This window comes from Veillonella sp. oral taxon 780 str. F0422, assembly GCF_000221605.1.
GTDB lineage: Bacteria > Bacillota > Negativicutes > Veillonellales > Veillonellaceae > F0422.
Genome location: NZ_AFUJ01000037.1, coordinates 1 through 50,672 on the forward strand (window position 1 = coordinate 1; position 50,672 = coordinate 50,672).

Annotated in this window: 42 protein-coding genes and 1 CRISPR repeat array; of the genes, 7 read left to right on the forward strand and 35 right to left on the reverse strand. The window is 39.4% G+C overall.

Translation table 11 applies throughout. The annotated features are described in order from the left end of the window. From HMPREF9200_RS04330 to HMPREF9200_RS04345, 4 genes are all read right to left on the reverse strand, one after another. Positions 1 to 309, reverse strand: a 309-nt coding sequence (locus tag HMPREF9200_RS04330) for an HD domain-containing protein (RefSeq protein ID WP_009353599.1), incomplete at its 3' end; no start/stop codon positions are given. A 22-nt stretch (positions 310 to 331) separates the two neighbouring features. After that, on the reverse strand, positions 332 to 607 hold the full coding sequence (gene cas2 / locus HMPREF9200_RS04335) for a CRISPR-associated endonuclease Cas2 (RefSeq protein ID WP_009353619.1): 276 nt from the start codon (positions 605 to 607) through the stop codon (positions 332 to 334). Between the two features lie 36 nt (positions 608 to 643). Beyond that, entirely contained in the window at positions 644 to 1,639 is a 996-nt protein-coding gene (cas1, locus tag HMPREF9200_RS04340) for a CRISPR-associated endonuclease Cas1 (protein ID WP_009353609.1), read from the reverse strand. A gap of 114 nt (positions 1,640 to 1,753) precedes the next feature. After that, the gene (locus tag HMPREF9200_RS04345) at positions 1,754 to 1,936 is read right to left on the reverse strand and encodes a hypothetical protein (protein WP_038144710.1); all 183 of its coding nucleotides are present in this window, start codon (positions 1,934 to 1,936) and stop codon (positions 1,754 to 1,756) included. A gap of 959 nt (positions 1,937 to 2,895) precedes the next feature. Continuing rightward, a CRISPR array of direct repeats spans positions 2,896 to 4,225; the repeat unit is 30 nt; unit sequence TTTCCGTCCCCATATTGGGGATTATTTTTT. 450 nt (positions 4,226 to 4,675) lie between these two features. On the opposite strand from HMPREF9200_RS04345, the gene HMPREF9200_RS04350 reads away from it, so the two are divergent. From HMPREF9200_RS04350 to HMPREF9200_RS04370, 5 genes are all read left to right on the forward strand, one after another. Then, the gene (locus tag HMPREF9200_RS04350) at positions 4,676 to 6,778 is read left to right on the forward strand and encodes a nitrilase-related carbon-nitrogen hydrolase (RefSeq protein ID WP_009353603.1); all 2,103 of its coding nucleotides are present in this window, start codon (positions 4,676 to 4,678) and stop codon (positions 6,776 to 6,778) included. 246 nt (positions 6,779 to 7,024) lie between these two features. After that, entirely contained in the window at positions 7,025 to 9,154 is a 2,130-nt protein-coding gene (pflB, locus tag HMPREF9200_RS04355; protein ID WP_009353632.1) for a formate C-acetyltransferase, read from the forward strand. Positions 9,155 to 9,156: 2 nt separating this feature from the next. Continuing rightward, positions 9,157 to 9,396, forward strand: a complete 240-nt coding sequence (grcA3, locus tag HMPREF9200_RS04360) for an autonomous glycyl radical cofactor GrcA3 (RefSeq protein ID WP_009353611.1) — start codon at positions 9,157 to 9,159, stop codon at positions 9,394 to 9,396. Between the two features lie 6 nt (positions 9,397 to 9,402). Next, positions 9,403 to 10,173 carry a pyruvate formate-lyase-activating protein gene (gene pflA, locus HMPREF9200_RS04365; protein ID WP_009353600.1) on the forward strand — a complete coding sequence of 257 codons (771 nt, stop codon included), beginning with the start codon at positions 9,403 to 9,405 and terminating at the stop codon, positions 10,171 to 10,173. Between the two features lie 303 nt (positions 10,174 to 10,476). Next, complete coding sequence (locus HMPREF9200_RS04370) at positions 10,477 to 11,658, forward strand: sodium/glutamate symporter (RefSeq protein WP_009353617.1); 1,182 nt, start codon at positions 10,477 to 10,479, stop codon at positions 11,656 to 11,658. A 49-nt stretch (positions 11,659 to 11,707) separates the two neighbouring features. Here the strand turns inward: HMPREF9200_RS04370 and HMPREF9200_RS04375 are convergent, their stop codons facing one another. The 7 genes from HMPREF9200_RS04375 to HMPREF9200_RS04405 form a co-directional block, all read right to left on the reverse strand. Beyond that, positions 11,708 to 13,027 carry a gluconate:H+ symporter gene (locus tag HMPREF9200_RS04375; protein WP_009353623.1) on the reverse strand — a complete coding sequence of 440 codons (1,320 nt, stop codon included), beginning with the start codon at positions 13,025 to 13,027 and terminating at the stop codon, positions 11,708 to 11,710. Positions 13,028 to 13,045: 18 nt separating this feature from the next. Next, positions 13,046 to 14,599, reverse strand: coding sequence for a gluconokinase (locus tag HMPREF9200_RS04380; RefSeq protein ID WP_009353621.1), 1,554 nt, complete (start codon positions 14,597 to 14,599; stop codon positions 13,046 to 13,048). A 12-nt stretch (positions 14,600 to 14,611) separates the two neighbouring features. Next, positions 14,612 to 18,310, reverse strand: coding sequence for a PolC-type DNA polymerase III (locus HMPREF9200_RS04385; RefSeq protein WP_009353633.1), 3,699 nt, complete (start codon positions 18,308 to 18,310; stop codon positions 14,612 to 14,614). A gap of 24 nt (positions 18,311 to 18,334) precedes the next feature. Next, the gene (locus HMPREF9200_RS04390) at positions 18,335 to 19,687 is read right to left on the reverse strand and encodes a VanW family protein (protein ID WP_009353610.1); all 1,353 of its coding nucleotides are present in this window, start codon (positions 19,685 to 19,687) and stop codon (positions 18,335 to 18,337) included. Between the two features lie 7 nt (positions 19,688 to 19,694). Then, on the reverse strand, positions 19,695 to 20,630 hold the full coding sequence (holA, locus tag HMPREF9200_RS04395) for a DNA polymerase III subunit delta (protein ID WP_083818412.1): 936 nt from the start codon (positions 20,628 to 20,630) through the stop codon (positions 19,695 to 19,697). Positions 20,631 to 20,672: 42 nt separating this feature from the next. Next, positions 20,673 to 22,778 (reverse strand): ComEC/Rec2 family competence protein, encoded by a 2,106-nt coding sequence (locus HMPREF9200_RS04400; protein WP_218015397.1) that lies wholly within the window; start codon positions 22,776 to 22,778, stop codon positions 20,673 to 20,675. Between the two features lie 101 nt (positions 22,779 to 22,879). Further along, on the reverse strand, positions 22,880 to 23,476 hold the full coding sequence (locus HMPREF9200_RS04405; RefSeq protein WP_009353622.1) for a helix-hairpin-helix domain-containing protein: 597 nt from the start codon (positions 23,474 to 23,476) through the stop codon (positions 22,880 to 22,882). An 85-nt stretch (positions 23,477 to 23,561) separates the two neighbouring features. Here HMPREF9200_RS04405 and HMPREF9200_RS04410 point away from each other — a divergent pair, with 85 nt between their 5' ends. Continuing rightward, positions 23,562 to 24,788, forward strand: a complete 1,227-nt coding sequence (locus HMPREF9200_RS04410) for an aminopeptidase (protein WP_009353624.1) — start codon at positions 23,562 to 23,564, stop codon at positions 24,786 to 24,788. Positions 24,789 to 25,026: 238 nt separating this feature from the next. Here the strand turns inward: HMPREF9200_RS04410 and HMPREF9200_RS04415 are convergent, their stop codons facing one another. Beyond that, entirely contained in the window at positions 25,027 to 25,698 is a 672-nt protein-coding gene (locus HMPREF9200_RS04415) for an HAD hydrolase-like protein (protein WP_009353635.1), read from the reverse strand. Between the two features lie 222 nt (positions 25,699 to 25,920). Here HMPREF9200_RS04415 and HMPREF9200_RS04420 point away from each other — a divergent pair, with 222 nt between their 5' ends. After that, positions 25,921 to 26,145: a (2Fe-2S)-binding protein gene (locus HMPREF9200_RS04420; RefSeq protein ID WP_009353629.1), complete on the forward strand. Its 225-nt coding sequence runs from the start codon at positions 25,921 to 25,923 to the stop codon at positions 26,143 to 26,145. 109 nt (positions 26,146 to 26,254) lie between these two features. Here HMPREF9200_RS04420 and sufU read toward each other — a convergent pair whose 3' ends face one another. The 23 genes from sufU to HMPREF9200_RS04530 form a co-directional block, all read right to left on the reverse strand. Next, positions 26,255 to 26,680: a Fe-S cluster assembly sulfur transfer protein SufU gene (sufU, locus tag HMPREF9200_RS04425; protein ID WP_009353628.1), complete on the reverse strand. Its 426-nt coding sequence runs from the start codon at positions 26,678 to 26,680 to the stop codon at positions 26,255 to 26,257. A gap of 13 nt (positions 26,681 to 26,693) precedes the next feature. After that, positions 26,694 to 27,923 (reverse strand): aminotransferase class V-fold PLP-dependent enzyme, encoded by a 1,230-nt coding sequence (locus tag HMPREF9200_RS04430; RefSeq protein ID WP_009353615.1) that lies wholly within the window; start codon positions 27,921 to 27,923, stop codon positions 26,694 to 26,696. Between the two features lie 14 nt (positions 27,924 to 27,937). Next, positions 27,938 to 28,987 (reverse strand): SufD family Fe-S cluster assembly protein, encoded by a 1,050-nt coding sequence (locus HMPREF9200_RS04435; RefSeq protein ID WP_009353616.1) that lies wholly within the window; start codon positions 28,985 to 28,987, stop codon positions 27,938 to 27,940. 9 nt (positions 28,988 to 28,996) lie between these two features. Continuing rightward, the gene (gene sufB, locus HMPREF9200_RS04440) at positions 28,997 to 30,406 is read right to left on the reverse strand and encodes a Fe-S cluster assembly protein SufB (protein ID WP_009353634.1); all 1,410 of its coding nucleotides are present in this window, start codon (positions 30,404 to 30,406) and stop codon (positions 28,997 to 28,999) included. A 9-nt stretch (positions 30,407 to 30,415) separates the two neighbouring features. After that, complete coding sequence (gene sufC / locus HMPREF9200_RS04445) at positions 30,416 to 31,159, reverse strand: Fe-S cluster assembly ATPase SufC (protein WP_009353596.1); 744 nt, start codon at positions 31,157 to 31,159, stop codon at positions 30,416 to 30,418. 608 nt (positions 31,160 to 31,767) lie between these two features. Continuing rightward, positions 31,768 to 33,021, reverse strand: a complete 1,254-nt coding sequence (locus tag HMPREF9200_RS04450) for a diaminopimelate decarboxylase (protein WP_009353613.1) — start codon at positions 33,019 to 33,021, stop codon at positions 31,768 to 31,770. Between the two features lie 652 nt (positions 33,022 to 33,673). Further along, on the reverse strand, positions 33,674 to 34,093 hold the full coding sequence (locus HMPREF9200_RS04455) for a DoxX family protein (protein ID WP_009353612.1): 420 nt from the start codon (positions 34,091 to 34,093) through the stop codon (positions 33,674 to 33,676). Between the two features lie 345 nt (positions 34,094 to 34,438). Then, positions 34,439 to 35,908: a catalase gene (locus HMPREF9200_RS04460; RefSeq protein WP_009353608.1), complete on the reverse strand. Its 1,470-nt coding sequence runs from the start codon at positions 35,906 to 35,908 to the stop codon at positions 34,439 to 34,441. Between the two features lie 365 nt (positions 35,909 to 36,273). Continuing rightward, a complete protein-coding gene (gene groL, locus HMPREF9200_RS04465) occupies positions 36,274 to 37,902 on the reverse strand; it encodes a chaperonin GroEL (RefSeq protein ID WP_009353625.1) in 1,629 nt (542 codons plus the stop codon). Positions 37,903 to 37,944: 42 nt separating this feature from the next. Continuing rightward, a complete protein-coding gene (gene groES / locus HMPREF9200_RS04470) occupies positions 37,945 to 38,223 on the reverse strand; it encodes a co-chaperone GroES (protein WP_038144714.1) in 279 nt (92 codons plus the stop codon). A gap of 172 nt (positions 38,224 to 38,395) precedes the next feature. Then, on the reverse strand, positions 38,396 to 38,968 hold the full coding sequence (locus HMPREF9200_RS04475) for an ANTAR domain-containing response regulator (protein WP_009353598.1): 573 nt from the start codon (positions 38,966 to 38,968) through the stop codon (positions 38,396 to 38,398). After that, positions 38,946 to 40,406: a sensor histidine kinase gene (locus HMPREF9200_RS04480; protein ID WP_009353618.1), complete on the reverse strand. Its 1,461-nt coding sequence runs from the start codon at positions 40,404 to 40,406 to the stop codon at positions 38,946 to 38,948. Before HMPREF9200_RS04480 ends, HMPREF9200_RS04475 begins: the two co-directional genes overlap by 23 nt. Next, positions 40,399 to 41,439 carry a tRNA (adenosine(37)-N6)-threonylcarbamoyltransferase complex transferase subunit TsaD gene (tsaD, locus tag HMPREF9200_RS04485; RefSeq protein WP_009353606.1) on the reverse strand — a complete coding sequence of 347 codons (1,041 nt, stop codon included), beginning with the start codon at positions 41,437 to 41,439 and terminating at the stop codon, positions 40,399 to 40,401. The genes HMPREF9200_RS04480 and tsaD overlap by 8 nt, the downstream gene beginning before the upstream one ends. Next, positions 41,436 to 41,888, reverse strand: a complete 453-nt coding sequence (gene rimI / locus HMPREF9200_RS04490) for a ribosomal protein S18-alanine N-acetyltransferase (protein ID WP_009353597.1) — start codon at positions 41,886 to 41,888, stop codon at positions 41,436 to 41,438. The genes tsaD and rimI overlap by 4 nt, the downstream gene beginning before the upstream one ends. Further along, positions 41,888 to 42,676: a tRNA (adenosine(37)-N6)-threonylcarbamoyltransferase complex dimerization subunit type 1 TsaB gene (gene tsaB, locus HMPREF9200_RS04495; protein ID WP_009353601.1), complete on the reverse strand. Its 789-nt coding sequence runs from the start codon at positions 42,674 to 42,676 to the stop codon at positions 41,888 to 41,890. Before tsaB ends, rimI begins: the two co-directional genes overlap by 1 nt. After that, positions 42,673 to 43,146: a tRNA (adenosine(37)-N6)-threonylcarbamoyltransferase complex ATPase subunit type 1 TsaE gene (gene tsaE, locus HMPREF9200_RS04500; protein ID WP_009353604.1), complete on the reverse strand. Its 474-nt coding sequence runs from the start codon at positions 43,144 to 43,146 to the stop codon at positions 42,673 to 42,675. The genes tsaB and tsaE overlap by 4 nt, the downstream gene beginning before the upstream one ends. Next, positions 43,143 to 45,083, reverse strand: a complete 1,941-nt coding sequence (gene thiL, locus HMPREF9200_RS08855) for a thiamine-phosphate kinase (protein WP_009353607.1) — start codon at positions 45,081 to 45,083, stop codon at positions 43,143 to 43,145. Before thiL ends, tsaE begins: the two co-directional genes overlap by 4 nt. Before the next feature lie 216 nt (positions 45,084 to 45,299). Beyond that, a complete protein-coding gene (locus tag HMPREF9200_RS04510; RefSeq protein WP_009353605.1) occupies positions 45,300 to 46,028 on the reverse strand; it encodes an ABC transporter ATP-binding protein in 729 nt (242 codons plus the stop codon). Next, on the reverse strand, positions 46,029 to 46,889 hold the full coding sequence (locus HMPREF9200_RS08995; protein WP_255260722.1) for a glycine betaine ABC transporter substrate-binding protein: 861 nt from the start codon (positions 46,887 to 46,889) through the stop codon (positions 46,029 to 46,031). 23 nt (positions 46,890 to 46,912) lie between these two features. Further along, positions 46,913 to 47,569 carry an ABC transporter permease gene (locus HMPREF9200_RS09000; RefSeq protein WP_009353631.1) on the reverse strand — a complete coding sequence of 219 codons (657 nt, stop codon included), beginning with the start codon at positions 47,567 to 47,569 and terminating at the stop codon, positions 46,913 to 46,915. Between the two features lie 114 nt (positions 47,570 to 47,683). Continuing rightward, on the reverse strand, positions 47,684 to 48,238 hold the full coding sequence (locus HMPREF9200_RS04520) for a GerMN domain-containing protein (protein ID WP_009353602.1): 555 nt from the start codon (positions 48,236 to 48,238) through the stop codon (positions 47,684 to 47,686). 3 nt (positions 48,239 to 48,241) lie between these two features. After that, complete coding sequence (locus HMPREF9200_RS04525) at positions 48,242 to 49,507, reverse strand: N-acetylmuramoyl-L-alanine amidase (protein ID WP_009353620.1); 1,266 nt, start codon at positions 49,505 to 49,507, stop codon at positions 48,242 to 48,244. 384 nt (positions 49,508 to 49,891) lie between these two features. Then, the coding region (locus tag HMPREF9200_RS04530; protein ID WP_038144731.1) for an APC family permease at positions 49,892 to 50,672 on the reverse strand (781 nt) is incomplete at its 5' end.

The window sequence follows — 50,672 nt, forward strand, 5'->3', positions numbered from 1 at the left end:
CATATGTTTATCAAATGTTTGCCCTGCTATTCCTTCCCCTTCATCATGCTCCCTCCGATCTAAGGCTGAAGCAAGATTATCTGCTTCATACACCAAATAGGCTAAACTATTATCTGGGATAACTGCACTAGATAATTTTCTTCCATGATGATATTGAACACACCTTAGCAGATCTTTTTCCTCTGTATAAGAGCGCAAAAAAGTAGCCCCCGCCGTCGAATGATCTCCCAATCCTTCGTTAGCGCGATAGACTACTTTTCCAATATCATGTAATAAGGCACCTTTTACCAATGTTTCTAAACACCCCATGGTTTTCTCCCTCATGAATCCTTTATAATATGACACAATCTTGTTCTTTTCTTTCTCCAATTCCCCAAGTATATATCTTAACTAAATCATCAAGAATATATATTCTCAAAGAATCAATGTTCGGATTAATTAAACGACTACATTGGCGAATCATAGCATCGTACTGTTTACGATTTAACAATGCTTCAAATGCTGACTTTTGAACACGAACACCATATCGTTCCAAACACTTCACCATTTTTAATCGTATCTTGTTATCTACTATATCATAAATAATCAAAACTATAAACTTTTTCATAATTAAGTACTCCATAGAATTATCTTTTCTAGATATCTATCTTATTTCTAGTGGTATATATCGCTCAAGATCTATATTCATAATTGTTGAGGCATAGGCTTTACATTGACTATAAATAGATTCTCTAAATGTCTGTCCTCTATCCATATATTGATTCATGCTTTTTATCTTTTTATTATAAGCACTCAAAAATAGTTTTCTTCCTTCCCCATTTAAATAGCACCCTTCACCAGAATATTGAAAGTCTTCTTCTACATCTATCATCTTTCGTTTAACTAAATTAAGCACTAATGAATCAATTACAGGGGCTCTCCATTCTTCAATTAAATCAGATACTAAGGCTGGATGCCCACCCTTAATAGAATGCATGCACCCTACAAATGGATGTAATCCAGCATTAATAACTCCTGCCATAATTTCATTAAAGAGCATACTATAGCCTAATCCTAACATAGCATTAAATGGATCTAATGGAGGCTGTTTACTTCGTTTTGTAAAAGTAAATTCAAAAGGGACAATCTTTCCTAGCCCTTCAAAATATAAGCGACTAATGATTCCCTCATATCCCATCAATTCTTCAATGCTTGTTGCTTTATGTATATTCTTGCGGATGTGACAAATGTTATTAATGGACATCATAACACTATCATCAAGAAGATTCCTTTCATAGCGTCTCAATATAGTTAGCTGATTATTTATTTTAGCATTGATTAGTTTTTTGCTAAGTGCTAAACAGAACTCTTTATCGCCCCTTATAGTAAATTGTCTCTGATGCTTATGAATATCTACAGTGTTTGTATTAATTAAAGTACCGAAATACTTACCATATCCTGATAGCCAGGTCACTGGAATACCATTAGATATAAAATCAGTCAATAATGATGATGAAATATGAACCGAGTCAAATACTGTTACATCATCAATAGACTCAAATGGTACTTCAAATAATACTTCATGATTCCTACCAACAATAACATGTCCACCTTTTCGTTTAATAAAGGAACCTGATTCTGTCACATATAAAGTTGTCATAATAGATCCTCCTTTATCCTAGAAAATCTAAATATAAATAGTCCTCCATCCCCGTATTGGGGATCATTTTTTTATCTACAGAGCAAAAAGAGGTGTATTCTTGCTTAGTCGATTCTATGTTTCCGTCCCCATATCGGGGATTATTTTCCTATCACTTGCAAAGTCATTTATCTTTGATTTATTAAATCCTACTGACGTTTCCGTCCCCGTATTGTGGGACGTAAACAATGCAGTGCATTGTTTACGCATAGGATTAGGTGTCACAATCATAAGTTTTGTACCGAGTTCCGTCCCCATGTTAGGGATTATTTTTTTATCTCCATATAGAATGCAACAACTAAGAGACCTAGTAGATACACTAGTTTCCGTCCCCATGTTGTGGGACGTAAACAATGCGGTGCATTGTTTATGCGAAGGACTAGGTGTCACAATCATAAGTTTTGTACCGAGTTCCGTCCCCATATTGGGGATTATTTTTTTATCGCATTGCTTGTGAGCGTATACACCGAGGGCGTGTGGGATTTATACGTTTCCGTCCCCGTATTGGGGATTATTTTTTTATCCAGATAGGTCGCTTGTTTTATCAAGCGGTACTTGAAAGATTTCCGTCCCCGTATTGGGGATTATTTTTTTATCGGTATTGGAAAACACTAACAACGGGAATTTAATTCACATTCATTTCTGTCCCTATATTGGGGATTGTTTTTATCGTAAGTTTTCCAACTAAAGTATATCACATTATTAAACCGAAAGTTTCCGTCCCCATATTGGGGATTATTTTTTTATCACACCGTGGTTGAAGCATGAAAGATGGTGATAGGTTGGAAACTTTCCGTCCCCATATTGAGGATTATTTTTTTATCTATTATAAAGGCTGAAATTGAGGAAATTGAGGAGGTTATATTTCCGTCCCCATTTTGGGGATTATTTTTTTATCATGAAACATAACATGGTGGTATGTGATTTATGTGGAGTTACGTTTCCGTCCCCGTATTGGGGATTGTTTTTTTATCAAATATCATTGCAACGGATTGGGGATTATTTTTTATCGTGCAACAACTACAAGGAAATGGGGTTACCTAATAACTGGTGATTTCCGTCCCCATATTGGGGGTTAATTTTTTATACACCAAAAAAACGATACTTTAGAGACTGTTTTATGCACGAAGGTTTCCGTCCCCGTATTGTGGGACGTAAACAATGCAGTGCATTGTTTACGCATAGGACTAGATACAACAATTATAAGTTTTGTATCGAGTTCCATCCCCATATTGGGGATTAATTTTTTATCCAATTATTAGAAACAAACCCTAACGGCTTATTTATTACAGATTAGTTTCCGTCCCCATGTTGGGGATTATTTTTTATCGAGGATATCACCTCAATTTGTTCGATGCGGTTTACGTGCCAAGTTTCCGTCCCCGTACTGGAGATTATTTTTTTATCAAGCCACATTGGATATATCATTCAGCAATTAGGTTTCCCTATGTTTCCGTCCCCGTATTGGGGATTATTTTTTTATCAAGGGTTCACATTTCAAAAAGGTTGGTGGGGTGAGTTCTCTTTTCCGTCCCCGTATTGGAGATTATTTTTTATCAAGGGAGAATTATTGTGAGTAAAGAATACATCTAGAATGAAGTTTCCGTCCCCATATTGGGGATTATTTTTTATCATACAATAGACTTTGATAGCTTGAACCGTGAAGAATCTAACGGTTTCCGTCCCCATATTGGGGATTATTTTTTTATCTGGTACTAAAACAACGACTAAAACAAGCAAAAAGGCATTGAAGTTTCCGTCCCCATATTGGGGATTATTTTTTTATCTTTGCCACGTAGATAGTGTTCGTGACGCCTATGACGACAAAGTTTCCGTCCCCATATTGGGGATTATTTTTTTATCAATGAAAAGAATTTACTTACATTGGCAATCGGTGCAAAACTGGGTTTCCGTCCCCATATTGGGGATTATTTTTTTATCAAGGATTTGAAAAAGTCGATTGTAAAGACTATGAGTCTTTGTTTCCGTCCCCATATTGGGGATTATTTTTTTATCGCTTAGAAAAAAAATTATTATTATACACTTTTATTTAATGTTTCCGTCCCCATATTGGGGATTATTTTTTTATCTTATAAGATTTGATTATATTAGTATATGGTTGCATACGTTCGCGTTTCCGTCCCCATATTGGGGATTATTTTTTTATCTCTTTGACAATGAAAAAAGTAAACTTTGACGATTTAAACAGGTTTCCGTCCCCATATTGGGGATTATTTTTTTATCGTGAAGTATGCTAAGCCTATTTATAATATATTTACGTAAGTTTCCGTCCCCATATTGGGGATTATTTTTTTATCTTTTTGGCAGTATCGAGACGCAAAGCTTGATTATTTTTGGTGTGGGTTTCCGTCCCCATATTGGGGATTATTTTTTTATCGAACGGCTTTTTTAGCATCAGAGGCTTTTTCGGCTTTTGTTTCCGTCCCCATATTGGGGATTATTTTTTATCGCTTTGATGAAATTACACCATACGGTCGAGAGTGTTTAGAACGTTTCCGTCCCCATATTGGGGATTATTTTTTTATCCCTACCCTCTATAATTATGATAACTAGTACGTTTAAACTACAATTATCGGCGGAGTCTTTACAAAGATACCCTTAACTTCAACGAGACTCTCTAAAACTGTCGCTCAAGCCTATTCTTATCATATCGGCGGAGATTTATATCCAATACAAGAATACCATACATATTAGCCAAATTGCAAATTTCAAGCAATAAAAAAGCCTCACATCAGAATGTATCTGTCCTTACGGATGTGAGGGGTTTGTCTTAGTTACATAATAGACCTATTCCAATGCTCTGTCAAGCATCATTTCATGCATTCATAACACAGAATCATTATGTAGCATAAAAATAATTTATTTACCACACCACATATTCTTACTATCTATATCCCCACTACAAATCCTCCATAAAATGCTATAATATACTCAACAATTATCAACACTGTAATCTATACAATAAAGGAGTTCCCCATGATTCGTATTGCTTTTGGTCAAATTCAGGTCCACCCTGGTGATCCTGCTACAAACTTTCAATCTATGATGCAAGCTATCGACTACGCCAAGGCGGTGAGCACGGATATCCTTATCTTCCCCGAGTTGTGCCTCAGCGGGTATATGGTGGGTGACTTGTGGGACCAAGTGCCTTTTATAAATGATTGTCTCTACTATGGTGACGAAATTGTGAAAGCCACCACTAATACAAACCTTACTATTATTTTTGGTAATGTAGGTATTGATAAAAACCTCCGTAACTTAGATGGCAGTCTTCGCAAATACAATGCCCTCTATGTAGCATCCAAAGGACAACTGATATCCAATCCATCCCAGCCATATCCATTTACAATTAAAACCTTATTGCCTTGTTATCGGTACTTTAACGAACCACGGTATTTTACTAGCGCCAATGTAGTAGCGAAAGAACGCCATCTTTCTTTGTCGGACATCAATCAGCCTCTCACTATTTCTACACGTCAAGGCGACTTTACTATTGCTCCTGTTATCTGTGAAGATAGCTGGGATACGCACTATCCAGATTGCCCGACTAATCTCATGTTGGAATCTGCAAAAGCGAAAGGTCAACACATCGATCTAATCGTCAATTGTTCTTCCTCTCCTTACACCGTTCACAAACAAGAACATCGTCATGCCCTATTTAGTGCACAAGCCAAACAATACAATACTCCTATTGCCTATACAAATCACGTGGGAATTCAAAACAATGGCAAAAATATCTGCATCTATGACGGTTGCTCCGCTTTATATGACGTGAACGGTTCTGTTGTGGAAGAAGTCCCAGCTTTTGAAAACACGGTTCGTCCTACATTATTGAAAGATACCTTGTGGCAGCCACTTTCACATGCCTCAAACGATTCAAATAATACATATGGGACAGTACCTAACTACATCCCTACCCTATTCAAAGCCCTTCAATACGGCATTCGTCAATTTTTAGCACAAACTGGGATTAAAAAAATTGTCATCGGTGCTTCTGGTGGCATTGACTCTGCCCTTAATGCTGCTTTGTACAGCACTGTATTAGCACCAGAAAATTTATACTTAGTCAATATGCCAAGCCGTTACAACTCAGATATGACGAAAGATTTGGCCTACCAATTAGCACAGAACATCGGTTGCCATTATGGCGTATTCCCTATTGAGGAAGGTGTGAACGCCACTATTGCACAACTAGAAGGTCAGACTTTTACAAAATCCCCTCTAAAGGCCTCTGGTCATGTACATAAGCATACACTAGCAGATGATGCTACTATCTCCAATTCTACTACAGATACTATATGTGAATCGCAGCAAACTACTACAAACCATACTGAGCAAACTCATGTTGATACCGACTTAGATACTAGCACATTCTTACAGCTATCCACCCTTGCCAAAGAAAACATCCAAGCCCGTGATCGTTCGTCTCGTATTTTAGCCGGTATAGCATCCGCTGTGAATGGGGCTTTCACATGCAATGGCAATAAAACGGAGTTCACTGTCGGTTATGCTACGATGTACGGTGATTTAGCTGGCTTCCTTGCCGTAACAGGGGATGTGTGGAAAACGGATGTGTATGCACTGGCTCGTTATATGAATGAATACATTTTTAAACGGGAGGTCATTCCTCAAGGATCCATCGATGTGGTCCCTAGTGCAGAGCTTTCCGATGCACAGGATGTAGCGCAAGGACTAGGTGATCCCTTACAGTATGAATATCACGACTGCTTATTCCGTGCCTTCGTAGAGGGTACACCTCATACACTGCCTCATCAGCGTTTGACGCCTGAGGATATCTTGTGTGCCTATGAAAAAGGCACATTGGAGCACCTATTAGGATTGCCACACCCTGTTTCTCACTATTTCACATCTACAGATCAGTTTATCAACGACCTCGAACGCTGGTGGAAATCTTTCAACGGATTAGCTGTGGCAAAACGCATCCAATCTCCGCCACTGTTCCTTGTCAGTGAACGTGCCTTCGGTACTGACCTAAGTGAAAGCCAATTAAAACCATATTTCTCACGTACTTACCATATCATTAAAGAGAGAGTTCTATATCACCACACCAAAAAGTGAGTATATTTCTTGATTTTAAAAATATAAATCTATACTATAGTAACGCTATATACAACTTTGTAATATACCTTATTAGATATCTTACATCCTGTATATAGCGTTATTTAATGTTTGACCATTTACTCATGCACCACTTTCAAAAATGATATAACCCATACTGAAAATTATATTGTAATGATAATCGTTATAGATTACAATAAAGTTAACCCTATGGGTTACGTTTTAATGTGTATTTGGAGGTATATTATGCAACAAGCATGGAAAGACTTCAATACAGGTGTATGGGATAAGTCCGTGGACGTACGCGATTTTATCCAACGAAACTATGTGCCTTATGTAGGCGATGATTCTTTTCTAGTAGGTCCTACAGAACGAACTACTAGACTTTGGCAACGGGTATTAGATTTATATGAGGAAGAACGACAAAAAGGTTCTGTCATCGATGCAGACACTAATGTAGCAACTCATATTACGGCGCATGCCCCTGGATATATTATTCAAGAAGATGAACAAATTGTAGGTCTTCAAACTGATTATCCTTTGAAACGTGCCATGTTCCCTTATGGTGGTTTACGAACTGCTAAAAGTGCTATCGAAGAGTATGGTTACAAAATGGATCCAACTCTTGAAGCATTCTTTAAAACTCATCGTAAGACACATAATGATGGTGTATTTGATGTATATACACCTGAGATGCGAGCTGCTCGCTCTGCTCACATTATTACGGGCCTACCTGACGCGTATAGCCGCGGCCGAATTATCGGTGATTATCGCCGTGTAGCCTTATATGGTGTAGATTATTTGATCAAGGATAAAGAAGATCAATTCAGTATCACCATGGGCGATATGATGCCAGATATCATTCGTGACCGCGAAGAAATTCGAGATCAAATCCGCTCTTTGAAAGAATTAAAAGAAATGGCTGCGTCCTACGGATTTGATATCTCCAAACCTGCTACCGATGTAAAAGAAGCTATCCAATGGCTATACTTTGGCTATTTGGGTGCTATCAAAGAACAAAACGGTGCAGCTATGTCCATCGGACGTAACTCCACTTTCTTGGACATCTATGCAGAACGTGATTTGAAGTCTGGTAAATATACAGAAGAACAAATCCAAGAAATGGTGGATCACTTCATTATGAAATTGCGCATGGTTCGTTTCGCACGTATCCATGAATACAACAATTTATTTACTGGTGATCCTGTATGGACAACTGAGTCTATCGGTGGTATGGGCACTGATGGACGTACACTAGTGTCTAAAACGGCATTCCGTGTCCTACATACATTGCAAAACCTTGGTCCTGCTCCTGAACCAAACTTAACAGTGCTTTGGTCTCCTTCCCTCCCTGAAGGTTTCAAAAAGTTCTGTGCGAAGCTCTCTATTGCAACATCTTCCATTCAATATGAGAACGACGAAATCATGCGCCCAAATTCTGGCGATGATTACGCCATCGCTTGCTGCGTATCCCCTATGCGTATTGGTAAAGAAATGCAATTCTTTGGCGCTCGCTGTAACTTAGCGAAAGCCTTACTATACGCAATCAATGGTGGCGTAGATGAAAAGCTGAAAAAACAAGTAGGTCCAAAATTCCGCCCTATTACTTCAGAATACCTTGACTTCGACGAAGTCATGGAACGCTTTGAAGATATGACGGAATGGTTAGCAGGTGTATATGTGAATGCTTTAAATATCATTCATTACATGCATGACAAATACGCCTATGAAAAATTGGAAATGGCATTGCATGACCGTAAGGTAACACGTTGGTTTGCTACAGGTATTGCTGGACTTTCCGTAGTAGCCGATTCTTTATCCGCTATTAAATATGCGAAAGTAAAACCTATACGTGATGAAAATGGTATTGCTATTGATTTTGAAATTGAAGGCGAATTCCCTAAATATGGTAATGATGATGATCGTGTAGATGATTTAGCTGCTACGGTGGTATCTGGGTTTATGAATAAAATTCGTAAACATCCAACCTATCGTCAATCCGTGCCTACTATGTCACTATTAACCATTACATCGAATGTGGTATACGGTAATGCCACTGGTGCTACTCCTGACGGACGTAAAGCAGGTATTCCATTTGCTCCTGGTGCCAATCCTATGCATGGTCGTGACGAACACGGGGCTATCTCTTCCCTAGCATCTGTTGCTAAAATGCCATGGCGTGATTGTTGCGATGGTATTTCTAATACATTCTCTATTATTCCAGATTCTCTTGGTAAATCCGGAGAGTCTATGGTTACATTAGGCGACTTGGACCTAGATATAGACCTAGGCAATATTGAACATGCATTAGCCGATGGTTGTGAAAATCTAGCTTGCCGTGAGCCAAATGTTACATTCCCTGAAGAAAAGGAGTAACTATGACAAACGAACAACAAGTTGATAATTTAGTACAGTTATTAGATGGGTACAGCAAAAAAGGCGGCCACCATTTAAACGTAAATGTATTCAATCGTGAAACATTATTAGATGCTCAAAAACATCCTGAATTGTATCCACAATTGACTATCCGTGTATCTGGTTACGCGGTTCATTTCAACAAGTTGACAAAAGCTCAACAAGACGAAGTGATTGCTCGTACATTCCATCAATCCATGTAATACACTATGGTAGGTCGTATTCATTCCATTGAGACTATGGGTACTGTGGATGGTCCGGGCATGCGATTTGTCCTCTTCCTTCAAGGTTGCCCATTGCGATGTGCCTATTGCCATAACCCAGATACTTGGGATCCCTCTACGTATGCCCAAGAAATGACGGTGGCAGATGTGTGGACACAATTTGAAAGGAATCGAGACTTTTATATCACTGGAGGCATTACTGTCACTGGTGGCGAAGCATTGTTGCAACTCCCTTTTATTATCGAACTCTTTACTTTCTTTCACGGAAAGGGAATTCATACTTGTCTAGATACAAGCGGGATTTGCTACACACAAGAACAGGCTAGAGAGTACAAAATGCTTCTTGACGTAACGGATTTAGTCATTCTTGATGTGAAAGAGATCGATTCCTCTATACACGAAACACTAACCGGCAAACCTAATGATGCGGTCCTAGAGTTCGCTAAGTTTATAGACGAGCAGGGTACCGATTTTTGGGTACGCCACGTGGTAGTCCCAACCATCACAGATAATCGCGATCGCTGGTATCGGCTTGGTTTCTTTCTAGGTGCCTTCAAACATTTGAAAGCCGTAGATTGCTTACCTTACCACGTCATGGGGGTTAATAAATATGAAAGTCTTGGCATTTCCTATCGCTTAGATGGAATACCTCCCCTCTCAAAAGCTGACGCACAGCGTGCACTCCGCGTTGTCCTTTCTGGAATACGCGACTACCGCCGAGGTTTATGGTGTCCTCTTAAAACACCAGAAAGTTAAACTCATAATAATACTTTCCTGATCTTTCATAAAAGCGCACTATCCTTCGTGGACGGTGCGCTTTTTCTGTATACCTCCGTAGACATATCGGTATGTATATATTCCTATGTATCTATTATATTAGCATTTTATGTTCATGTATTGATATTCATTTCTTATGGATAGCTTTTACATATTAGATGTTTAGTTGTATAATAGGAGGGTATTATTTCAGACTATCTCACTATGATTTTGGTGCAAGTGAATCCTATGCGCACTACTGCACCATCCTAGTCTTTTGTACCTAAAGTTAGGAGGCATTTCATGGCATCGTCGTACATGCTACAATTACATCTTGGCGCCGTAGAAACGGTCATACTCTCACTCTTTTCCTTTTTACTGGGAACCTTTATGCACAAGCACATTAACATCTTGCATCGTTGGGCTATCCCAGTGCCTGCTATTGGTGGTTTAACTGTAGCAATAATTGTATTTCTACTACAAATTTCTGGTCTTATACTCATTACTCTGGACAAGGCTGTTCTCGTTCCTGCTATGGTGGCATTCTTCGCCACTATGGGTCTAGTAGCGCCCGTGCAAATTTGTACATCTTCGTTAAAAGCAATCCCTCGCTACTGGGGCATGAGTACTTTGCTTGTGATTATGCAAATCAGCATTGGCTTAGGACTAGCTAGTCTATTTGGATTAGACAAACACTATGCTATTTTATTAGGCTCTTTATCTCTTGAAAGCAGCTACAACTTTGTGTCTGCCTTAGGTCATGACTTAGGGAATGCCTTAAATGGTGAAACTGTGGCACATGGTATCATTGCATTCACTACCATTATCGGTGTGTTCATCGGCGGTCCTATGGGACAATATTTAATCGAAAAGTTCAATCGCTATGAAACAGCACCTCCTCCACCAGATTCACCAGCACCGACACCGGTTGGGATTATCGTCAACTTATTGTTGGTTCTAATCTGTGTCAGTATCGGCATCGGCGGTTCCCACTACTTATTAGATACCTTCGGTTTGCACATTCCTACGTTCATTGTATCCATGTTATTGGCCATTGCTATTCGTAATGGTGGCGATGCCATGGGCCAAACGTTCATCAATTCTAAAGCTATTGCCTTATTTAGTCAAATTAGTATTACTATCTTCTTAACTACTGTGTTCATGAGCGTACCTGTAATCGCATTACGTGCGCTTACAGGACCAATGCTTGTGATTCTTGTGGTACAAGTCATTGCGATTATTCTGTTTACACGATTCATCGTATTCCCTGTGCTGTGTAAAGATTACGACGGCGTTGTCATCGGCGCCGCCCTCCTTGGCCACGGCTTAGGTATCACACCAAACACGGTAGCAACTATCGCTACCCTCGGTGGTCGCTACAGAAAATCTGTAAAAGCTTTCCTAGTTGTTCCTATTACAGCTACTGTATTAATCAATGTACTTGGTATACCTATCTTGCATTGGATCATGCAGTTCTATTGGTAAATATATAATATAAAATCCCCAATCCATTCACTGGACTGGGGATGTTTTATTATAAGAATAAATTAATGATTTCTACACCAATTAATCCACATACGGCAATCACTGTTTCCACCATACACCAAGAGCGTAATGTTTGTTTGACAGATAATCCGAAAAACTCTTTAAATAACCAGAATCCTGGATCATTTGGTGGGCTAAAGAATACAGAACCAGCACCTACTGCAATTACCATCAATTCAGGACTTACACCTGTTAATGGAATTAACGGCGCCACAATGCCGCCAGCTGTCATAGCTGCCACTGTAGCAGAACCAACAGCAATACGAATCACCACCGCAATTAACCAAGCTAATACTAATGGAGATACATTCACTTGCATCACTAATTCACCGATATAGGTACCCACACCGCTATCGATCAATACTTGTTTTAGTGCTCCACCAGCTCCTACAACGAATAGAATCATAGCTACTGTTAAAATCGCTTTTTCAGAAGTAGCCATAATATCTTTCATAGATTTGCCACGAGCGAAGCCAAACGTATAGAAAGCAATAATAATAGAAATTGTCAACGCTACAGAAGGATCACCAATAAAGTTAAGAATGACCATAATGGTAGATGTTTTTGGTAGATTCATCATTTTACCAATAGCTGTAGCAGCCATCAAGATAACTGGTACTAATGCTGTAAAGATAGATACTCCAAAGGATGGCATTTCCTCTTCTGTAAATACCTTATCATTATGAAGTCCTTCAGGGATATCTGTTTTAATATCTTTCACAGTATTATACAATAATGGACCTGCCAAAATAACTGTAGGAATACCGATTAAAATACCATACACCAACGTTAATCCAATGTCTGCATTAAATAATACAGAAATCGCTGTAGGACCTGGATGTGGAGGCAAGAAACCATGTGTCACAGATAAGGCTGCTACCATTGGCATTCCTACCTCTAACAATGGAATATCCGCAGATTTAGCAATAGTAAAGATCAAAGGAATCAATAAGACGAAACCAATTTCATAGAATAAAGCAATACCTACAATAAATCCAGTTAAACATACAGCCCATCTTACATTATTACGACCAAACATGTTGATCAATGTAGTTGCAATACGTTGCGCTCCACCGCTATCGGCCATCAATTTACCTAAAATAGCGCCAAAGCCTACTACGATTGTTAAACCACCTAAGGTAGCTCCTAAGCCTTTTTGAATAGTTGGGAAAATTTTGTCAAGTGGCAATCCTTCTCCAAAGGCTAATAATACACAGACCAATAGCAATGATAAAAAGCTATTCATCTTTACTTTTACGATTAGGAAAAATAGTAAAATAATTCCTAATGCAAGAATAACTAATGGCATTTCTAGTCTCCTTTCTAATTATAAACGACTAAATGGATGTTCCTTTTGGAACTGAACAAGACGTGCCAAATCGTCTTTCATATGAATATACAAACTTTCATAAATAGAGAAAAGCTCTTCATATACGGCTTGATGTTGCTCCTTAGGGTGATAGATACATTCAGGCTGTACTAGCTCTGCTGTATCCTTAATATCTGACAAAGTTCCATCAGAAATAAACCCTAACACAGCGGCGCCAAAGGAGGCACCTTCACTATTATTTGGTAATGTGATATGTTCACCGAATATATCACTCATAATTTGTACCCACAATTCGGATTTAGTGAAAGAACCACTAATACGGATATCTTTTACCTCTTCAAACTCACGTAATGCATCAAGAACAAACCGTAAGCTATAACAAATCCCTTCCATTGTGGCGCGAATCATGTAAGAGCGACTATGATTTAAGGATAAACCTACGAAAGCACCACGCAGATCAGAGTTCCAATAAGGAGCTCGTTCACCAGTAAAGTATGGCATTAATAACAAGCCACCAGATCCAGCCGGTACATGTCTTGCTTTCATGGTCATTAAATCATAAGGATCCACCGATAATTGTTCCATTTGGGAGCCATGATAATGTAGGATACGATCTCGCATCCAACGCAAAATCATACCGCCATTGTTGATAGCTCCACCAGCCACCCACATGGTATCTGTTAAATTATAGCACCAAGTGCGACCTTTAGGATCCATTTGCGGCTTTTCTGTAAGCATACGTATAGCCCCAGATGTACCTATAGTAGCACTTAACTGCCCTTTAGATACAGCGCCAATACCAACATTCACCAGTACTCCATCAGTAGCACCGATGACAACCGGTGTATTCACAGGTAAACCTAAACGTTCTGCTACACCTGCTGCTAACTTACCACTATACGTAGTAGATACTACCTTAGGTAGTTGTTCTTCTTGAATCCCTACATAGTCTAAAATCTCAGAATCCCAAGTTTCTGTAAAGGCATTAAATAAACCAGAACTAGATGCCACTGATTTATCTGTTACCCATTCTCCTGTCATCAACCGGAACATGTAATCTTTAATAGATCCAATATGCGCCATACGAGCAAAGATTTCAGGTTGATTTTCTTTGACCCATATGATTTTAGCCAATGGATAGGATGCATGCAGCGGACAGCCTGTTCTAAAGTAGAATTGTTTACATTGTTCGTCTTGTTCCATACGATGCACGATAGTAGAGCTTCTACTATCTGCCCAAGTAATCATATTCCCTAATAAATCAAAATGTTCATCTTGAGGAATAAAACTATGCATCACTGAGCTCAAAGCAATCCCGGATATAGTGACTAGTTTATATTGTAAATCTTTTACAACTCCCGCAATGACTTCTTCTGCAGCATCATATATTTGTTGAGGATTTTGCTCTGCTCGATCATATTGTGGTGTTTCTAATGGATAAAAAGCATCTCGTACAGCTACAGATTTACCTTGTGCTGTATATGCCATAGCACGCACGCCTGTAGTTCCCACATCAACGCCTATCCATACTGCTTCTCTAACTTCTGACATATATACCTCCTATCATCCAAATAAACTCATTTGCTCATCTTCTGGTAAGTCGCCTAAACAACCTAATTCCACCATGCGATTCGCAATGGTTTGAGACATTTTTGTACGTCTCCGCAAGTCTTTAATAGATAAGAACTCTGCTTGCTCTCGTTCTTCTACGATGGCATCTGCTACCTTTTCGCCTAAACTAGTAACAGCTACAAATGGCGGTAATAAAGAGGTTTCATCTTTAATCATAAACCGTCTTGCTTGAGATTTGTATAACTCTACATTGGCAAATGAGTACCCTCGCTGTTTCATTTCCAAAGATACCTCTAAGGCAGACATTAAATCTTTTTCCTTTGGTGATGCTTCATACTTCGCAGCTAACGCTTTCAACCGTTTAAATTCTTGTTGTTGCTCTTCTAAGGAGCCCATCATAATTTTCAAGTCAAAGGCTTTTGCCCGAATAGAAAAATACGATGCATAGAATGCTAATGGATAATTAATCTTGTACCAAGCAATGCGGAATGCCATCATAACATAAGCTACGGCATGGGCCCGAGGGAATAAATAGGAAATCTTTTTACAAGACCCAATAAACCACTCCGGCACTTGTGCTGCTCGCATCTGGTCTTCATAATCTGTTTGGGCAATCCCCTCTTTATTACGCTTTTCGATACCCTTCCCTTTACGCACATTTTCCATAACAGAAAAGGCTACATTATCTGCTACACCGTGATTACGCAAAAAGTTCATAATATCATCACGGGTAGAGATAGCTTCATTCAATTTACATGTCCCTGTTTTAATCAAGGTCTGCGCATTATCTACCCATACATTTGTACCATGAGAGAAACCAGAGATCCGCACTAAGTCAGAAAAGGTTTGTGGTTTTGAATCTTCCAACATAGCTCGTACAAATCCAGTACCTGATTCAGGTACTGCCAAGGTAGCCACTTTATCTCCTTGCAATTGAGCCGGCGTCAAGCCTAATGCTTTCGTTGAGGAGAATAAGCTCAATGTGGCAGGGTCATCAAAAGGAATACTCGTAGATGGTATACCCGTCATATCTTCTAACATACGAATGATGGTAGGATCATCATGGCCCAGTATATCTAGTTTGGTCATACGACCTTCAATAGAGTGATAGTCAAAGTGTGTGGTAATAATACCACTTTCTTTTTTATTAGCTGGATATTGAACTGGTGTGAAATGATGTACATCCATATCTCGAGGGCAAACCATGATGCCTCCCGGATGCTGACCTGTGGTATTCTTTACTTTTGTAAAGCCTGTAGATAACTTTTCAATAAAACCTCGTCGTTTTTGTAAGTCATTCACATCTGCATATTTGTAGGCATAGCCAATAGCTGTTTTATCCGCAATAGTACCGATAGTTCCAGCTCTAAATACATTGTCTCGTCCAAACAATTCTTCCGTATATTTATGGGCACGACCTTGGTAATCGCCAGAGAAGTTCAAATCAATATCTGGGACCTTATCCCCATGGAATCCCATAAAGATAGCGAAAGGAATATCGTGACCATTCGCGATAAGTGGCGTACCACATTCAGGACAATTGCGCCGTGGCAAGTCAAAGCCCCCCGCATATTCCCCTTTCAAATAGAACTCACTCCACTTGCACTGTGGACACACATAATGTGGCTCTAATGGATTTACCTCCGTAATATCCGCCATGGTGGCTACAAAGGAGGATCCTACAGAACCACGAGAACCTACTAAGTATCCATCATCTAAAGATTTTTTTACTAGTTTATGGGCAATGTAGTACAATACACCGAAACCATTGCCGATAATACTCTTAAGTTCATAGTCCAATCGATCTTGCACCGTCTTCGGCAAGGGATCTCCATAGATAGACTTTGCTTTCGCATAGCACATATCTTCCAAGGCTTTATCAGCCCCTTCAATTTTTGGTGAATAGGTGCCATTAGGAATCGGTACAATATAATCAATACTTTGCTCTATGGCTCTCGTATTGGTCACTACCACTTTGTAGGCATTGTCTTCTCCTAAGTAAGCAAACTCTTCCAACATTTCATCAGTGGTACGCATATGCTGATCTGCTTTGTCTTTTGCATCTTTCACACCGCTAGCGGTAAGCATGATTTCACGGTACATTTTGTCTTTAGGATCCATATAATGCACATTACCTGTAGCTACTACAGGCATTTGCAAGGTATCCCCTAAACCGACGATACGACGATTAATCTCTTTTAAATCTTCCTCATTTTTTAACAAGCCTTCTTTTATAAAACTCTTGTAATTATCATGAGGTTGAATTTCTAAATAATCATAAAATGTAGCAATTTCATGCAATTCTTCATCGGTAGCACCGTGAGCAATAGCTTGAATCAATTCTCCAGATTTACAAGCCGTTCCTATAAGAATCCCTTCACGATGGTCTTCAATGACAGCTCTTGGCAATCTTGGGTACTCATCAAAATAATTCAAATGACTAATAGAAATCATCTTGTACAGATTCCGTAAACCTACCATATTTTTTGCAAATATAATAATATGATGTGGTATCGATTGGTCCTCTTTTTCAATTAAATAGGCCTCTACACCATAGAGAATCTTCACGCCTTTTTCCAAAGAGTATGCTTGTGCCTCTGGGAAAGCTTGTACCACCCCATGATCAGTAATGGCTACCGCTGGATGTCCCCAATCTTTCACACGATTCACAATATCTTTCACTGCTACTAGCGCATTTTTCTCGGACATTTTTGTATGTAAGTGAAGTTCTACTCTGGCTTCCTCGTGAGTATCTGTGCGCTTCGCATTCTCCGTATCCTCCACAGGGCGCACAGAATCCATATTTAACACATAATCTCGTACAAATTGCTCATCATAGATGACTTCCCCTTTGATTTGCACCTTCCCAACAGATTTTAAAATTTTTAATAGCTTTGGTCCGTCTTCAGAAGGGCTGGTAAATCGTTTAATAGCTAAGCTATTGTGATCGTCCACTAGATGACCAGTAATAATATACCGTTTTTTAGGCTCCTCACCTTTTTCACGTGCTTTTTGCACAGCCTTGCTGTCTTCCTTAGGTCGAATTTCTCGTATATCTAAACTGTGAAAGTGTCCCGATATGACAACCTGTTCTCCAGTTCTTACAAAGAAATCATCTGTCTGATGCGTGTCTGCCTCATCAAAAACAGGGCCTAATAACATCCCATCTTCAGTGGTTAGCTTCCGTCTCCGCATAGGATATGAAGAATTACCAGTCACAGTTGAAGTCGGAGCATTAGGACGATCTATGACCACTGGTGCATCATACAAATCATCATAATCCGATGAAGTTTTTATGGTACCATCACGACTCACATAGAGTTCCATTTCATCGAATCGATTCTCTTCATCCATATCCCAATAGATATCGTAATCTGCTACTTCATTAGCCTGTTGTAAAAAAAGATACTCTGCATCTTCCAGAGGGCTATTTCCTAAATCATCTCCAACGACTTGCTCTACGTTTACATTAGGCATACGAGTGAGAATGATTTGGTTCATGAAATCCCCAGTATCTATCACTTCATAGGTACAACCAATAGCATCACAAATCTCTTCTATGCGTTGTTGCACCACGGGATCTAATGTCCCCTTAGCGGGAGAGCCAAATATATGCAATTTTCCATCTTTTAAGTAAAAGTAAAAATCTGTTTTAGATTCTCCTCTTCGTACTAAATGATAGTATTTCATCGTACTACTCCCTTATTGATTCAACTATCCATTCTTTTTACTAGAATCCTCTTTATGCTTTTTTACCACATTAGGACCTGTGACAATAACCGTATCTACAGGTTCATAATAAGAATTAAAGGTATACGTAGAAGATCGCCCATCTCCATATACTATGGTTCTCGTCGTATCTACAGAAACTCCTTCATGACCTGCTTCCTCTACAGTTTCCTCTTTTACAGCCTCATCGATTTTTTCTATCTTTTTATTAGGAATTCTTTGTTCTTTACCTTTTGTAATCGTTACAGACTGTGGTACATCTTCCTTAGCTCCTAATATAGTAATGGTCACATAGCCAGCACCTTCTTCGGCGATCACATAGATGGGATGCGAGTAAGGGTTTTTAAACTGAAAGTCAATATATCCCCACGCCACAGTAGCATCTAAGCCTACTGGTATATAGGAAACAGGAGCAAAATGCGTATCACGTTCTACAATATCCATACCAGATAATAATGCTGTATTAAACAAGGTAGAACTTACTTGGCATATGCCGCCACCAATACCTGGCACCAAACGTCCTCCCATAAATACAGGCGCATCATCATAGCCCGCTTCAGCAGTCCGTTCTCCTACAACTTGATTAAAGGAGAAAATACCCCCTGCCGGAATCAAGGTTTGATGAATTTTTTGAGATGCTAAATGAATATTATGGGCTCGGCTTGTATTAGAGCCATCAAAATAAGTCGTAAAGGACCCCAATATGGAAGTGATAGACACTAAATCTTTATCTGTTATCGTAGGCTGTGCAGACTCATTGATAACAAGTTCTAGGGTCTCTACCTTCCCTTCTTGTAGCTGTTCTTGCAAACGTTTCATGGTAGCTGTCACATCCAATTTACGTCCTACCTTAGCAGGCTGATGTACCACTGTGTTACCTTCTAAAGTAACAGTGGCATTGGCCCCTACTTGTCCCATGGCCTTAGCGTAATTCATAAAGTAGGACTCAGCCATAGGTCCATCTACTTTATATCGAATGTTCATCGCTTTTCCATGAAGTAACGCATCTACTCGGTGCATGACATAGGTCATGACATCACTTTCATAGCCATAATCCATTACATCAGTTAAGGTTCCCACCCTATCTATGGTAACCCCTAAATCTGTTAAATTCACGGTCGTTTCTTTTCCCTTAGGATCCACTATGCGAATCCTTTGTGACTGTGTGTTCCGCTCTTGTAAATAGGTGTCTACTTCATCCATACTTTGATGAGATATACTATGACCATCTATAGTTAATCCATAAATAGTGTTTCCCGTAGGCCATACAAGCCCTGTTACAGCTCCCCCAACGACAACTATAAGAGCTGACACAGTGGCAATATACTTTCGTTTCATACTTCTCCTAATTTGCGCAATAGGCTAAACAAATATCTTGAAATTGGCTCATATCTGCTATACCTTGACGGCTTTGCAAAATTAAATGATACAGCTGGCTAATCAATGTTGCTACCGCTGGGATTTGAATTTTTCGGCGCGCTTCAAAGGCTAATTTAATTGTATAGGGATTGGCTTTCATCCCTTTTTCCTTAAATAAGCTTTGAATCTCAGGTAATGTCATCCCATAAAACGCACATTCACTGACCATGAGTTGTAAATGCATTTGATTATGCACATAAGCCATCGCCATATCTACACTTCTATTCTTTAGCATAGAGGGGAATAAATCTAGTAATGTTCGTGCATCTTTCGCTAATAAAGCATCTTTAAAGCGAAAAATATTTTTCTCTCCAAAGTCTGTCATATGCTCTTTTAAAAATGGCGCTGTCATCGATTCCCCATTTTTTAGTAGTAGGAACAATCGATCAAATTCTGTGCGCAAAAATGCTAAAGGCACATCTTTCCACAAATCTACCAAGTCACGTAGATATGCCATGCCATCGAGATCTATCTTTTGCTTATGAGCCTTGCAATGTTGTTGTATCCACTGAAAGAGAGCTTCTCCCTCTACTTTTTCAAACTTAAAGGATTCTACAGCTCCCAAAAATGCTTTATTTCCTTGCAACCGTCCATCAATGGTTTCTGGATACACTACAATAATAGGATCTTCTCCAGTATAGCTTTGCAAATAGTCTCGCAATCCTTGCCACTCTGGAGCCAGCTTTTTCTTCGGTTTATCAAAGATAGGCAAATGGACAAGCAGAAATACTCGTGGTTCACCAAAGAGAGATACTTCTTGTAATTGTCCTAAAATAGAACCGGGACCTTGCTCTTCACGCAAGGTAAGCAAGGTCCGATCTGTATATTGATGTAAGAGATTCTGTTTTTTTCTTCTAATAATTGTGGTTCATCTCCATAGAGCAATGTAACCATCTGGCACCTCTTATAATGTTACTACATTGTTTTCATCACTACCTACAATATACACGCCTTCCTCCACATCAAATTGACTGTGCAAGGTATTCCACACGATAAAATGCATTGCCCCTCGTTCTTGATAATGCAATAATTGATTGCTAGCGGTCAAGCCATATATTGTATTCGTTTCTCTCTTAGTATTATACACTATTTCTTGAACTTTTTCTCCTTCTTTTCTAGGATGAAAGTGAAACTTTCTATGTCCTGTTACGATAATTTCATAGCCTGCTTTGGTATGAAGTTGTACAGATAACCAATCTAGTGTTAGCTCTTTACCAGCTTGCCCTTTACTATAAAGATGTTCTAAGGTATCCACATGAGTGTACCCCTTCTGATATCCTTCTACAAACACACCATTCCAACGACTAAACCCACGGTGATGCAAGGCATCTATACATTGTTTCATCGCTCGTGGTGAAATATCGCCATTCTTAGCATCTATATATAGGTATGCCTCCCTATAAAAGCCTGTCTTACAGACCATGAAAGCTGGTCCTGAGGAGATAGCAATAGGCACTACTTGCACCATTGGTTTTACATAAGATAGTCCTAAGGGCAACATCCCTACTACCAAGAGTGCAATACTTGCCATCCTATTCCATGCCACACGAATAGGCTCTTTCAGTGCTAACAACCAATATATATACGACACGCCTAGATACCACACTACCACTAACCACAAAGGCATGGGAGGTGACCACAATAGACCTAGATTACGAATAGCAAATAAAAGAGACATACTGGCTTTCAGAATGAAACCTAAGAGAGACCAACCTAATGTAAAAGTAAATACTAAATTTAGGATAGCCAAAAAAAGACCTGCTATAATCGCCATATCTAGCAAGGGCCCTACTATAAGGTTGGACAAAATACTAAGAAAACTAAGTATATGAAAATAATATAATTCAATTGGAAATATAAGAACTTGTGCAGAGATACATAAAGCCACCCCTTTAGAGATAGGATTCGGCGGAAATAGCCGATACACATAGGGATACAATCCGATGATGCCCAAGGTAGACCCAAAGGATAATACAAAACTAATATCTACCGCGAACAATGGTTTCCACAAAAGCAAACATAAGGCAGATAATAGGAGCGCATGTAACGCCCGATACGTACCGCCATGCATCACCACGTATCCGCTTAATAGTCCCATTATGGCAGATCGTAATACTGGCGGACTCCACCCCACAATTGTACAGTACAGTAAAATCAAAGCACAAGTGATGGAAAATTCTACACCTTTACGTAAATGCAACCGCTGCAATACGATAGAAATAATGAGAAATAACAAGGCAATATGAGACCCTGACACCGACAAAATGTGGATAAGACCTGTTTCACTGAATAACTTTACCATTGTTTCTGGTAGCATAGCATATTGACCGCCTAGTACCAAGGAGGCGCCTAAGCTAGCAATGGATGGTTCTAGATTCTCTTCAAATTGTTGTGCCACCCAATGATGGACTCTATCTAGATAAGCACCCAGTGCATACCCCGTATCAGTTATCCATGTGCCTAGGGTCTTCTCTACTGTGTAGGGGCCTTCTATGGTACCTTGGTACAAATTTCCTTGTAGTCCATCATTGATATATCTCGTTTTCATAGATAGAGAACCACTTTGCTCGTAATAGGTAAAGCCTTTCACAGTACCACGAATGACGTAGCGATCTCCCATATGAATAGGTGGCTCTCCTGGCACATAGATACGAATACTTCCCTTAGCGGGCACATGCTCAGTAGCGCCATTCTTATCTATATCCATTCCTTCTACATCAGCATCTACCATGGTCATAATGCCATCTAGCGTCACCGTAGGCTGTGGGTTACTAGTTAATTGCACATAATAGGCACCATCGGCACCATAATAAAACGGTCTATCTTCAAAATAGTGTGTGATGACTCGATCTGTATGTACATATCCTATAGCAGTAAATACAGAAATAATACCCACTAAGCCCATCACATATCGCATCATTTTATACATATGTTCATTACGTTGTTCGTATCCACGTAATCCTATTATCCCAAGGATGCCAAATATAGTAATGATACTTAACCAATACATAAGATAGGTGTATAATTCGTTTTCATATAGGCTCATACAAATTCCCAATAGCATTCCTAGCACACTGGTGATACCTAGATCTATTGGCTTTGGTAACCATTTCATAATCGTACTTTCTCCACAATTTTTTTATACAATGCAGGTCCTATCCCCTTCACCTGTCGTAATTCTTCTAAACTTTTGAAAGGACCATGTTCTTGACGATAGTCCACAATCTTTTTCGCCATCTTAGGGCCTATGCCCGATATTTTTTGTAAATCTGCTTCGGTTCCATCATTAATAGAGATATTTTGTTTTCGTAGTAACTCCTCAGGACTTCCGTGAAAGTTGAAATCTACATGAATATGTGCACTTTCCTCTAAGGTATCTTCTAAATGTAGATGATTCACATCTGCATAGGGTAATAGTCCTTTGCTGGCCTCAATAGCTGACTTCACCGTCGCAGGGCTTTGTAGCTCATACAATCCTGGCTCTTCTACCGCTCCTGTGACATACACCAAAATTGTATCTGCTTTCGTTTCCTTCTCCACTGGACCACCACGATTTCCTTTGTCTAACTGCTTCACAATCTTTGGGGTATCAGATGGTGATCCATCGCCTTTCATTGGTGTATCTGCTATAATAAGATAGTATCCACATACACACAGTAGGAATAGGCATACGATGATGCCAATTCGTTTTCGATTTGTTACTTTCATTCTATCACATCCTTTCAAACAAAAGGTTCGTCATAGATGAGTAGTATCCTTTAAAATTCACTACCAGTATATATTGGGAGGTATTATGAAAGAAGATTTACAACAATATGCCCGTCTTTTACTACAAGAAGGTGTCAATTTACAACAAGACCAACTGTTGGTCATCAATGGAGATGTAGAAAATAAAGATTTTGTATACATCGTTGTGGAAGAGGCCTATGCACTGGGTGCTAAAGATGTGCATATTAATTGGCGTAGCACTATCACAGCTAAGTCTCGTTTATCCAATGTAAAAGATGAGGTCTTATCTAATCCCGCGCCTTGGATTAAAGATATGTATAACCATATCCTTGATTCCAACGCATGTATTTTATCCTTAATCAGTGCAAATCCATTTGCCTATGAAGGTGTGCCTTCTGAAAAAATCGCTCTCGCCTCTCGTAGTATGGGCAAGTTAACTAAATTTTACCACGAGGCCATTATGGATTCTACCCTTACTTGGTGTGTAGCCTCAGTAGCCACTCTCACATGGGCTGATTTGCTTGGTTATGAGGGCACAGAAGAAGAAAAAATCAACCGCTTATGGAATACTATCTTTACCTTATGTCGTATGAAACACGTACCAGAAGAAGAATCCTTCAGCAACCATTTAGATCGCCTTGCTAAGCGCACCAAAACACTGAATGATTTACAATTGGTATCCTTACATTATACCTGTCCAAACGGTACAGACTTAACTTTACAAATGCCAAAAGGGCACTTATGGTTAGGTGGTAAAGAATCATCTAAAAAAGGAATTATCTTTGATGCCAATATTCCAACAGAAGAAGTATTTTCTGCACCGCACTATACAGGTGCCAATGGCATCGTGTATTCTACGAAACCATTAATCTATGATGGAAACCGTATCGAAGACTTCCATATGACATTCAGAGATGGTAAGGTCGTTGACTACGATGCCAAACAAGGTCGTGAGTATTTAACAAACCTCATTGAGACGGATGAAAACTCTTGCTACCTTGGAGAAGTAGCCCTTGTAGATCATTACTCCCCTATTAGCCAATCCAATATGATTTTCTTTGAAACCTTGTACGATGAAAATGCATCTTGTCACTTAGCATTAGGGGCTGCATATCCAACTTGCTTAGCCCATAGCGATGGATTATCTCAAGAAGAACTACACGCTCGTGGACTAAATACATCCTTAGCACATACAGACTTTATGATTGGTCATGAAAAAATGAATATCATGGGCACTACAAAAGATGGCAAAGAAGTTCCTATTATGATTGAAGGACGCTTGCAAGTATAAGGGCGCTCTATCTAAACATACTACTATGCATATTTCCCATAAATCCATCAGAACTCCCCATCTTATGGGAAGGGGTATGAACTAACATATGGTAATGCAAAAAAAGAGGTACCTCGCATGACAGCAAGGTGCCTCTTTTTATTGTGTCAATTTGTTTTCTGCCATATACCAATAGTCTATTCTATGACAACCCTATGGTCTTCTAGATATATAACCTAATTGTACTGTAAATAGTGCCTTATAGCAATGTATCTACAGCGATATTTACTAGTACATCGGATGGGCTTTCACAGATATAATCAGCACCAGCAGATTCTAATTCTTCCACTGAACCATATCCGTAAGATACACCCATAGCCACACAATTTAATGCTTTGGCAGCTTCCATATCGTATTTACGATCTCCCACCATGTACCAACGGGAGATTTTATATTTTTGTGCTGTAATTGTCTCCATATCTTTCAAAGCTTCTTTCAGAATGTCTAGCTTATGGACTAAACCAATTTCACGATTGGCCCCACGAATTACTTCAAAGTATGGATCTAATTTAAAATGCTTAATAATATCCTTCGCTTGTTCTTCTGGTTTTGCCGTAGCAATCCCAACATAGGCACCTGTTTTACGAAGCGCTTTTAAGGCTTCTTCAATTTGGGGATACACTGCATTTTCATATTTTCCAACGGAATCATACCGTTCTTTGAAAAAGTTGTAGGCCTGCTCCACCTCTTCATCTGTCATATGGCAATGTTCTTTAAAAGAATCCGCCAACGGTGGACCAATGAATAATTGTAATGTGTCCTCATCAGGAATAGGATGATTCATACTCGTTAAGGCATGACGTATAGATTTTAAAATTCCTTCATGAGAATCTGTTAAGGTTCCATCTAAATCAAAAATAACACAAATCATAATGACTCCTATCAAAAATAAATGTAGGGTAATATATAGGTTAACACATATAATAAGTAATCGTTGGTTGTTTCCATGTGTCAGTTCTACTTTCAAAAGTATACTAGATCTATATCATCCTAGGTACAGGATACATTTCTTAGCTGTGAAAAATACCTTTACAAGTAATACAGTAAAGAGTATACTGTATATAGAAAAGTTTCTATATAGTAGGAGGACAGTATGGAAGATAATCAAATTCCTACGGCCATTTTAGATAAGTTAACAAAAGTTTGTACTTGCCGTAGTATTACAAGAAAAGCAATTAAAGAAGCAATCTTAGATGGTTGCGATACATTTCCTAAAATTAGAGAGCGCACTAGTGCTGGTACCGGTGCATGCGGTGGCAAAGGCTGTGGCCCACGAGTGGTGAAACTTTTAAAAGAGCACCAAGAAGGACAATGGTAAGCTCGACCAACATAAGAATCATAAGATAGGTGATACATATCACCTATCTTTTTTATATACATAAAAAAGGCTGCTCAAGAATGTATATCATTCTGTAGCAGCCTTCTTTTTATTTCTTTAATGCTTCACGCAATGTATGCCAAGCAAGCACTGCACATTTAACACGGGCAGGCATGTTAGAAATATTTTGCAAAGCAATCGCATCTTCTAAGGCTTCTAATTCGTCTTCATCAGTCACTTCTTTTTTGATCATTCCTAAGAAAAGGTCCACTAGTTGGAAAGCTTCTTCTAAGGATTTACCAGTAATGACATCAATCATCATAGATGCCGATGCTTGGCTGATAGCACAGCCGGAACCTGTATAAGCAGCGTCTTTTACAATACCGTCTACCACATTCACTTGCAATGTTAAATCATCACCGCAACTTGGATTATGACCATGTTCACTAGCAGTAAACACCTCTAACAAACGCTTATTACGCTTGTCTTGGTTATGCTCCAAAATCAGTTCCGTATACACTTGATCCATTTCCATGGTATTGTTCTCCTTACTCTGACAAGCCCATGGTTGGTCGAACTGTTTTCAGGGCTTCCAAAAATTGATCTAAATCTTCTTTTTTAGTATAAATGTACATACTAATACGGTTGGATGCCGGTACTCCATAGTAAGCACCTAGTGGTTGCGCACAATGATGACCAGAACGTAAGCATACCCCATGGCTATCCATGATGGTTGCTACATCGTGAGGATGTACATCATCCACAGTGAAAGCAATGACTCCATGCTTTTCTTCTGGATTGGCACTACCTAATAAATGAATATGTGGCATAGCCGCTAGTTTAGGTAATACATAGCGCACTAATTCTTGTTCATATTCATGAATAGCATCCATACCAAACTGTTCCAAATACTCAATGGCAGCTTTTAATGTAACAGCACCATGTGCATTGGGTGTGCCAGCCTCAAATTTATAAGGTACTTCATTGAATGTTGTGGTTTGCTCTTTCACATATTCAATCATGTCCCCACCAAATAAGAATGGATCCATGTCTTCTAATAAGTGATATTTACCATACACCACACCAATACCTTGAGAAGCACACATTTTATGGCCTGAGAATACGAAGAAATCACAATCTAAGGCTTGCACATCAATAGCTTGATGAGGAGCCGATTGCGCTCCGTCTAGAATAGCAATGGCACCAACAGCATGAGCGCGTTCCACCAGCTCTTTTACTGGAAATTCCATACCTAACACATTACTTACATGGGCAAAGGATACAATTTTTGTAGATCCATCAATTTTATCCATTTCACCATCTTTGATGTGACCATTTTCATCTAGGTACATATATTCCAAAGTGGCCCCTGTCACTCGGCATACATATTGCCAAGTCACAAGATTTGCATGATGCTCCGCTATAGTGATGACGATTTTATCTCCCTCTTTTACATGCTTCAAGCCATAGGAATGAGCAATTAAGTTCAAACTTTCTGTAGTGTTTCGAGTGAAGATAATTTCTTCGCGTTTACGAGCATTAATGAATCGTTGCACCACATCACGAGCACCTTCATAGGCCTCGGATGCTTCCATAGCAAGCACATGGGCTCCACGATGGGGATTTCCATTATGATTCGCCATATGCATTTCTAATGCTTTCATCACTGGCACTGGAATTTGTGTAGTAGCACCGCTATCCAAGTAAGCAATGCGTTTACCACGATGAGTTCTTGTTAAAATTGGAAAATCTCTATATGCCTCTGCTATTGGTTTCATACTATCCCTCTCAATTATATTTTTTGTCGTAGTACTGCTAAGGCAGTTTCTTCCATTTCTTCATTGCCAATACGATCAATCAATGGTCGTAACATGGATTCTACGATGATATGTTTTGCTTCTTCTTCGTTGAAACCACGGCTCATTAAATAGAATAATTTAGCTGGGTCTAATTGACCAGCACTGGATGCGTGATTGCCAGATACATTATCTTCTTTACACAATAACAATGGTAAAGAAATGGACTTTACTTGTGGCGTTAATAGTAAACATGTATCTTCTTCTGCACCTTCAGATGCCAAGCTACCACGCAAGAAATCTAAGGTACCACGGAATGATTTTTTAGAAGAACCATTCAATGCACCTAAGTTATTAATATTACTGATTGTTTTTCTACCGATATGTTTCATTAACATGGCAATATCAAATACTTGCATACCTGTACCGCAATAGCCTAAATCATGTTCTACTTCTGCGTAGTCTCCTACTAAATCTTCTTGATAATTCAAGAAGTTTTCAGAACCACCCAACTCGATGTTGATGAACTCTACATGACCAGACTCTTCTACTCGTGTATAACGATGTTCAAATTGTTGTACCTTACCAGTTAGCAATTGCACTTTTTTGAACACCACAGATGCTCCTGTGTGGGACACGATTTCTGAAAGTAATCCCACATGACCATCAGTAGCTTCGCCTTTCAAGCAAAGCGTTAACTCTAAGGTAGAGTCTTTTTCCGCTTCGATTTGTAAGCGTGTTCTTTCACTGACAGCACCTTGTACATCAAGAACTATGGTCAATGCTTCCTTTGCACCAGCTGGTACTTGAATGTGATAGCCATGTGTAAAGTGATGAGATGCATCGCGCAACGCACCAGCATGGACACCTTCATAAGAAGGTTCTAATAGTTCCTTATTTGTAATGTCTGTTACAATGTGCTTGGACCCTTCAACTGTCACTGTAGCACGTTCTGTACCAGCCCATACATTGCCTTCTGTATGATTTACCTTTAACCAACGGAAAGTCGGTCTAGGCAATTCATTAAAATGTAATGTGTTGCTCATCCTAACCTCCTATCCGATAGAACCTTCAAGTTCTAAGGTAATCAAATTATTCATTTCTACGGCATATTCTAATGGTAATTCTTTAGAAATTGGTTCTACGAAACCACGTACAAGCATTGCTCTTGCTTCTTCTTCACTAATACCACGAGTCATTAAGTAGAAAATCGCTTCATCGGAAATACGGCCGATTTTTGCTTCGTGCCCTAAATCGACATTATCATTTTCAATAGTTATAGATGGAATGGTATCGGATTGAGACTCTTGGTCTAACATTAAGGACTCACAAGATACTGTCGCTTTAGAATGGTCTGCATTTTTACCGATGTTCAAGACACCACGGTAAATCGCTGTACCACCACTCTTAGAAATAGATTTAGAGTTAACATTACTTGTTGTATGTGGTGCGGCATGAATAACTTTTGCCCCTGTATCTAAATATTGTCCTTCCCCAGCAAATGTAACGCCTGTGAATTCACAATGCGCGCCTTCACCAGCCAAGATACTCATTGGATATAAGCAAGATACAGCAGATCCGAAGGATCCAGATACCCACTCGATTGTACCATTTTTACCAACTCGACTACGTTTTGTATTCAAGTTGTACATGTTTTTAGACCAGTTTTCGATAGTAGAATAACGCAAAGTAGCATTATCTTTTACGAATAACTCAACGCAACCAGCATGTAAGTTAGCTACATTGTATTTTGGAGCGGAACAACCTTCAATGAAGTGTGCTTTTGCCCCTTCTTCTACGATGATTAAAGTATGTTCAAACTGACCTGCGCCTGGTGCATTTAAACGGAAGTAAGACTGCAATGGAATATCTACAGTCACTCCTTTTGGTACATACACGAAGGAACCGCCAGACCATACTGCACCATGTAAAGCTGCAAATTTATGATCTGTAGGTGGCACTAATGTCATGAAATATTGTTTTACAATATCCTCATGTTCGTGTAGTGCTGTCTGCATATCAGTATATACAACGCCTTGACGAATCAAGTCTTCTTGAATACTATGATATACAACCTCAGAGTCATATTGAGCGCCTACACCAGCCAAAGAAGTTTTTTCAGCTTCTTGGATACCCAGACGGTCAAATGTCTCTTTAATATCTTCTGGAACTTCGTTCCAGTCTTCTTTCATATCAATTTTAGGTTTTACATAGGTCACAATATCTGCCATATTTAAGGCGCTAATATCTGGCACCCAATTAGGAACCTCTAATTGATTGTAAATTTCAAGAGATTTTAAACGGAAATCTAACATCCATTGTGGCTCATTTTTGTTAGCCCATATTTCACGAATGATATCTTCTGTTAAACCAGCTTCTGATTTATAGGAGAAATCAAATTCATTACGAATGTCATAGACGCCGCGATCCATCTCCTCAATTTGAGTTTTCTTTCTCGCTTCCATGAAATCCTCCTATACTAAATTTTTATATGCGTCGTAGCCTTTTTCTTCGATTTCACGAACGAGTTCAGGGCCACCAGTTTTTACAATACGGCCATCGATTAAGATGTGTACATAGTTTGGATTTAATTTTTGAAGAATTTGATTATGGTGAGTGATGATTAGCACCGCATTCTCTTCATTATGGAAACGGTTTACACCTTCAGATACGATACGAACAGCATCTACATCAAGACCGGAATCAGTTTCATCAAGGATAGCCAATTTAGGATTCAAAATAGACATTTGAAGAATTTCATTTTTCTTTCTTTCACCACCGGAGAAACCTTCGTTCACATAACGGTTAGCGTAAGAAGTATCGAAAGATAATTCTTCCATTTTTGCTTTCAATTCTTTTTTGAAAGCTAAAGCACGTACGTTTTCACCAGTAATTGTGTTTTTAGCCGTACGGATAAAGTTTTCTACTGTAATACCTGGTACGGAAATTGGATGTTGGAAAGACATGAAAATACCTTTTTTCGCACGATCGTTTACAGCTTCTTCAGTGATATTCTCACCATCAAATACAATGGAGCCTTCTGTTACTTCATAAGCAGGGTTGCCCATGATTACATTGGCCAATGTAGATTTACCAGCACCGTTTGTGCCCATTACTACATGGATTTCACCTTTATTAATTGTTAAATTGATGCCCTTTAAGATTTCTTTCTCTTCAATAGAGGCACGCACATTGTCTACGCGAAGTAATTCTGCCACGTATGTCACTCCTTATCAAATAAGTTACTATATACAAAAGAAGACTCGTTAGGTCTTAGCATATGTTGAATACCGTAAAAAAACGGATTCCACCAAAGTGTAATCCGCTGTTATATTCATAGCACGAGAACGCCACTTTGGCTTAAATCTAATTTAGTAAATATACTATTTATATTATACTGTGTATAGACTCGAACCGCAAGGTAATTTCTACTATTTTACTATGATTTTAATGATATATTAACATATCATCTATTCATTTATAGCATATTGAAATTTAAATTCTCCACCAAGAGACTCAACAATGTTTATTATACCGAATTTTCTCAATATTGTAAATGCTATTCCCATATTTTTTTAGGGATATAAAGCATTTTACTCTCTTCATATAACTACACTCAATTTCTATAAATATAGACTTGCAATTTATCCTACACAATTATATACCAACTCTAATAGATTGCCCCTCACGATTAGGTGCTAATTATATATAAATAGACATATACTCTATTTCCCTGAGATGTATAACAATGTCTCAGAAGTAACTAAAGCATATGTCTATATTAGCCTAAATAACTATCGTAAAGAACAGCCCTTTACATTTCTACTTATAAATTAGAAAAATCTAATGTAGCAAAATAATCATCTAGTGTTTCTGCTCGGCGAATTTGTGTGACACTGCCATCTTCATGTAGTAATAGCTCTGCGGAGCGCAATTTACCATTGTAATTGAAGCCCATAGCATGACCATGAGCACCAGCATCATGAATCACAATGCGGTCGCCCATGTCAATTTTTGGTAATTGACGATCGATGGCAAATTTATCATTATTTTCACATAAAGATCCAGTCACATCATAGGTCATGTTAGCTGGCTCATTTTCTTTTCCCATCACAGTAATATGATGATACGAGCCATATAAAGCTGGACGCATCAAGTTAGACATACATGCATCTAAGCCAATATAATGTTTATAAATATCTTTTTTGTGGATCGCTGTAGCCACCAAATACCCATAAGGACCTGTCACCATACGACCACACTCGTATGCCAATTGAATCGGGCTATGACCAGTTCCTGTAATCAAACGGTCATAGGCTGCTTTTACACCTGCACTTAACACCTTATAATCTACTGGAGTCTGCTCTGGTTTATAAGCAACACCAATACCACCGCCAAGGTCAATAAAAGATACTTCTACACCAGTTTGTTCTTTCACACGCAATGCTAGGTTAAACATCAATTCAGCCGTGCCTACTAAGCCATCAACATCTAGTTCATTGGATACCACCATCGTATGTAAACCGAAGTTAGTAATACCTTTTCCTTTTAAGTAGTTGATAGCTTCCATGATTTGTGCTTCCGTCATGCCATATTTCGCTTCTTCCGGAAGGCCGATAATTGTGTTACCACCTTCTTTTAAAGAACCTGGATTATAACGGAAACAAAAACGATCTGGCAACTCACCATGTTGTTCCAAATAGGCAATGTGCGTAATATCATCTAGGTTAATAATCGCACCTAAATCCATCGCTTTTTTGTATTCTTCGTACGGCGTATCATTGGAGGAGAACATGATGTCATCTCCTGTGATCCCCACCTTTTCGCTCAAAATTAGTTCTGCCATAGAGGAGCAGTCTGCACCAATACCGATTTCTTTCATCATTTTCATAATATATGGATTGGGCGTTGCTTTCACAGCAAAATATTGTTTGAACCCTGGTGCCCAACTGAAAGCATCTAAAAATGCGCGCATATTATCCATAATACCTTTCGCATCATAAATATGGAACGGCGTTGGATATTGCGCGATAATCGTTTCTAATTGTTCCTTTGTAAATGGTGTTGTTTTTGCGTTCATCTTAACTCCTCAATCTATTTGTAATGTACTATGTGACAGCCTCTTTCTGTAACATAGCTATATATTAAACAATAGGCACTCTTCATGTATTATCTCAATAAGGAGCGACACATTTCCGCCTAGACCTTAAGAGTTATACCATTACCTGTGAAAGAAATACATAATACTATGCCATCAATCCAAAGGTAATCCATGAATACCGTAACGTATTGTAACATACATTCTATAGAATTGTAAAGATTCTATAGAATGTTCCAGCAAAAAGAACTGTATTCAATACACCATATACAATTTAGCCATTTCAAGCACTTGTATCTCCTATTACCACTAAACATGGAAACTTATACCTAGTATCACGCCCCTTGAGGAACGCTATTTCGCGTAGTAATCTCATAGCGAGATATATTGCACTGAAATAGCCAAACATAAAAAGAGCATGGTGCGCCCTCGAACGAACAGCATAAACTCCCCCAAGAAACGTAGTTACGAGTAGTAGACTTGTGGCGTTCCTTACTGCATACACTATAAAACCCAAAAGACCGCAATATACCTCTGAAGAAACATTATGAAATACCGTTTCTAAAGAGGTCTATTGCGATCTTTCTTCCCACTGTATTAAGTAAGAACACTACAGACTACATAGCGAATCAAGTTACTTCCCAAATAAAGACGCATCTACACTATATCGTCCACCACCCATAAAGAATATAGCCAATGCAGCAAATCCCATTTGTGATGGATAATCCCATGCAAAGAAACCTGCATCTATATGAAGAATCGTAGCTGTAAACAAAACTCCAGCTAACAATAAGGATCCTAAACGTGTAAATAAACCAAGGGCTAACAAAATACCACCTAATAATTCACTGAATGCTGACAAAGCTCCAAACACTTCAAAGTATCCAGACACCCCCAATGGTGCTAACATAGCACCTACTTTATATAAACCAGCTGCGCCACTTAATAACTTCACATATCCATGATAGGACATAGAGATACCAAGAGCTAATCGCAACACCAATATTCCAAAGTTAACATACGTAGGTTTACCACGCAATAAAAAATGAACCATATGTGTATCCTTCCCTCGACAAATTTTCTTGCAATTAATTAACTAATATACATAAGTATACCATAACACCTTACCACTCTCCTAAATGCAATTCTATACATACCCCTAACCTTATATCCTAGCAAGAATTGCTTAATACGATTGCCCCATGTTCCCCTACCACCTTGAACGCAGTTGTGCGTAGAAATCTATGGCTTTTCCTTTGCTAAAATAATGACAACACAAAAGGAGTGCGACATGTTTCCGAACAAACATTATGAAATACCGTTTGTGAGGAAATGTGTCGCACTCCTACTATTATGCTATTTTCAAAGGAACACCATCGACTGAATAGCGCTGCAAGTGTTACCCGATGTCAGCAGGTGTAGAGAAATCTACTGTAATACCCAATGCTTTCGCTACGCCTTCACCATATGCAGGGTCACATGCATAGCAATGTTTAGCATGACGTTCTTGGATGAACAATGGAACTCCTGCCATATTGCGAGCTGTATTACTAAACAATACTTGTTGTTGTTCTGGAGTCATGAGACGGAACAATTTACCAGGTTGTGTATAGTAATCGGAATCATCTTCACGGAAGTCGTATTGGTATGCTTTACCAGATACATCATATCCTGGATCTTTGTATTGTGGTTGGTTAGCCCATTGGCCAAAGCTATTTGGAGCATATCCAATAGTAGCGCCATGGTTGCCATCTACACGGCCTTGTCCATCACGATGGTAAGAATTGAATGGGCATTTAGGCGCATTCACAGGAATGGATGGATAGTTTGTGCCTAAGCGGTAGCGTTGCGCATCTGCATAGGAGAACAAACGACCTTGTAACATACGGTCAGGGCTGAATCCAATACCAGGGATAATTGTGGATGGAGCAAATGCTGCTTGTTCTACATCTTGGAAGTAGTTTTCTGGGTTACGGTTCAATTCCATCACCCCTACTTCGATTAATGGGAAGTCTTTTTTATACCATACTTTTGTAAGGTCAAATGGATTGTATGGAAGAGCTTCTGCTTGTTCTTCTGTCATCACTTGAATGTATAATTTCCAACGAGGGAAATCACCTTTAGCGATCGCATCAAATAAGTCACGTTGTGCACTTTCACGATCATTCGCAATGATAGCAGCTGCTTCATCTTCTGTTAAGTTTTTAATTGGTTGTTGGCATACCCAGTGGAATTTCACCCATACACGTTCGTCGTTCTCATTGATTAAGCTATATGTATGAGAACCGAAACCATGCATATGACGGTAGCCATCAGGAATACCACGATCACTCATTACGATTGTGATTTGGTGCATTGCTTCTGGCAAGCTAGTCCAGAAGTCCCAGTTTGCAGTAGCATCACGCAAGTTAGTTTCAGGATTACGTTTTACCGCACGGTTCAAGTCTGGGAATTGCAATGGATCGCGGATGAAGAATACTGGTGTGTTGTTACCTACTAAATCCCAGTTACCTTCTTCTGTGTACATTTTCACAGCGAAACCACGGATATCACGTTCCGCATCAGCGGCACCACGTTCACCAGCTACTGTGGAGAAACGTACAAACAAATCAGTTTGTTTACCTACTTCAGAGAATACTTTTGCTTTTGTATATTTAGTGATGTCGTTTGTCACTGTGAAAGTACCGAATGCACCGGATCCTTTCGCATGCATACGGCGTTCAGGAATCACTTCACGAGCAAAGTGGCCTAATTTTTCCATCAACCACACGTCTTGCATTAATACAGGGCCACGTTTTCCAGCTGTGGCACTGTTGTTGTTATCCGGCACTGGAGCACCAAAGGCTGTTGTCAATTTTTCTTCTTTCATAACTTTCTCCTTTGTAAACTTATACATATTATAATAAAATTAAAACCTATATCTTTTACAACGGATAATAATTATCCGTTACTTTATGATGTAATTATAAAACTTTTTCTATGTATTGTCAATAATGATTTTCCATTAATTTTCATTATTCTTCATGTTATTAACTATAACATTATCAAGTTATTAATTATATATCATCCATATATATATGAAACTATACCCCAGAAGGATACCCAAGGCATTCAAGGGCATTTCTATATATCCCATATAACAAAAAGGGACTATGAAAGAATAGTCACCTATTCTTTCACAGTCCCCATAGTATTTACTTAGTCAATACTGCGATCCACTGATGCAATCTGAAATTACATCATACCGCCCATACCACCCATTGGAGGCATTGGAGGCATCATTGGAGCATTTTCATCTACTTTGTCAGCTACAATGGATTCAGTTGTTAATACTAATGCTGCGATGGATGCTGCATTTTGTAAAGCAGAGCGTGTTACTTTAGCAGGGTCCACGATACCAGCTTTTACCATGTCTACATATTCTTCTGTTAATGCATTGAAACCGATGCCGCTTTCAGTAGATTTTACGCGTTCTACTACCACGGAACCTTCTAAACCTGCATTGTAAGCGATTTGGCGTAGTGGTTCTTCCACAGCACGGCGAACAAGGTTTACACCTGTCAATACATCGCCAGTTGCTTCGATACCGTCTAATGCTGGGATGATGTCGATTAATGTAGTACCACCACCTGCAACGATACCTTCTTCTACAGCTGCACGAGTAGCGTTCAATGCGTCTTCGATGCGAAGTTTTTTATCTTTTAATTCCACTTCTGTTGCTGCACCTACTTCGATCACAGCGACACCACCAGACAATTTAGCCAAACGTTCTTGTAATTTTTCTTTATCGAATTCAGAAGTCGCTTCTTCTGCTTGTGCGCGAACTTGTGCAACACGACGAGCAATTACGTCTTTATTGCCATTGCCATCAACGATGATAGTTTCGTCTTTTGTGATGCGAACTTGACGAGCTGTACCCAAGTGTTCTAAGTCCACATTGTCCAATTTCAAGCCAACTTCTTCACTGATGACAACACCGCCAGTTAAGATAGCGATATCTTCTAACATAGCTTTACGACGATCGCCGAAACCAGGAGCTTTCACAGCTACTGCTTTTAATGTACCACGAAGGCGGTTCACTACTAATGTAGCCAATGCTTCGCCGTCTACGTCTTCAGCAATGATCACAAGTTCTTTACCAAGTTTTACAACTTTTTCAAGAGCTGGTAATAAATCAGCGATAACGGAGATTTTGCGGTCAGTGATCAAGATCAATGGTTCGTTCACAACTGCTTCCATTTTATCTGGGTCAGTTACCATGTAAGGAGATAGGTAACCGCGGTCGAATTGCATGCCTTCTACTACGTTCAATTCAGTTTGTAATGTTTTAGATTCTTCTACAGTGATAACACCGTCATTACCTACACGGTCCATTGCTTCTGCAATCAATGCGCCGATTTCTTCATCAGCTGCGGATACGGACGCTACTTGAGCGATGTCTTGTTTACCGTTTACATCGATCGCTTTGGATTGAATTTCAGCCACTAATTTTTTAACGGCTAATTCGATACCTTTTTTAAGGATCATTGGGTTAGCACCAGCTGCTACATTGCGCATACCTTCTTGAATCATAGCTTGCGCTAGTACAGTCGCTGTAGTAGTACCGTCACCAGCAACATCGTTAGTTTTAGTAGCAACTTCTTTCACTAATTGAGCACCCATGTTTTCAAATGGATCTGGAAGTTCAATATCGCGAGCGATGGTAACACCATCGTTAGTGATTGTTGGGGCACCAAATTTTTTCTCTAATACTACATTGCGACCTTTAGGTCCTAATGTTACTTTTACTGCATTTGCTAATTGGTCAACGCCACGGCCTAATGCACGGCGTGCTTCTTCGTTAAATAAAATTTCTTTTGCCATTGTATAGCCTCCTATATGGGGTCGTCCCCTTCTTTGGTCAGATTATAATACTGCTAAAATATCTTTTTCGCTGATGATTAAATGGTCAATGCCATCAATTTTGAACTCAGTACCAGCATATTTGGAGAACATAACTGTATCGCCCACTTTAACTTCTGGTGCTACACGTTCGCCATTGTCACATAATTTACCAGGACCCACAGCAATAACCGTACCTTCAGATGGACGTTCTTTTGTGGAAGATGCTAAAAAGATACCACTTTCCGTTTTTGTTTCTACTTCTAATACACGAATAATGACACGATCGCCTAATGGTTTCATTGTTATACCTCTTCTCTTATACACTATAATATCGATGTTAGCACTCAAGAGTGGTGAGTGCTAATCACAAGTATTATTATAAATCATTTTTAAATTTTTGCAAGTCTTTTTTGACTTTTTGACTAAATACTTTTTCATAGTTAAAACTTTGCTTCATAGCAGCCATAATTTTTTATGATTTAGCCTCATGGGCTGCAATAATTTTCTTACAAGTATCTACGACACTAATCCGTTTATCCATACTGAAAGCACGTATTTTTTCATAGGCTTTTTCCTCAGAGAATCCGTGTAGTTCCATCAATATGCCGGTCGCTTTCGCCACATATTTTCGTTCTTCTAAGGAACTTTCCAATCCTTTGACCTGTTCTAGCAAGTTTTCTTCTTCTTGAAAACGACCCATAGCCATCTGTAGAGCTGGACCTAAGTCCGATTCTCGTAGAGGTTTTATTAAATAGCCATACACTCCGGATTGAGATGCCTTTTGGATTAAATCATCTTGGCTGTACGCTGTTAATAACACCACCGGAGCCAATCGTTGATGTCGAATTTGTCGAGCCGCTTCTATGCCATCTAATTCAGGCATCTTCACATCCATCAATACTATATCTGGTTGTACTGCTTGACATAGTTGAATAGCCTCTACACCATTACAACCTTCCCCTACAACGGTATGACCTTGGCTTTCTAATATATCTCGCAAGTCCATGCGAATGAGCGACTCATCATCGACTACTAAGACGCGCATACTCTTCTCCTTTATAAATCCAAATATCTACCATAGTCCCTGTCCCTTGGGATGTCCAAGAAATTTTTCCATCCAATTCATTCCGCACTAAATTCTCTATAATCTGTAATCCTAAATGGCTCTTTCTAGTACTTTCAAAATCGCCTGGCAAACCACAGCCTGAATCACGGATACTAATGTGTAGCATGTCATGATGTCCAACGTCCCTTACGTCTCGTACCTCTACCTGTACTTGACCTTCTATTCTGTCTTTGAAAGCATGTTTAAAGAGATTGGAAAAGAGTTCATTCATTACCAAGGATACATAGCTGGCCTTGTGAGATGACATAATAATGTCTTCTCCAATATATTCCATGTCTATGCGTTGCTCAGAAGACCCTAACCCTTGTCGCAACAAGCGCCACAGTTCTTCTATAATACTGCGCAACGCCACATAGTCTTCATCAAAATTAGACACGATTTCATGGACAAGAGCCATACTTTCAATCCGATGAATACTGTTTTGTAAGGCTTGTTTTACATCTTCGGAAGTACTTCTTCTACTTTGCATGCGCAATAAACCCGCTACAGATTGCAAATTATTTTTCACTCGATGATGCACTTCTTTAATGACAGAATTTTTTACTAGTAACTGTTGATCCCGTTTTCGAAGCTCCGTCTTATCTTGTAACACCAAAATACCACGTTTCCATCTAACTCCAAGAACAACGGGAATCATCACTTGTCGCAAGGCAATATCACCATATAATTCTTCGTCAATCGTACCTAGTCTATCTTCTAAAGCCTTTTTAATACGACCTACTTTCAATGTACTGCTATAGATTGATGTACCCTGTATGCGTCTGTCGATACCAAATATATCCCCTAATTTTTTCGCAGCACGGTTCGCATATAAAATAGTTCCATCCTGTTCAAAGAAAATAATTCCATCTAATACGGAAATCCCATCATATAACTCAGGTTGTTGTAATTGCGGTACTAACATTCCTTGAAACGTGGTCTGTGATACCATGGACATAAATTCATCATAACGATTGGAATACACTTCAGACACAGGATTAGTAAAGGCACAAGCACCAATACATTTGCCTCCATTATCTACAATAGGATAGATATAGGCGTGATAGGTTTCTACTGTAATCCCACTATCTGTTTCTTCTTCCCACTCCAATAGGCCTGCAAAAGGTTTTCCTGTATCTAATATCTGTTGAATCGGATGCTCTAGGGGTATGTCTAATTTCTGTACTGTCCCCGTATGACGACTATCCAACGCTCCACTAAGTAAAAGGTGTCCGTCCTTAGCTTGCACTAAGAGGGACACCCCTTGCTCACTGATAGCTTTACCAAAGCTTAATCGTTCAGAGAACTGCAATAGTAAAGCCTGTTGTGTAGGATATAAATCTGTTTCTTTGTCTAAGCTATCTTTCCAACTAATCATGTTGATTTCCTTTCCACAAATCACTACCCAATGGAATGGACGGTTTTGCATTCAAAGTATAGTTACTGAATTTACCAGCTTGTGCCATATAATAGGCTCGGCAACCAATCATAGCTGCATTATCTGTAGCCAACATAGATCCCGCTGTGAGGTAAGTCAAACCTTCTACTTCACACATGGCTTGTAAATCTCGTTGCAATCCACTGTTTGCCGACACGCCACCAGCTAGGGCGATCTTCGTTTCTCCTAATGTATGAGCCGCTTCTTTCATTTTTTCTACCAATACGTCCGTAATAGCCTTTTGAAAGGAGGCTGCTACATCTTCATGACAGATGGATTCACCTTTTTGTTGTTTTCCATTGATATAGTTAAGCACCGCAGATTTTAAACCACTAAAGCTAAAGTCGAAGTTTCCTTTTTCTAATAAGGATCTTGGAAACTCTATGGCATCCGGATTTCCCACTTTCGCCAACGCATCAATATGTGGCCCTCCTGGGTAAGGATAGCCTAATACGCGAGCGATTTTATCGAAGGCTTCACCTGCCGCATCATCACGTGTTTGTCCTAATACCTGAAAGCTTTCATAATCTGTCACATGAACAATCATAGTGTGCCCCCCAGATACCACTAAGCACAAGAAGGGAGGCTCTAAATCAGGGTGTAACAAGAAATTTGCAAAGATGTGACCTTCCATATGATGAACGCCAATCAAGGGAATATCTTTTGCAAAGGATAGAGCCTTCGCCGCTGACACCCCTACCAGAAGAGCCCCAACTAAACCTGGCCCATAAGTGACACCGATATGGTCCATATCATCTAATGTCACATTCGCATCTGCCAAAGCTTGGTCAATAACTGGCATAATCTGTTCTATATGATGTCGAGACGCCACTTCTGGCACGACACCACCAAACTTTCTATGTATGGGTACTTGACTGGAAATTACATTAGAAACGACCGTTCTGCCATCTTGCAACACTGCTGCCGATGTTTCATCACAACTAGTTTCAATAGCTAGTGTGTAGATACTCATGCCAGTTCCTCCATTTCTTTCCTCATAATCAGCCCATCTTCTACTGGATCTGAATAAAATTGTTTACGTACTCCTACCGCTGTAAAGCCAAGTCTACGATACATGGCTTGAGCCGCAATATTGGAGACACGCACTTCTAAAAAAATATGTTTCATACCTTGTTTACGGAGCATTTGCGTTAACTTACGAGTCATTTTAGATCCATAACCTGCACGACGATGTTCAGGATGAATAGCAATATTCGTAATCTGACCTTCATCCAAAACTAGCCAAGATCCTGCATAACCAATAATCTTGCCATCTTCTGCTTCTGCCACAAGGTACAGCTTATCTTCTACTTCTAAATCATCTAATAGAGCTTCCTTTGACCAAGGTGTTGAAAAACAGGCCCTCTCTATTTGGTAGATACCTTCAATATCACTTCGTAAGGCTTCTCGTAATGTGACCATTATCGTTCACCTGCTGCTTCACGGACTACTACCGTAGGTTCCACGTAGGTACCAGTGGCTAGGATGTCTTTGTTTTTCTCATCCCACACCACTTCCGCTTCCGATTTACGAATATAGAATGGCTCAATGGACTGCGCATCAGGAATCGTACCACTCACGAATTGTGGTAATGCCACTTGAATAACATGAGATGCCCGTGGTCGTTGCTTCGATTCATGACCGATAACAAGTCTAATAGGGTCAATACGACCTGCTTCTACACCTATGGCATATTCTTTTTCCAATCGCTTCAGACCATCCCCTACGATGACCACTGGAGTATCTCCAGATAGCTGTACTAGTTTCTCTAACAATTCAGTTACTTGATGTACTTCTATTGTATCTAAAGCAATTATGTCCGCGCCATTCCACTCATACTGACGGCCATAGACCTGTTTCTTTTGTGCATCAATGACAGTGCATACCCGATAGTTAGAATACATAAAACTTTGGGCTAACACATCGGTGGTGAGCACGCCTACTACGGGTACATTCCAAGCATAAGCCAAAGCCTTTGCCGTGCCTAAGCCAATGCGCAAGCCTGTAAAGGAACCAGGCCCAATGGTTACGGCAATGCCGGTAATGTCAGATTTCTTTACTTTCCCCGTTGTCAGCACCACTTCAATATGTGGCACCAATTGCTCAGAATGAGTAAGCCCTGCCTGTACAATGAGTTCGCTTCGTATTTCTTTGTCATTTCCTACCGCTACGCTAGCAATGGCGCTACTCGTTTCAATTCCTAAAATCATAGGTTCTCTCCTATGCATTGTAATGTTTCCTCTGAAAGTAAGTCCGTACGAACTGTAAACTGACGAGATCCATCATCACCGACAGAAATCTCAATCCACACTGTCGTATCTGGTAATTCATCGACAAACTTACTAGCCCATTCAACAATGGACTTCGTTTCCTCTGTATATTCGTAAAAGCCGATGGTTTCCAGTTCCTCTACCAAGTCCAACCGATACAAATCGAAATGGTACAAGTTAGAACCATCTACGTCATAGGTGTTCATCAAGGCGAATGTAGGACTTGTCACTTCTTCTGTAACTCCAAAACCCTTTGCAATCCCTTGGGAAAAATGCGTTTTCCCTGCCCCTAGCGTGCCATCTAGGGCAATACAAATTGGGCTTTCATAGTCTTTCATAAAATTCCCTAGCCTATAACCTAGAGCCAACGTTTCCTCTACGGAGTGTGTTGTATATTGTATGGTATTCATAGTATTCCTTTATCCAAATGATTATATCCTTTAGGTTGCACTTTAATCCATTGTCCATCACGGTCTACTAATACCTGTGCATTGCCTGCTTTAACATGTCCAATGATAGTGAACGTCTCTGTAGGCAAGTGTTCTGCCATCTCAGCTGGAATAGTTCCCACTAGCTGAAAGTCTTCCCCCCCTGTCCACATAGGAAGATAAGGACTCATTTGATGACTTTCACAATAGGCCTGAACCTCTGGATGGATTGGCAACGCACTTTCATCAATGTAAATAATCACCTGCGATGCTTTGGCAATCTCGTTGAGCTCGCTGGACAAGCCATCACTGATATCGTTCATAGACGTGGCACCTAAGTCTCTTGCTATTATACCACATTCTATATGAGGAATGGGCCGTTGATGGACAGACCTACTCACCGGATAGTCCTCGCAGCCCTCTAACAAACTATGAAGACCCACATAAGATAAACCCAGATAATTCGTGATGAACACTGCATCACCATCTTGAGCTCCACTGCGTAGGACAGATTGATTTGTTGGAACGTCTCCAAACACTGTGGCAGAAATCACAAAAGGTCCTTCCGTTGATACTGTGTCTCCACCGATGATATTGACTTTATACTCCGCACATATGTCATGCAATCCTTGATACACTTCTTCTACATAGGACGTATGTCGCCCCTTAGGCACTGCAATAGACACCACCATATGCCGTGGGGTGCCACCCATCGCTGCTATGTCGCTAATGTTTGCTGCCCCCAATCGATACCCTACATCAAAAGGGGCGGTGGTGCTTTCACTAAAGTGGATGCCTTCTACCATCATGTCTGTACTAACCAGTTGATCCACATCGCAAGGCGTATCATAAACAGCGCAGTCATCACCAACACCGACCTTTACGTACGTAGGATTGTAGATACTGTGTTGGGTTAATTTGTCGATGAGAGCAAATTCGTCAAGCGACGATACCCTACCCTCAGGTACAGTAGTACTATTTTCCATGTGACAGCGCATGTCCTCCACAGTTTCACTCTCCGAAGTAGCATCATAATCTGATATAGTATCCCTGCTGATAGTATGCCCATTGTCATTATATTGTATGCTTTCTTCCTGTATATTCCCGTTAGTACTATAAATATGCATACAACGATTCGATAACAAATGGCTTTCGTCTAACAACAAATTCTGCAAGAAACGCTCTAAATATTCCGTTGTTCTATACACTCCTAGTTTCAAATTTTGATAATTGGCTCGTACTAAGGCATTTCTAAAGTACCACGCATAGTTGGCGAACATATCATTCGTCACTGTAAAGCCTAGGGTGCGGAGATATTTAATAAAAAATACAGCGGTCGTTCTCGTATTTCCTTCACCAAATACATGAATCTGCCACAATCTGGCAACAAAAATAGCCAAATGACGAATCGTCTCTGACATATCCAAATTGGCATAGGAAAAATTTTTTTCTTGCTCTATGTCATAGCGTAAGATTGCCCCTAGTTCAGACACGCTACCATAGGTCACCGTATCACCATCGAGAATCCATTCCTTTTTTGTGATATTGTAATCTCGTATACTGCCCGCATGAGCATAGATATCTGTAAACAATTGTCTATGAATCGATAGGTACTCATTCGGCGTAAAACTGAAAGCTTTCTCTAAGAGCAACTCCGACATACGAAGTGATACTATATCCGCTTCTGCTGTTCTATCTTCTTGATTCGGATAGGATTCATAATAATTTTCCAACAATGTATGAAGAACCTGTAGGGACATCTGCCCTTCAATATTCTTCTTTGCTAAGTCTACTAAATAGGCAGACGGCGTCAACCCATCGACAGCTTGTAAACCAATAGCTGTCTTCCAGGCTTGAGCTTTTTCATATTGACTAGCTTCACCTTGACGGATATATTCCTCAAAAGGATCCTTATGCATGGTACCACCTCGTTTCATTGTGTAATAACAAACTAACGTATCTATGCCGTTACGGATAATAACGATATACTATTGCAATTGAACTATAAGATCTGTATATCACTTTTCTATACACGTTGTTCTTATTGTACCATACTAGGGACCAAAGGATAATAAAAATAAAAGGAACCCCTATAAGGATTCCCTTTTACTATGTTTCCGTAGATTTGTATATCCCTACCGCGTCATCTCCACTAGCTGTTTCACATAGTCATTACTCGGATGATTCTTTACTTCCTCCGTTGTTCCATATTGTTGTATCTTACCTTCGTGCATGACAAGGATATGTGTGCCTAGCTTGAAAGCTTCGTGCATGTCATGGGTGATAAACACAATAGTACAGTCCGTTTGCTTATGAATATGTTTCAAGTCTTCTTGTAGTTGATACCTTGTAATAGAGTCCACTGCTCCAAATGGTTCATCCATGAGCAATATCTTCGGCGAGTTCGCATAGGCTCTGGCGATGCCAACCCGTTGTTGTTGACCTCCAGATAATTCCTTAGGATACTTTTCCTTACTATCTAGTGGTAAGCCCACTAATGAAAGCATGCGTTCTACAATAGCATCTACCTCTTCTTTCGGTGCACCCTCTAGTCTAGGCACATACCCAATATTTTCTGCTACCGTCATATGGGGGAACAGTCCATCCCCTTGAATAGCATAGCCAATCTTTCTCCGCAAAGAAATAATATCCTGATCAATGACACGAGTTCCAAAAATAGTAATATCTCCCTCGTCGGGTACTATCAATCCATTAATCATTTTTAACAGCGTCGTCTTCCCTGACCCAGACGTACCTACAATGCAAAGAAAGTCCCCTTCGTTGATGGTCAAGTTACAATGTCTCACCACCCATTTCCCTTGATAGGACTTTCCAATATTTTTATATTCTATAATTTGATTCATCTATTTCACCACCAATCCTTTAGATTGCAAAAATTCCTTTGCCACTTGTTTCGGGTCTTCCTTATCAATTTCTACCCTTTTATTCAGCTGTGCCATAGTACTTTCATCTAAGATACCGTCCAAACGATGTAATACCTTTTCTAGCTCAGGATGTTTCTGTAACGTTTCCTCACGTACAACCATGCCTGCCATGTAACTTGGGTAAAAATTTCGATCGTCCTCTAATACTACAACCCGTGGATCAGACAGCTGACCATCTGTAGTAAACACCGTCATCGCATCAATTTTCTTATCAAACAAGGCTTGATATTTTAAGCCATTGTCCATATCTACTACCTTTTTGAAGTGATAGTTATAAGCATTAGCTAAGGCTTTATAGCCATCTTCTCGTTCAAAGAAATCATATTCCGCTCCAAATGTTAACTGTCCAGCATATTTCGCCAAATCAGTAAACGTTTTAATGCCATATTCCTTCGCTAGATCTGCTCGAATGCCAATACTATAGGTATCGTTAAAACCAAACATGCCCTTCCACAAAAAATGATACTTGTCCTTGTACTCTGCACTCAACATAGGAAACTTGTCATTCTTGTAGTCTTCCTTATGTTTCAACACGATTTGCCAAGATGTCCCTGTATACTCCGGATACATATCAAAATCGCCTCGCACCATGCCAGGATGAATATTAGATGTGCCGCCACCTACACCATGGGTGTACTTAACCTTCAAGTCAGTATCTGCCTCAATGAGAGTACCCACGATTTCCGCCAAAATGTATCCTTCCGATACAGGTTTTGATGCAATGTGAATGGTATCGTTTTTACTATACTGTTGCATTCCCAGGACACCAAAAATAATCACTAAGATAGCTCCCAATGCATAGCCTATTTTTTATTCACTACCGTATGCATTTTGTGCTGTTCTACTAGTTTACCAATGAAGCCTAGTATGCCGTCTATGACCAAAGCTAAGAGAGCAATTAAAATACCGCCAATCCAAATCAATATTTCATTGTTAGTAGTTATACCACGGTAAATAGCAACGCCTAGCCCTCCTGCCCCTACAAAGGAGGCAATCCCTGCTAAGGCAATGGTCATAGTCACCATGTTCATGATAGCTCCGAAGATAACAGGAAATGCTAGCGGTAACTGTATTTTCCATAAAATTTGCCTATCTGTACTACCCATAGCACGGCTAGCCTCAATAATCTTTGGATCAATAGTGGTAATCCCTACATAGGTACTACGCACGATAGGTAACAACGCATAGATGGTAAGAGCAATAATAGCCGTCGTATTTCCCACACCAGTAAAAGAAATCAAAAAGCCCAACAAAGCAATTGAGGGTATAGTGTAAGCAATATTCACTACGGATATAACAGAATTAGCCAGTTTTTGTTTCCGTGCGATGAATACTCCTATAGCCAAACCCAAAATCGTGGCAATGATGACTGCTGTAAAAGTAATGCCTATATGCTCTAGCAATAAATGCATATAAAATGGCCAGTTCTTCCCTAACTCTTCTAATAAATTTTGTATCATTAAATCCTCCCTTTTTACAATATGTTTGTAGATCTTTTTTTCATACTAAATTACCATGAATTTAAGGTATAAAAATGTTGGAGGCTCTTTATTAAGAGTCCCCCAACATAGTACTTAATCTTTTACGATTTTATCTTTCATTTGTTTCAATGGGCGCGTTAAATCAATATTACCATAAGTCGGCAAGGTCACTCCTTTTACCTTTACATATACCTTATGTACACCATCAAATTCCACTGCTGTATTAACGATGGATGCAATGCGAAGTGTGGCTGTTAAACCTGTAGCATCCTGTAAAAAGTCATCATTCAAAACCACTGTAACTGTATCATCATGTTTTGATGTTTCTACTACTTTTGTGCCTTTTGCAAAGACTGGATATTCTGCACGACCATCTTGCTCAATCATCAAATTTATGGCATCTTTTACCGTTTTACGCTCTTTATCAATCGTAAGCGGTTGTGGCATTACGCCTTTCCCATCTTGTCGCGGTACATAGACCACAATTTTTGTCATCTTATCCATCGCTTTTTTATCTTCTGATGTAGTCGATTGAACGGTTGTTTGTTTTCCTAGATCTAGTTTCAAATCTTGAGAATTACAACCTGCCAGAGCAATGACACAAACGCTCATCATAGCCACTAAGCCATAGCGTAATGATTGTTTCATGAATTAACCTCCAAAATAGATTTCCAACCCTTTTGCTAATTCATTAGCAAATTGTTGTCGTGTAGATGATTCTTTTAAATGACCTTCCTCCTTAGGATTTGAAATAAATCCTAACTCTACCAATATAGATGGCATAAAGGAGTGTCGTAATACATACAGATTTCCTGGTTGAATACCACGATCACCATTAAATCCACTATGATCAGCAATCTGACCTTGTACGGAAGAAGCTAGTTTTTTCGACTGCTCAGATCCGTCAAAATAGTAGGTAGCAATCCCACCTACATTAGGATTGGAAAAAGAATTAATATGGATACTGATAAATGCATCAGCTTGATTAGCATTTGCCACATTCACACGAGCTTGTAATTCATCAACACCACTCGCATGTGGACCATACACATCTACATCTGTAGTACGAGTCAAGATAACTTTAGCACCTTTCGCTTCCAGTATAGATTTTAAATATTCTGATATAGGCAAGGTCACTTGCTTCTCTTGCAATCCGGTTGGTCCAATAGCACCTGGATCACTACCACCATGTCCAGGGTCCAACACAATAATCTTACCCTTGATGCCACCAGATGTACGATAACTTACTGATTGTGGCACTGGTTTTTCTGGGATTGTTGGTAAGACAATTGGTTTTTTAGGTCCTTCCTTGGATTCTGTTTTTGCCGGTGAGTTTGCCTTAGGTTTCTCCACCTTAGCCACTGGTTTTGGTGTTTCCTTAGGTACAACAGGTTTTACCTCTGCAGATGCAGTAGCTACCACTGGTTTAGCAGCTACAGCAGATTTAGCCTCCACTACAGGCTTTTTCCCATAGTAGTTTTCTCGTGGAGCCACCCCTTTTTTCTGAATATCCACCACCATACGGTATGGCTTATTATTCACAGTGTCTTTTTTTAATGTAAATACTTTTAAATCTTCTACATCAATAGCTTTTGGTGTTTCAATTTTTACTAGCGTATCTTGTCCTTGTTGTGAAAGTGTAGCACTTTTAGCAATACCATCATCCATCACAATTGATGTAGGTGCTCCTGCTAGAGTAGCATTTTTTAGCACTAATGTTGTCGATGTACCACTAGCACTGATAGAAGCCGTAGCATGAACAGGACTTGATAAACTAAAGACCATTCTCACAAAAGGAATTGGCGCATCATTTCTTGTCACCCAATGAAGATCTGTCACATTCGCAGCCTTCGTGACACCAAACAGAACTGGTAACACCAATACTAACATACCCAATAGGGCAAATAACTTACGCAAATATCTCACTCCAATCTGTATTGCACTGGATAGTTTTCTTTAGACAGTATCCTTATTATACCATACTTGTGAGCTATATACATGAAAAAGTAATGAAAGTTATTCTTTTTACAATTTTATCTAAAATCCAGAACTAGTATTTGCTTGTGTATTTCTAGAAAAGATACACTGTCTTGAGTATTTCGTACAGTAGATAAAGATAAAAAGAAACATAGGTAGGCTTTATGTATCCATCAAAACTGACTATACTACATGCCTACTTATGTTTCTTACTTTTATATATACATGTTATGTAGAGCTTTCCACTCGATCATTCATAATCTACTTGTAGGCCTCTAATGGTAAGAACCCACAAATATCTTATAAACTTATTATTTTAGGCGACTAAGCTGTTTGTTTGCCATTACGATTCATAATGTAGTACAATACAGCACCTACTACTAAGCCACCAAGTCCCCAGAATACTTTTTCCAAGGAAGATTGAGTTAACAACCAGATACTAACTACAACCGCTAATACTGGAATCACTGGACCAAATGGTACACGGAATGTTCTAGCCATATCTGGGCGTTTGCTTCTGAATACAAGTACTGCTAAGCAAGTAGGCAAGTATTGAGCAAAACGAGATACTACGGAAATAGCTGCTAATTTTTCAAAACTACCAGTCCAAGATAATACAACTGCAAATACTACAGTGACAATAATAGCTACATAAGGAGCATCTTTTTTATTACGTTTGGATACTACTTTAGGAATCAGTCCATCATCCGCCATAGCTACCCCAGAACGTGGTGCCAAGAAGGAAGATGCTACGTTAATACCACCGATAGAAATCAGTGTACCTGCTGTAACAATTGCTTTCGCCAAAGGTCCCATGAACACAAAGGCTGCATCGGCTACAGGAGTTTTAGATGTAACAAGGGAATCACCCATGATACCAATACAAATCGCTTGAATTAAGATATATACAATAGATACCAGTGTTAATACAAGAATAATTGCTTTTGGCACATTGCGTTCAGGGTTTTCCATATCTTCCGCTGCTACCGCAATAGATTCAAAACCTGTGAAAGCGTAGAAAATAATTAAAGCTGCCGCTCCAAAGCTTGCTTGCGTCATATCTGGCACAGATTGCATTGGTTGGAAGTTAACACCTTTCACATAG

Excerpts from the sequence above, each read along its gene's own strand:
- HMPREF9200_RS04520 (WP_009353602.1), bottom strand. The coding sequence starts at position 48,238 with ATGAAACAATCATTACGCTATGGCTTAGTGGCTATGATGAGCGTTTGT.
- HMPREF9200_RS04435 (WP_009353616.1), bottom strand. The coding sequence starts at position 28,987 with ATGAGCAACACATTACATTTTAATGAATTGCCTAGACCGACTTTCCGT.
- HMPREF9200_RS04370 (WP_009353617.1), top strand. The coding sequence starts at position 10,477 with ATGGCATCGTCGTACATGCTACAATTACATCTTGGCGCCGTAGAAACG.
- pflA (WP_009353600.1), top strand. The coding sequence starts at position 9,403 with ATGGTAGGTCGTATTCATTCCATTGAGACTATGGGTACTGTGGATGGT.
- cas1 (WP_009353609.1), bottom strand. The coding sequence starts at position 1,639 with ATGACAACTTTATATGTGACAGAATCAGGTTCCTTTATTAAACGAAAA.
- HMPREF9200_RS04450 (WP_009353613.1), bottom strand. The coding sequence starts at position 33,021 with ATGAACGCAAAAACAACACCATTTACAAAGGAACAATTAGAAACGATT.
- HMPREF9200_RS04510 (WP_009353605.1), bottom strand. The coding sequence starts at position 46,028 with ATGAATCAAATTATAGAATATAAAAATATTGGAAAGTCCTATCAAGGG.
- HMPREF9200_RS04420 (WP_009353629.1), top strand. The coding sequence starts at position 25,921 with ATGGAAGATAATCAAATTCCTACGGCCATTTTAGATAAGTTAACAAAA.
- rimI (WP_009353597.1), bottom strand. The coding sequence starts at position 41,888 with ATGGTCACATTACGAGAAGCCTTACGAAGTGATATTGAAGGTATCTAC.
- grcA3 (WP_009353611.1), top strand. The coding sequence starts at position 9,157 with ATGACAAACGAACAACAAGTTGATAATTTAGTACAGTTATTAGATGGG.
- HMPREF9200_RS04405 (WP_009353622.1), bottom strand. The coding sequence starts at position 23,476 with ATGAAAGTAACAAATCGAAAACGAATTGGCATCATCGTATGCCTATTC.
- HMPREF9200_RS09000 (WP_009353631.1), bottom strand. The coding sequence starts at position 47,569 with ATGATACAAAATTTATTAGAAGAGTTAGGGAAGAACTGGCCATTTTAT.
- sufU (WP_009353628.1), bottom strand. The coding sequence starts at position 26,680 with ATGGAAATGGATCAAGTGTATACGGAACTGATTTTGGAGCATAACCAA.
- HMPREF9200_RS04410 (WP_009353624.1), top strand. The coding sequence starts at position 23,562 with ATGAAAGAAGATTTACAACAATATGCCCGTCTTTTACTACAAGAAGGT.
- tsaD (WP_009353606.1), bottom strand. The coding sequence starts at position 41,439 with ATGAGTATCTACACACTAGCTATTGAAACTAGTTGTGATGAAACATCG.
- HMPREF9200_RS04400 (WP_218015397.1), bottom strand. The coding sequence starts at position 22,778 with ATGTATTGGTTAAGTATCATTACTATATTTGGCATCCTTGGGATAATA.
- tsaB (WP_009353601.1), bottom strand. The coding sequence starts at position 42,676 with ATGATTTTAGGAATTGAAACGAGTAGCGCCATTGCTAGCGTAGCGGTA.
- HMPREF9200_RS04455 (WP_009353612.1), bottom strand. The coding sequence starts at position 34,093 with ATGGTTCATTTTTTATTGCGTGGTAAACCTACGTATGTTAACTTTGGA.
- HMPREF9200_RS04390 (WP_009353610.1), bottom strand. The coding sequence starts at position 19,687 with ATGAAACGAAAGTATATTGCCACTGTGTCAGCTCTTATAGTTGTCGTT.
- HMPREF9200_RS04475 (WP_009353598.1), bottom strand. The coding sequence starts at position 38,968 with ATGCGCGTCTTAGTAGTCGATGATGAGTCGCTCATTCGCATGGACTTG.
- HMPREF9200_RS04350 (WP_009353603.1), top strand. The coding sequence starts at position 4,676 with ATGATTCGTATTGCTTTTGGTCAAATTCAGGTCCACCCTGGTGATCCT.
- groES (WP_038144714.1), bottom strand. The coding sequence starts at position 38,223 with ATGAAACCATTAGGCGATCGTGTCATTATTCGTGTATTAGAAGTAGAA.
- sufB (WP_009353634.1), bottom strand. The coding sequence starts at position 30,406 with ATGGAAGCGAGAAAGAAAACTCAAATTGAGGAGATGGATCGCGGCGTC.
- groL (WP_009353625.1), bottom strand. The coding sequence starts at position 37,902 with ATGGCAAAAGAAATTTTATTTAACGAAGAAGCACGCCGTGCATTAGGC.
- HMPREF9200_RS04380 (WP_009353621.1), bottom strand. The coding sequence starts at position 14,599 with ATGTCAGAAGTTAGAGAAGCAGTATGGATAGGCGTTGATGTGGGAACT.
- pflB (WP_009353632.1), top strand. The coding sequence starts at position 7,025 with ATGCAACAAGCATGGAAAGACTTCAATACAGGTGTATGGGATAAGTCC.
- HMPREF9200_RS04375 (WP_009353623.1), bottom strand. The coding sequence starts at position 13,027 with ATGCCATTAGTTATTCTTGCATTAGGAATTATTTTACTATTTTTCCTA.
- tsaE (WP_009353604.1), bottom strand. The coding sequence starts at position 43,146 with ATGAATACCATACAATATACAACACACTCCGTAGAGGAAACGTTGGCT.
- HMPREF9200_RS04430 (WP_009353615.1), bottom strand. The coding sequence starts at position 27,923 with ATGAAACCAATAGCAGAGGCATATAGAGATTTTCCAATTTTAACAAGA.
- HMPREF9200_RS04415 (WP_009353635.1), bottom strand. The coding sequence starts at position 25,698 with ATGATTTGTGTTATTTTTGATTTAGATGGAACCTTAACAGATTCTCAT.
- HMPREF9200_RS04460 (WP_009353608.1), bottom strand. The coding sequence starts at position 35,908 with ATGAAAGAAGAAAAATTGACAACAGCCTTTGGTGCTCCAGTGCCGGAT.
- HMPREF9200_RS04480 (WP_009353618.1), bottom strand. The coding sequence starts at position 40,406 with ATGATTAGTTGGAAAGATAGCTTAGACAAAGAAACAGATTTATATCCT.
- thiL (WP_009353607.1), bottom strand. The coding sequence starts at position 45,083 with ATGCATAAGGATCCTTTTGAGGAATATATCCGTCAAGGTGAAGCTAGT.
- HMPREF9200_RS04345 (WP_038144710.1), bottom strand. The coding sequence starts at position 1,936 with ATGGGGACGGAACTCGGTACAAAACTTATGATTGTGACACCTAATCCT.
- HMPREF9200_RS04385 (WP_009353633.1), bottom strand. The coding sequence starts at position 18,310 with ATGAAATACTATCATTTAGTACGAAGAGGAGAATCTAAAACAGATTTT.
- cas2 (WP_009353619.1), bottom strand. The coding sequence starts at position 607 with ATGAAAAAGTTTATAGTTTTGATTATTTATGATATAGTAGATAACAAG.